This is a genomic window from Undibacterium sp. Ji22W (genome assembly GCF_049340305.1).
In the GTDB taxonomy this organism is placed as follows: Bacteria; Pseudomonadota; Gammaproteobacteria; order Burkholderiales; family Burkholderiaceae_D; genus Undibacterium.
Window position 1 is genome coordinate 1 of record NZ_JBMPOU010000005.1, and the last position, 57671, is coordinate 57671.

Here is a 57671-nt window from a genome sequence, read left to right on the forward strand (position 1 = left end):
TAACTACCGTCTAAATTTTAGTTTCTTCAACTTCAATTCAAACATCAGGAACTTAACGACCAGCTACTTGCATTTCTCTTATTTCACACCCGCATTTCTGCGGGAGGCGAACTATAGCAAGCATCGCGCTTCCTTGGCAAGACTTATTTGGATAAATTGAATAAATCTTATAAATCCTCCACTTGGGCTGCTAGCTATATAGAACAAAACACTCACTACAAAAGAAAAGCGCTCCGCAAGCGGAGCGCTTTGTAGAGCAGGCCTTAATAGCTATTACACAGCGACATACTTACTTATTCTGGAAATTAGCTGGGCGCTTTTCCAAGAATGCCTTCATACCCTCGCGCTGATCATGCGTACCGAAACTTGCATGGAATAAACGACGCTCATAATGAACACCCTCTGTTAAGCCAGATTCAAATGAACGGTTGACCGCATCTTTAATCATCATCACTACTGGTAAAGACATAGACGCGATCGTCGTCGCAGCAGCCAAAGTCTCCTCCATTAACTTATCTAGTGGCACAACACGCGACACCAAGCCCGCACGTTCTGCTTCATTCGCATCCATCAAGCGTGCTGTCAAACACAAATCCATCGCCTTAGACTTGGAAATGGCACGCGGCAAACGTTGAGTGCCGCCACAGCCTGGCAGGGTTGCCAATTTAATCTCTGGCTGTCCAAATTTTGCATTGTCAGCAGCAATGATGAAATCGCACATCATCGTCAACTCACAACCACCGCCGAGAGCGTAACCCGCCACTGCTGCAATCACTGGTTTCCGCACACGCAAAATATGCTCCCAGTTCTTGGTAACATAATTGCCGTTATATGCATCCATATAGTTATAGTCGACCATCGCTGCAATATCAGCGCCTGCCGCAAAGGCTTTTTCACTACCAGTAATTACCATGCAGCCAATGTTCTCGTCTTGATCGAAGGCGAATAAAGCATGCCCCAATTCATCCATCAATTGATCATTTAAAGCGTTCAACGCTTTTGGGCGATTTAACGTAATCACGCCAACTTTATCTTTAGTCTCTACAAGTATGTTCTGGTATTCCATATTACTTACTCCAATAAATAAATGAGTTTAATTATTCTTGACTTCAAAAGTCTTAGGTAGCAATAGCCACATCGCTCCACGCTGCTTCATGCGTCCAGCCAGTTCACCCGGCTCACGGCCAAAACCCCAGAAGAAATCAGCACGCACTGCGCCGCGAATTGCACCGCCGGTATCTTGCGCCATCATCAATCTCTGCAGTGGGTTACTGCTAAGTGGCATTGTAGTCGACAAAAATACGGGTGCACCTAGTGGTAATTGCGTTGGATCAACCGCAATTGATCTTTGTGGCACCAATGGCACACCCAATGCACCTTTCGGACCAATGCTAGGATCCAGCAATTTTTCTTCTTTAAAAAACACAACACTAGGATTGGCGTTTAATAGCTCTTCCTGCCGAGAGGGATTCTTTGCAATCCAGCCCTTAATGGCCTGAGCTGAAGCTTGATCTAAGGTTAACTCTCCCTTATCGACCAGATAGCGGCCGATGGACTTATATGGATGTCCGTTTTGATCTGCATAGGCCACGCGTACAGTTTCGCCTGTTTCATTCAATTGCACACGGCCAGAACCTTGTATCTGCAAGAAAAAAGCATCCACAGGATCATCAACCCAGACCAATTCTTTTCCCGCCAAGAACGGCAAGATTTCAGCACGTGAAGAGTAAGGGATAACTTTATTGCCGCCTAGTCGCCCACGCAAACGCATATTTTTTAAATCAGGATAAACACTACCAAGATCAATCGTCAGCAAATCATTGGGTACCGCATACAAGGCAGTCTGAAACACGCCGCCTTTGGTACGGGAGCCCTTCAATAGAGGCTCGTAATAGCCAGTGACCATGCCTTCGGTTGCTCCATCAAGATGCTGCACTTGATAAGGAGCGAAGTTCGTTTCAAAGAATCCGCGAATGGAAGTGACATCTTTCGCATCTACATTTTTGAGCTTACCGCAGACTTCTTTCCATTCCGCTTTATTCTTCAGCGCAAAGCAGGAGTTAGTAAAAGCCGGCCAAGCCTCACGCAAATCATCGTTTCCCCAACCAGGCATATCGGCGTACGAACTTAATTTGTATGCCTGCGTGTAATTCGTGATTGGTGCTAACTTAGGAGGCACTGTTGGAGGTACCGTCGGCGGTATAGTCGATATAACAGGCGGCGTTACTGGCTTTGGTTCCGCTGGAAGCTGCTTCGGTGGCGTCGTACAAGCCGCCAAAGTCAAAATCAGCGATGCTGCTAAAATGCGTTTTTGTTCGAACAAAGAATTCATAAAGGATTAATTATGTGGTTATTAGCCGTCGAAGCTTTAGGCGCTTTCGGTTTATTTGCTTTTATCGTTTGGTGGACAATGTTTTCAGGAAAAAAACCATCAAGCAAAAACACGAAAAACGATCGCGAAACCGATCAAAAATAACGCAAACCCAAGGAGCTTCAGGTTTAATGCAAAGTGCGTGGCAAAGATAAAACGAATTCCGGAATCAGCGCATCGAATTTATGACCGTCTTCTGCGACACAGAAATAAGTCCCCTGCATAGTACCGTGCGGTGTTTCCAAAGAGCTACCGCTGGTGTACTCAAATGCTTCACCCGGTTTAAGTAGAGGTTGATGTCCTACCACGCCTAAGCCTTGCACTTCATGCGTTTTATTATTCGCGTCGGTAATGATCCAGTGACGCGAAATCAACTGCGCCGGAATATCACCGGTATTTTTAATCGTTATCGTGTAAGCGAATACAAAATGCGCCTTATCCGGATTCGATTGTTCTTCCAGATACTGCGTCACGACCGACACTTTAAATTCATACTTAGACATAAAACCTCGCACCAATCAATGGCAAATACAAAGAAAACCGAGCCAAGCACTCGCTGAATGTGTGTTTATCTGCATTCAGAAAGCGCTTAAAACGTGCATCTTACAAGAGCACAGCATTCTTCGCAGGAGTAAAATAGCGGATTCAAGACATTTCGTCTGCCAAATCTATTATTTTGCGTACTTATTTTGCACATTTATTCGAGATTTCAATATGACAAGCTACCGCATCGCCCCTAGTATTCTCTCTGCTGACTTCGCTCGCCTTGGTGAGGAAGTTCGTAACGTCGTTGCCGCAGGTGCGGACATGATTCACTTTGATGTCATGGATAACCATTACGTGCCTAATCTGACCATAGGCCCTTTGGTCTGCGAGGCGATTCGTCCGCATGTGCAAGTGCCGATTGATGTGCATCTGATGGTTAAACCAGTTGATCGCATCATTCCTGACTTTGCCAAAGCTGGTGCCAATATCATCAGCTTTCATCCAGAAGGCTCAGAACACATCGATCGCAGCCTGCAACTAATTCGCGATCACGGTTGCAAAGCAGGATTGGTGTTTAATCCAGCAACGCCTTTGCATGTATTGGAACATGTGATGGACAAGCTTGATCTGATCCTTTTAATGTCAGTCAACCCTGGCTTTGGCGGACAATCTTTCATTCCCCACACTTTGAAAAAAATCGCTGCCGTACGCAAGTTAATCGATGAATCCGGCCGCGACATTATGTTGCAAGTCGATGGCGGCGTGAAAGTGGACAATATTCGTGAAATCGCTGCAGCAGGTGCGGATACTTTTGTGGCTGGATCTGCGATTTTTGGTAAGCCTGATTATAAGACTGTGATTGATGCTATGCGGGGTGAGTTGGCTTTGGTGGGTTAAACTCAAACTGGACGACCGACGACTCTTCACAAACCAACAGACACTGGATTCCCGCTAGAAGCACGCGGGAATGACAATCTCAACCACTTACCATCTCAGCATCATGTCAAAATTGAGATAGTTACTCAGACGATAATCTCTTCCCAAGCATGCCTAAATTTCAAGACATCCAAGCAGCCATCATCGACCTCGATGGCACCATGCTAAATACCGCGCCTGATTTTTTAGTCGCCATCAATCGCATGCGTGCAGAATTTTCATTGCCAGGATTAGACATCGTCACCATCACCAATTTCGTCGGCAAAGGCTCAGAAAATCTCATCCATCGCGTGCTATCAACCGATTTCGAACCAGCGCAAGTTGAACAACATTTTGAACAAGCAATGGCGAGCTACCAAAAGCACTATCTTGCGATCAACGGTGACTACAGCACTTTATATCCCGATGTCATTGAAGGCCTGCAAGCACTCAAAGCACAAGGATTGCGTCTAGCTTGCGTGACGAATAAACCCATCGCTTTCACTACGCCGTTGCTCGCAAAAAAAGGCTTGAACGATTTTTTTGAGATCGTGTACGGCGGCGATTCTTTGGCGCGCAAAAAGCCTGATCCTCTACCGCTGTTACAAGTTTGCCTCGATTTTCACTTAGCACCGGCAAAGGTGGTCGCGATTGGCGATTCATCGAATGACGCCAAAGCAGCGCGTGCTGCGGGCTGTCCGGTACTAACAGTGCCCTATGGCTACAATCACGGCGAGGCTGTACAAACTATTGAAAGTGATGGTATAGTCGAAACCTTACTGAGTGCTGCACAATTTTTACTCAGTAGAAAAACCCTAATAATTTCATCAAGCTTCTAACAAAATTAGAATGTTCCTCGATAAGAAACGTCCATCAACAATTCCAGGCACTTTTGAGGCCTGGCTATGGCGACGCTGGCAATCCACTTGACCAGCGTGGGCGCTTTCGTCTGTGTGTCTGAGTTTTATCCAAACCCTGATTCGCGCCAACGACGTTTTTTCATCTCTCGTCATCTTTGACAAGATTCTGTAAGTTTTCGCTGTACCGTTTCGACTTTTTGATTTCACATTCTGGAGCTAGCCTCGTCTGCATTGCTGACGTCTGGCGCTGATCGAATTTGAAATTTTCGGTCAAACACATTTAACGCACATACATCATGACTGAACTCGAATTTAAATCCTTGGCCGCACAAGGCTACAATCGTATCCCGATGATCGCTGAAGCCTTTGCCGATCTGGAGACACCACTCACGCTCTACCTGAAACTGGCGCAAACCACCAATGGCGGCAAAAATAGCTTTCTGCTGGAGTCTGTCAAAGGCGGTGAACGCTTTGGTCGCTACTCCTTTATCGGTTTGCCAGCATCCACGGTAGTTCGCTCCACTGGCTTTCACACTGAAGTCATCAAGAACGCTCAAGTAGTCGAAACCCATGAAGGCAATCCTTTAGATTTTATAGCTGAATATCAATCCCGTTTCCGCGTGGCCTTGCGCCCTGGTTTGCCACGTTTCTGCGGTGGGCTCGCTGGTTACTTTGGCTACGATGCCGTGCGTTATGTGGAAAAGCGTTTAGAGAAAACCGCGCCAAAAGATGATCTCGGTTTGCCAGACATTCAACTCCTGCTCACCGAAGAACTTGCTGTGATCGATAATGTCTCTGGCAAATTATATTTAATCGTCTATGCCGACCCAACACAACCAGAAGCATGGAACAAAGCGCGTCAACGCTTGAGAGATTTACGTGCGATGTTGCGCCGTAGCGTCGATGTTCCTATTACTTCAGCATCAGTGCGCACCGAAGCGATACGCGATTTCGCTAAAGAAGATTATTTGAAAGCCGTGCTGAAAGCCAAGGAATACATTATGGCGGGCGATTTGATGCAAGTACAAATTGGTCAGCGCATCAAGAAACCGTATGTCGATTCACCACTGTCTTTATATCGTGCGCTGCGCTCAATTAATCCTTCACCCTACATGTATTTCTACAATTTCGGCGATATGCACATCATCGGTGCTTCACCAGAAATTTTGGTCCGCAACGAGCAGCTCAGCGATGGCAATAAAAAAGTTACGATACGTCCATTAGCAGGAACGCGCCCACGCGGCGCAACACCAGAGCGTGACGAAGAACTCGCGGTTGAATTATTGGCGGATCCAAAAGAGATCGCCGAACACGTTATGTTGATCGATCTCGCACGTAACGATATCGGCCGCATCGCGCAAACCGGCAGCGTCAAACTGACCGAAAAAATGGTGATTGAAAAGTATTCCCACGTACAGCATATTGTCTCGAATGTGGAAGGCTTATTGCAGCCAAATATGTCCAACCTGGATGTACTCAAAGCGACCTTCCCTGCCGGCACTTTATCTGGCGCACCGAAAGTTCGCGCGATGGAATTGATCGATGAACTCGAGCCAGTGAAACGCGGGATCTACGGCGGTGCTTGCGGTTACTTATCGTTTGGTGGCGAAATGGATTTAGCGATTGCGATCCGCACCGGTGTGCTTAAAGACGGCATGTTATATGTGCAAGCGGCAGCCGGTGTGGTTGCCGATTCTGTGCCTGAAATGGAATGGCAAGAAACTGAAAACAAAGCGCGTGCAATGCTCAGAGCAGCAGAACAAGTACAAGATGGTTTGGACGGAGAAATTTAACTTATGACGCATAAATTCAATAAGCGGGCGCAGCTCTTTGTTGCACATGCTCGCAATATCGACATATTGCTGCGCTGTGCGCCTCGATCTGCATCCCGCTGATTGAATTTCTCTCGCCACAAGTACCGTATTCGATTTTTATAAATGAATTCAAGTTTCTCTTTATTGAGAGGTTTAAAAAATGCTACTAATGATAGACAACTACGATTCCTTCACTTACAACCTCGTGCAATATTTTGCTGAGTTGGGTGAGGAAGTTCGCACGTATCGTAATGATGAAATTACGCTGGAAGAAATCGAGGCGATGAAGCCTGATCGCATTTGCATTTCTCCTGGCCCTTGCACACCTTTGGAAGCCGGAATTTCTGTGCCTGTACTCAAGTGCTTTGCTGGTGAAATTCCTATTCTCGGCGTTTGCCTCGGCCATCAAAGTATCGCCGAAGCATTTGGTGGCAAAGTCATTCGTGCTAAAGAAGTTATGCATGGTAAGACTTCGCCGATTGCGCATACTGGCGTTGGCGTGTTCAGCGATTTGCCTAGTCCTTACACGGTCACTCGTTATCACTCGCTGGCCATTGAGCGCTCAAGTTTGCCTGATTGTTTAGAGGTCACTGCTTGGACGGAAGATGGAGAAATCATGGGTGTGCGTCACAAAACTTTTGATTTGCAGGGTGTGCAATTTCACCCTGAATCAATTTTATCGGAACACGGGCACGCATTATTAAAGAATTTTTTATTGGGAAAATAAGATGACGATCTCACAGCAAGAAGCTTTAACCCGCCTCATTGAACATCGCGAGATTTTCCACGATGAGATGTTGTCGCTGTTCCGCAAAATCATGGGTGGAGAAATGTCGCCGATCATGATTGCAGCGCTCACCATGGGCCTCCGCGTCAAGAAAGAAAGCATCGGTGAAATTACCGCAGCGGCACAAGTCATGCGCGAGTTTTCGACCAAAGTGCCGATGGCGAATACCAAGAATTTGATTGATATCGTCGGCACGGGTGGTGATGGCGCACATACCTTTAATATTTCGACCGCATCGATGTTCGTCACCGCTGCTGCTGGTGCTCGTGTCGCGAAGCATGGTGGCCGCAGCGTGTCTTCTTCGTCTGGTAGCGCCGACGTACTCGAATCTTTGGGCGTGAATATCAACTTACAACCAGAACAAATTGCACAATCTATCGCGCAAACCAATATCGGTTTCATGTTCGCACCAAATCACCACGCCGCGATGAAACATGCAGCACCAGTACGACGTGAATTAGGTGTTCGTACGATTTTCAATATTCTGGGTCCACTGACCAATCCTGCTGGGGCACCAAATATTTTGATGGGCGTGTTTCATCCTGATCTGGTCGGCATTCAAGTACGCGTCTTGCAACGCCTAGGTGCTCAACATGCGATCGTTGTTTGGGGCCGTGACAATATGGATGAAGTGTCACTCGGTGCGCCAACCATGGTCGGTGAATTAGTCAATGGTGAAATCCGCGAATACGATATTCATCCTGAGGATTTTGGTTTGCAAATGGTCTCGAATCGCAGCTTGAGAGTATCTGGCGCAGAGGAATCCAAAGCACGTATTCTCGATGTTTTAAATAATGTGCCTGGACCAGCGACCGATATCGTTAGCTTAAATGCAGGCGCTGCACTATATGGCGCGGGCATTGTAGATTCGATTGCTGATGGCGTAAAGAAAGCGCAAGCAGCTATCGCCTCCGGTGCCGCGTTGAATAAGCTGCATCAATTAGTCGAAGTGACGCATCAATTAGGTAAATAAGCATGTCAGACATACTCAACAAAATTCTCGAAGTCAAAGTAGAAGAAGTCGCACGCGATAAGAAAGTACAAAGCTATACCAGCTTACGTGCCGACGTAGAAAGCAACAAAGAAGCACAACAAACATTACGTGGATTTGAAGCTAGCCTGCGCAATAAAATTACACTAGGCAAAGCAGCGGTTATTGCAGAAATCAAAAAAGCCTCACCCTCCAAAGGTGTGATCCGCGAAAATTTTCTGCCCGCAGAGATCGCCGCAAGTTACGCTCAACATGGCGCTGCTTGTTTGTCCGTATTAACCGACGAAGTATTTTTTCAAGGCGCACCTATCTATTTACAGCAAGCACGTGCCGCATGTACTTTGCCTGTTTTGCGCAAAGATTTCATGATCGATCCCTATCAGGTGTATCAAGCCAGAAGCTGGGGAGCGGATTGTATTTTGCTGATCGTCGCAGCGCTCGATCATGGCTTAATGGCGGAACTCGAAGCCTGCGCGCATGAACTCGGCATGGGCGTATTAGTTGAAGTGCATAACGGTGAAGAATTAAATGCAGCCTTAAAGTTAAAAACGAATCTACTCGGCATCAACAACCGTAACTTACGAACCTTTGATGTCACACTAGATACGACGCTTGGCTTACTGCCACGGATTCCAGAACACAAGCTCGTCATCACGGAATCTGGCATCATGGACAAAGCTGATGTGCAACGTATGTGTGATGCGCATGTGCATGGCTTCTTGGTGGGCGAAGCTTTTATGCGGGCGGAGGAACCAGGGTTGGAACTAGAGAAACTATTTTTCTAAGCATCAAAGAATTTCACATTCGTAAAAAAGCCACGACAAATAGCGTGGCTTTTTTATGTCTGCTCAGCGTCACACAGATTTTTCTAGTACGACACAAATCACACCAATCTTTTCCAAATTGCAGTCGTCGCAGCAGCCTGATTCAAAGAATAGAAATGCAAACCCGGTGCACCGCCAGCCAGCAAGCGTTCACACATCTGCGTGACTACATCTAAACCAAAAGCCTTAATCGATGCGCTGTCGTCACCATAGCTTGCCAATTTCAAACGTACCCAACGTGGAATCTCTGCGCCGCACATTTCAGAGAAACGCATAAGTTGACTGCTATTCGTAATCGGCATAATGCCCGCGACGATAGGTACATTGACACCGGCTTTTTGCGCATTTTCGACGAATTGGAAGTAGGCATCAGCATTGTAAAAATACTGAGTAATTGCGGCATTCGCACCCGCTTGAATCTTGCGAACGAAGTTCTGTAAGTCGTCCTGCGGCGATTTTGCTTGCGGATGCATTTCTGGATAGGCAGCCACTTCGATATGGAACCAATCACCCGTCTCGGCACGAATAAATTCGACTAATTCATTCGCATAACGGAACTCACCGCCCATACCATAGCCGCTGGGCAGATCGCCACGCAAAGCGACCAAGCGATGGATATCATGGTCTTTATAGGTTTGCAAAATCTGACGAATTGAATCGCGGGTACCGCCAACGCAAGACAGATGTGGCGCTGCGTCAAAGCCTTCTTTGCGGATTTCAACTACCGTGTCCAAAGTACCCTGCTGCGTCGTGCCACCAGCACCAAAGGTTACCGAAAAATACTTGGGATTTAACTCCGCCAGTTTAGTGCGCGTCAACCGTAATTTTTCGGTTCCTTCTTCCGTCTTAGGCGGAAAGAATTCAATACTAAAATTATGTGGTTTCATTTTTTGTTAGAAGTAAGGTGGAGAGTGTCCATGAGATAACGCTGTACAACAAGGCACCGAAAACCGCAGACCAAAAACCCTCGACATGAAAGCCGTCAAACATACTGGCTACTGCCCAGAACATCAGACCATTAATCACAAAAATAAACAAACCCAGACTTAAGACGGTCACAGGTAAAGTGAGTATTAATAAAATAGGACGGATCACGGTATTCACAAAACCCAAGACCACAGCCACTAACAAAGCGGTTGTAAAACTATCTATTGTGATCGAGCTGAGTAAATACGGCAGCGCCAATAATGCCAGTGCATTGATTAACCAAGTAGCGAGTAAGCGCATGGTGTCTCCAAAGTTTTTACAAATTTGAAAAGCTAAGATCGACAGAAATTCAATTACTGGGATGCAGACCGCGAAGTGAAACGCAGCAATATTGCGATATTGCGAGTATTCACGACAAAGGTATGCGCCCAGTAATTGGATTTATGGCGCGTCTTAGTAGCGGTAGTGCTCTGGTTTATACGGGCCTTCTTTTTTCACGCCGATATAGTTCGCTTGCTCTTCCGTCAAAACGCTTAATTGCGCGTTGAGTTTTTTCAATTGCAAACGCGCGACTTTTTCGTCTAGATGTTTCGGCAAAGTATAAACACCAACTGGATATTTATCCGTGTTGCAGAACAATTCGATTTGCGCAATCGTTTGATTAGCAAAAGACGAACTCATGACGTAAGAAGGATGACCTGTACCGCAACCCAGATTGACCAGACGACCTTCAGCCAACAAAATGATACGACGACCACTTGGGAAAATCACGTGATCCACTTGTGGTTTGATGTTGTCCCACTTGTATTGTTTGAGCGCAGCGACGTCGATCTCATTATCGAAGTGACCGATATTACAAACAATCGCTTGATCCTTCATCTTCAACATGTGCTCATGTGAAATCACATGATAGTTACCCGTTGTCGTCACGAAAATATCACCGTGCTCACACGCGTAATCCATAGTCACTACGCGATAGCCTTCCATCGCTGCTTGCAGAGCACAAATTGGATCGATTTCTGTGACCCAAACTTGCGCAGACAGAGCGCGCATCGCTTGTGCAGAGCCTTTACCTACATCACCGTAACCAGCGATAACAGCGACTTTACCCGCAATCATGACGTCAGTTGCACGCTTGATACCATCGACTAAGGATTCGCGGCAGCCGTACAAGTTATCGAACTTAGATTTGGTAACAGAATCGTTGACATTAATTGCGGGGAAAGCGAGCTTGCCTTCTTTATGCATTTGGTACAAACGATGCACGCCAGTTGTAGTTTCTTCGGTCACACCTTTGATTGCCGCTAAGCGCTTAGAGTACCAAGTTGCGTCAATTGCTAAATGCTTTTTAATGGAATTGAACAGACAAATTTCTTCTTCTGAACCTGGGTTGTTCAACACGGAGATATCGGATTCAGCACGTGTGCCAAGGTGCAGCAACAAGGTTGCATCGCCGCCATCATCCAAAATCATGTTGGAGTATCCACCATCGGTCCAATCGAAAATGCGGTGTGTGAATTCCCAGTACTCATCCAAGTTTTCGCCTTTGAAAGCGAATACTGGTGTGCCGCCAGCAGCAATTGCAGCAGCGGCATGATCTTGTGTTGAATAGATATTGCAGGATGCCCAACGAACTTGCGCGCCAAGTGCGTTCAAGGTTTCGATCAGCACCGCAGTCTGAATGGTCATGTGCAATGAGCCAGTGATGCGCGCGCCTTTCAAAGGTTGGCTAGCTGCGAATTCTTCGCGAATCGCCATCAGGCCAGGCATTTCTGTTTCTGCGATTTGAATTTCTTTGCGACCCCAGTCGGCCAAGCTTAAATCAGCTACGTGGAAATCTTGAGTTGTTGCGGTTTGAGATGTCATGATGGTGGCGTTCTCACGCCCTCCTTTCTAGTGAAAAAAGTAACGTGAGCGCAGTTGCTGTGAGAACAATGACGCTAATTATTTACAAACTTAACGTAACATCAACTCGTCTAATCCAAGCCTGGCAGTGGTTTTCATACAGATATATGAAATCAGAAAAACTGTCGCAGCGCTCCTTGGAGAGACAGAAGTATAGCGCAATTCAAGCAAACTTGTGAAAGACAAGAAAAATATTTGATTAAATTTTAATCAATAATAGGTCATTTAAAAGAATGGCGCCCGTCTAATGACCCGAAAAATCACACACTTTAAACAGCGGCAAGCCAGTCGCTTCAACTAGCTTGGAGCCACCCAATTCAGGCAAATCCACAATCACAGCGGCTTCAACAATCGTCGCACCAAGACGTTCTAATAATTTTTTTCCAGCCATCATGGTGCCCCCAGTGGCGATCAAGTCGTCGATCAACAAAACTCTGTCGCCAGGTTTGCAAGCGTCAGTATGCAACTCGACGGTCGCACTACCATATTCCAACTCATATTCTTCCGATACCGTCGTGAATGGCAATTTGCCTTTCTTACGAATGGGGATAAATCCCACATTTAATTCATACGCAATCACTGAACCGAGAATAAAACCACGTGCATCCAGTCCAGCGACCGAGTCCAGTTGTGCATTTGCATAACGAGCCAAAAATACATCAATTAAAGTGCGAAATACGCTAGGGTCTTGCAACAAAGGTGTGATATCGCGAAATTGTATGCCGGCTTGTGGCCAGTCTGGCACTGTACGAATATGATCTTTAATGAATTGGCTTGCATTTAGCATCATGTGCTCACTTATTTTAATAATCGTTGTTCGGCTTTGGCTACACCTTCTGCGGTCCCTCGCAAGACTACCACATCGTTCGCCTGTAAAATCAAATCGGGGCGCGGCTCCATACGAATTCGCCCACGTCGTATCGTCGTAACATCCACCTCAAATTCATGTAATTCCAATTCTGCGATGTTCTTACCGATGGTTTTTCCGCGTTCGTTCAGGACGACCGTATGCAAGCGAATTTGCATATTTTCTGCATCATCCGTCACGTCACTCGCGCCGCGAAAGAACCCGCGTAAAGATTCATAGCGCGCATAACGTGCCGCTTGCACCGTGTGAACCACTCGCCGCAATGGCACACCCAATAAGACCAATGCATGCGAAGCTAACATCAGACTACCTTCCATTAAATCGGGCACCACCTCTGTCGCCCCAGCGGCGCGCAATTTTTCTAAATCGGTATCATCATGACTTCGTACCACCACTGGTAGACTGGGATTGAGTTCATGTACCAAATATAAAATTTTCAGCGCCGACGGCGTATCCGTATAAGTAATCACCAAAGCGGCCGCGCGATTAATACCGGCAGCGGTCAGACTTTCGCGCCGTCCGGCATCGCCATAGGAGACATTTGCGCCGGCATTTTGCGCTTCGCTGATGCGATCCGGGTCCAAATCGAGCGCGTGGTATTCAATTTTTTCATCGGTCAGCAGGCGGGCCAAACTTTGTCCACTGCGACCAAAACCGGCGATGATGACGTGCTTCTTCACCTTCATGGTTCTGGCTGCAATCTGCGTTAAAGCCAAGGATTGCATCATCCATTCGCTGGCTGACAGCTTCAATACTATCCAATCTGACTTTGCCAAAATGAAGGGCGAGATCAGCATCGATAACACCATCGACGCCAACATCAGCTGCAATAACAATGGGTCAATCAAATTCAAACCACCGGCTTGATTCAATAATACAAAGCCGAACTCACCTGCTTGCGCCAAACCCAATCCAGTACGTAACGCGACACTGGTCGGACAAGAAAACAGGCGCGCAAGTGCGAAAATCAAACCAAATTTCAACATCACCGGGCCGATCAGCAGTAATAAAATCAACCATCCGTATTCAAACACCAATTGCAAGTTGAGCAGCATGCCCACGGTAATAAAAAACAAGCCTAGCAACACATCACGGAAGGACTTGATGTCCTCTTCCACCTGGTGTTTATATTCAGTTTCTGAAATCAACATACCTGCAACGAAAGCACCAAGTGCCAGGGATAAGCCCGCTTTCTCAGTCAACCAAGCTGCACCCAATGTAAATAGCAACAGATTGAGCATAAATAACTCTTGCGAACGACGCCTAACGACAATCGCGAACCATTCCCGCACGACTTTTTTACCAACAAAAAATAGAAGAAATAGAACGATGGTTGCTTTCGCCGCTGCCATAGCTAGGCTCATACTTAAATTTTCAGAGTCAGCAGCAAGTGCGGGGACCAAGATCAACAAGGGAACTACGGCCAAATCTTGAAACAACAAGACGCTAATAATTTGTCTTCCGTGCAGACTTTCCAACTCCAATTTCTCTGTCAGCATCTTTGAGACTATCGCGGTGGACGACATCGATAAGGCACCGCCAATTGCAAATGCGGCTTCCCAACTCATCGTAAAATACTGCGGCAACACAAACGCCGCGCCAAAACACAAGAGCATCGCTAAACCTATGGTGCCTATCACTTGTGCCATACCTAAACCGAATACGGCGCGACGCATAGAGATTAACTTTGGTAGCGAAAATTCCAATCCAATTGAAAACATCAAAAACACCACACCGAATTCCGCTAACAAATGAGTAGTAGAACTCTCCTGAGCCCACCCCAAGGCATGTGGACCGATCAAGATACCCACAGCCAGATAGCCGAGCATGGGCGGCAGGTTCAAAAGACGTAAGGCAACCACGCCTAAAACGGCGCTGCTCAGCAAAAGTAAGGTGGTGTCGAGTGCATTCATGCTGACTATTATTACCGATTATGGAAGCCTACAGAGTTGCTGAATATCGACATACAGGGAAAGTGCGCGCAAAAACGCGCTATTCGTGCGATTCCATATCGTATTTCAGTGGGGTCAATGGATATCAGAGGATGCACATCAACATCAACTTAAGAAAATATCACTGTGGTCGGCATACGTAGTAGCCGACCACAGTGATATCCAATAACGGGCACTGAATGCGCGGAGTAAGCGATTTGGCTATCAAAGTCGCCAAAACAACGAACTAGATAACACGATAGCGCCATGACATAGCAACTTTTCAGGCTCAACATTGAAATCTTCATTGCGGTGAGTTGTTTAAATCAAATAACGATCAATCGAAAAAATTCCAGTCACAATTCAAAAGGAAAATAGAGGACACTCAGCCATCAATACCTTCTTGATAAAAATTTATTTAAAAAACGTTTCCAATAGTTGGTGGATGTTCACCGCCTATTTTGCGTTTATCTAATAAATCCGACGTTAGGTAAGCAATTTTACGATAGCTATTTTGCATCTGGCAGAGTTCTTGCTTTGTGATATTTGGTTTATACTCCGCACATGAACTCATTAAAACCATTTTCTGAACCACTGGCAGCGCTGTCCGCAGATGCGACAGCGAATCACGCATTGCAATTGGCATTCGATACTTTGCAAATTGAAGCGGATGCCATTCTCAGTCTCAAACAACGAATCGCCGGAGAAGATGCTCTTGCATTTATTGAAGCGATTAAGTTAGTCTTAAAATGCAAAGGACGATTAGTCGTTTCAGGCATCGGCAAGTCAGGTCATATTGCACGAAAAATTGCGGCAACCTTTGCCTCGACTGGGACTCCAGCATTTTTTCTGCATCCCGCAGAAGCGGCGCATGGCGATCTCGGCATGGTAACTTCGCAAGACGTTTTTATCGCGATTTCCTACTCGGGTGAAGCTGGCGAATTGGTGTCTATTTTGCCGATCTTAAAGCGCTTGGGTGTCAAACTAATCGCAATGACAGGCAACCCACAATCAACTTTAGCTAAACTGGCAGACTTACATTTGAGCGTGCATGTCGATAAAGAAGCTTGCCCTTTAAATTTAGCACCTACGGCGAGCACCACCGTCACCTTAGCTTTAGGTGACGCTTTGGCCGTAGCCGTGCTCGATGCACGTGGTTTTAAGGAGGAAGATTTTGCACGCTCACATCCGGGTGGCGCATTAGGGCGCCGCCTATTAACCCATGTCAAAGATGTGATGCGGACGGGGAATGCGATCCCGCAGGTCAAACCCGATACTAAGCTAAGTAGCGCCTTATTAGAAATAACGCAAAAAGGCATGGCAATGACAGCGATCGTCGACGACGACAATCAAATCGTCGGTGTGTTTACCGACGGTGACTTGCGTCGCTTAATGGATAAGCCACTAAATTTTTCCGAATTAATTATCGCCGACATTATGCGCAAGAATCCGCATCGTATCGGCCCAGAGCAATTAGCCGTGGAGGCCGTGGAAATCATGGAACAGCATCGTATTAATCAATTGCTGGTCGCAGATGCCCAAGGCAAACTGGTCGGTGCTTTGCACATTCATGATTTAACCCGCGCGAAGGTGATTTAATGAGTGCGCTTTCCTCCGATATCGCTATCGAAGCAACACAGCGCGCGGCTCAAGTTCGTCTGATGATTTTTGATGTTGACGGTATTTTGACTGATGGTAGTCTCCACTTTGGCCCGGACGGCGAAATGATGAAGACTTTCAATGTGCTCGATGGTCAAGGCATCAAACTATTGCAAAGTGCCGGCATTGCGACAGCAATTATCAGCGCAAGACAATCGCCAATCGTCAGCAAACGTGCTCATGATCTTGGGATTAGCCATGTGATGCAGGGAATACATGATAAGAAATCCGCCTTCCTTACATTGACTCGCGAATTGGGAATGCCGCATGAGGCCTGCGGTTTTATCGGCGATGACGTGATTGACCTGCCGATACTACTCCGCGTAGGTTTTTCGGCTAGTGTGCCGAATGGCCATGCGGAAGTACGTAGCCGTGTTTGCTACGTCACACAGGCTAGCGGCGGTCGTGGAGCTGCGCGCGAAGTGTGTGATTTTATTCTGCAAGCACAGGATAAATACGCCGCGGCTTTAGCCACTTTTTTGAATGTGAGTAACGATGACTGCTGATCGTATCCGTGTCTGGCTAGGCGTCGCCTTATTAGGTTTGGTTATGCTGGGCAGTTTTTGGGTGTATGAAGTCATGCGCCGCCAAAGCGAGGATGCATTGTCTAGCACCAAAGACCGTAGCGAGCCAGATTATTACGTTGAGCATTTTAATTTTGTTCGATTATCGCATTCACAAAAAACGAACTACCGCGTGACGGGCGATAAATTAATTCACTTCCCAAAGGAAGATGAGTTTGAAATCATACAACCTAGAATCGTCGGCATTGATCAAGAAAAAATGCCCATGACAATGAGTGCAGAACGTGCGATCGTCAAACAGAAAGTGCAAGAAAAATCGCAAAGCAAACCTGAAGACCAGATTCATCTGGTCGATAAGGTGATTTTTGAACGTATGGGCAAAGATGGTCGCAGCAATATTCGCCTGCAAACCTCTTTTCTGGTGCTTTACCCTGACAGCGAAAAAATGCGTACCGACAAAGAGGTGAAAATGAATACAAATTATTCAGAAATTACCGCGACAGGAATGCGTGCTGATAACGCACAACAAAAAATTGAATTACTAAGCAAGGTGCATATGGTGATGGAAAAATCACCTTTGCAACAAGAGAAGAAACCCGCCTCTCCTACCAAGAAAAAAGCATAAAGATTATGAATTATTTCGATGAGAAACAAACTCTGAGCAAATCCGCAATCACATTCACCACTCGCGCTGTATGGACCGGCATCTGCTTGTTGTCCCTAAATGTGTACGCAGAAAAAGCTGACAGCCAAAAAAAGACCAAGGTTGATGCCGAATATAGTTCTTACGATGGTAAGACCGATACCAAGGTATTGAAAGGCAATGTGGAAGTAACACGCGGTACTTTGCAAATTAAAGCGGAATCTGCGATCGATAAAGAAACCTCAGACGGCGGTGGCAGTGTGATATTAACTGGCGGTTCAGGGCGTCAAGTTTTCTTTCGACAAAAACGCGATGGCGGTGCTGATTTATGGATAGAAGGTTATGCGGATCGCGTCGAATACGATAAGAAAACCGAGGTCGTAAAGTTTCTTGCAAATGCCAAAGTACGCTATCTGAATCAGCAAAAAGTGACGCAAGAGCAAGCGGCAGAGTTTTTCTCTTACGATAGCATCAACGATGTTTTTGAAGCGACGAATTCCTCAACGGGAAAACGTATTCCAGGTGGTGGACGAGTAACGATTACGTCTGAACCAAAAGAAAAAAAATCTGAACATAAGCCTGAAATAAAACAAGAAAAGTAAGTAGACCAATATGACCAGCACATTAGTAATTCAGGGACTGCAAAAACGCTATGGCATGCGCCAGGTGGTACACGACGTTTCGTTGCAAGTCAAAAGCGGCGAAGTCGTCGGTTTGCTTGGCCCGAATGGCGCCGGCAAAACCACATCGTTCTATATGATCGTGGGTCTAGTGCCGTCTGACGCTGGCAAGATTGATGTTGATGGTGTGGATATTTCTAACTTCCCTATTCATGAACGTGCTCGTTTGGGGCTATCTTACTTGCCACAAGAAGCGTCGGTTTTTCGTAAGCTATCAGTCGAAGACAATGTCAGAGCAGTGCTCGAATTGCAAAGTAATGAGTCTGGTCAAGCGTTATCAAAAATTGAGATTGATAAACGCCTCAATACATTGTTAGAAGAGTTGCAAATCGATGGCTTGCGTGAGAACCCTGCGCGCGCTTTATCCGGTGGCGAACGACGTCGGGTTGAAATCGCCCGAGCATTAGCTACCAACCCCCGTTTTGTATTGTTAGACGAACCGTTTGCGGGCGTTGATCCGATTGCTGTCATAGAAATTCAACGCATTGTCCGCTTTTTGAAGGAGCGTGACATCGGCGTTCTGATTACAGATCACAATGTGCGCGAAACTTTAGGTATTTGCGATCGCGCTTACATCATCAATCAAGGCTCCGTCTTAGCAAGCGGGCGTCCAGACGAAATCATCACCAATGAGACGGTAAGACGCGTCTACTTGGGCGAACATTTCCGCATGTAAAGAACGCGAAGACGCCATGAAGCAAAGCCTACAGCTACGTACTTCGCAACATCTCGCGCTGACCCCGCAGTTGCAACAGTCCATACGCTTATTACAATTATCAACCCTAGAATTGCATCAAGAGCTCGAAGTCTTGCTGATAGAAAACCCGATGCTGGAACGGGTGGACGATGCCTTAGACAACGCGGTCCGCCTGCTCGCGGACGGTACACTGAACAATGCAACGAATCAAAGTGAAACCGAATTCAAAGCCGTAGAAAATACATCTTCGGAAGCAACAGAAACCTCAGCCAGCGCTGATGCTGCTGAAGCTTCGGCGGAAGCAGAAGTGCCGAACAGTGCTGACGACTGGAGTTTCGACGAAGCACCTGCATCGGGCTCGAAGAATAACGATGAGGAAGATGGCAGGCCGCAATTAGAAGCGGCGCAGACCACCTTACGCGATCATTTACTTGAGCAGATGCGCATCTCTATTCGTGAGCCACGTGATCGCGCTCTGATTGAACTGGTGATCGATGCCATCGACGAAAATGGGTATTTGTGTGAATCTTTAGAAGATATCCATGCTGGCTTGCCTATCGATTTATGCGTGGAATTGGAAGAACTGCAATTTGCCTTGAACATGTTGCAAAGTTTTGAGCCTGAAGGTGTGGGAGCACGCAATACGGCCGAATGTTTAGCGATTCAAATCAAACGCTTCCCGAAGATTCCATTTGTAACCCGTCGGCTAGCGCTACAAATTGTTCAGGAATACTTAGCGCTGTTCGCACAGCGAGATTTCACGAAATTACGGAAATTTTTACATTGCGACGATGAAGATTTGCGCGAAGCACAAGTTGTGATTCGCCAATGCAATCCTAAGCCTGGCCTGGCATTTGCCGCAGCAAAATCGGATTATGTGGTGCCCGATGTTGTTGTTAAAAAAATTGGAGACGATTGGCAAGTTATGCTCAACCGAGACGTGATGCCGCGTCTGCGCATAAATCACATGTATGCCAACTTAATGAAGCAACAACGTGGCGATGGAAGTCTCAATCCGCAATTACAGGAAGCTCGGTGGCTGATCAAGAATATGCGGCAACGATTCGACACGATATTGCGCGTTGCACAAGCCATAGTGGAAAGACAATACAATTTTTTCACGCACGGTGCGGTGGCAATGAGACCCCTTGTTTTGCGCGAAATAGCTGATACACTAGGATTACACGAGAGCACTATTTCGCGTGTGACAACTCAAAAGTTTATGCTGACGCCACACGGCATGTTTGAGTTGAAATATTTTTTCGGCAGTCACGTCGCAACGGAAACTGGCGGTGAAGCATCTTCCACAGCGATACGGGCGCTGATCAAACAATTAATAGGAGAAGAAGACCAGAAGAAACCTCTCTCGGATAGCAAGATCGCCGACATATTGGGAGAACAAGGAATGGTCATCGCACGGCGCACTGTTGCCAAATACCGCGAAGCTCTGAAAATTCCCCCAGTCAGTCTACGAAAATCTTTTTAAACAGTTCTTGAATTATTGCTTTCTAACGTTATATATGATTTAGCTCAAAACCATTTATTACCAATGAGCGATTGTAGTAACGAGTTCGAAAAATGCTGATTAAGCATAGCAGGGACATCAAGTTTTCTGTGCGAATCACAGCTGCACCTTAGGTACAGTGAGTATCGCTAAGGAAAATTGATTGCTCGGTAGCTTTAACAAATTTTTTAAGTTTAGATAGCAAATAAAAGCAATATCACCATAGGAGCGCAGTATGAATCTCACCATCAGTGGACACCACGTCGAAGTAACTCCTGCAATTCGTGAATATGTACAAAGCAAGCTAGAGCGGGTAAGACGACACTTCGATCAAGTCATTGATATCGCCGTTATTTTGACGGTTGATAAGCTCCGAGAAAAGGAAAAACGCCACAAAGCGGACATTAATTTACATCTCAGTGGAAAAGATATCCATGTTGAAAGCTTAGCGCATGATCTATATGCGGCCATTGATGCCTTGGTCGACAAACTCGATCGCCAAGTAATTAAACATAAGGACAAAATTCAAGAACATCAACACGATGCAATTAAATATATTCCTGACCCAGCTTCAACACAAACAGATTAATTATTGAATTTCTGATTCACAATTCCGATTCACTGCAAGTGATGACCTGAGGACGCTTTTTAGCGTCCTTTTTTATTGTGCCTTCTGCTATCCAGAGCACTGAGTTAAAATCTCTCTATAACTAATTTCTCTGAAAAACATATGAGCTCCCACGTCATAACTGAAATCAAAAATCACATCGGCATCATTACTTTAGACAGACCGAAGGCACTCAATTCCCTATCGCTGGAAATGGTACGCACGATCACCGCCAGCTTGCTAGCCTGGCGCGACGACCAAAATGTGCGCGCCGTATTTATACAAAGTAGTAGTGAAAAAGCCTTCTGCGCTGGTGGCGATATCCGTTTTTTCTACGATGTTGGCACGCAAACCCCCATGCAAGACAGTGCCCTCTTAGAAGACTTTTTTACCGAAGAATATGCACTCAATCACTTAATTCATTTCTACCCAAAACCTTACATCGCTCTGATGCATGGCGTCGTGATGGGTGGTGGCATGGGGATTGCCCAATCAGGTGTATCGAGTCGCCTGCGAATTGTCACCGAACGTACCAAAATGGCGATGCCTGAAGTGAATATAGGTCTATTTCCCGACGTTGGCGGTGGTTATTTTTTAAATCAAACGCCAGGACAGATCGGTGCCTATTTAGGTTTGACCGGAGAAATTATACAAGCAGCAGATGCGATCTACGCGAACTTGGCAGACGTGTATATTCCGAGCACATCGATACCCGATTTGATGCAACTAATTGAGACTTCGAGCGCTGCTGATATACGTCAGACTATACGTGAATTTGCCGCACAATTTGCCCCGCAATTTGCAATTGAAGGCTGCCAATTAGCGACGCACAAAACGTTGATTGATCAACATTTCAGCGCAAATGAACTTACAGCGATTGATACTTCCTTGCGCGCGGACAGCTCACCATTTGCGAACACGACATTAGCAACGATGGCTAAACGCTCTCCACTCATGATGGCAGTTACGCTAGAACAATTACGTCGTTGCCAGCAAATGACGGTCGCCGAATGTTTGCGTCTAGAGCGTACCATGGTTCGCCACTGCTTTAAGCATGGCGAGGTATTGGAAGGGGTACGTGCTTTAGTGGTCGATAAAGATAATTTGCCGCGCTGGTCGCCTACTAACATTGCCGAAGTGAACGCTGCCTTGGTGCAAAGTTTTTTCGATGAAATTTGGCCAGCTTACGCACATCCGTTGGCATATTTGCGCTAAGCATCTAGTGCGCGAAAGCACGATCAGCAATTCGTACGAATTCTCCATATAAGGTTCAGTTTTAATTGCTTAGCCTGCACAAATTTGTGTGCAGGCTGGCTGTCCTATATCGATTCTGCTAGGCCTTTACTTACTTCAATAATCCAAATACTTTGCCAATAATTTTACTGCCCGTCCCTATTGGATCTTGGCGTATTTTTTTCTCTTCTTCAGCAATCATGGTGTATAGAGCATCCACTGCACGACCTGATACATAGGACTCAACAGTTGCCTCATTCTCTGGCACTGCTCCCATTTTTTGCGCCTTGCCCATCACTGTGTTGTATTTATTTGCTAATCCAACTTTATCGGTAACACCTTTCACTATTGGGGAAAATTTGGAACCTAATGCAGTCGACGTTTTTTGTCGAAAGAAGTCTGTAACCGAAGTATCGCCACCAGTCAAAATATTTTTTGCATCGGTCACCGACATACTCTTAATTGCGTCGAGCAACAATGGTTTTGCCATCGGCACCGCAGACTCTGCTGCGCGATTCATAGCAATCACCAATTCGTCGAGTTGCTTACTTTGTCCACTCAATTTCAACAATGGCTTTGCCTTCTCTAGGATTGATGGCAGCGGAATTTTTACTTTATCATTCCCTAAAAAACCATCGGCCGCACCGAGTTTGCCGAGCGCAGCATTCGCACCTTGTTCCAGCGCAGCCTTGAGCCCGCTATTTGCATCTTTATTGCTCAATTGACTCAGATCCGCGGCGCAGGCTGAGAAACTCAACAGTAACGAGGCCATGATCATTGAGGTTCGTTGCAGTGAAACTGTGGCTGAAGCTGCAGACACAGTCAGGTTCGAGAACGAAGTACGCATAACAGTTCCTTTTTCAATTTGGATAAATAGTCAAACTTCTTCTATCAAATACAAACGGCGATGTTCACGAATCGCAAAACGGTCGGTCATGCCAGCGATGTAATCGGCGATTCGACGCGCTTGTAGCAGCTGTGCTTGATCATCCTTTTTTGCAACCCTATAGTCTGGGGGTACTAAACTTGGCTCAGCCATCATCAAAGTAAATAATTCACGTACGGTATTCTTAGCCTTGTTACTCATACGGTTGACCAGATAATGCCGATATAGGTGTTCATACAAAAATGCTTTGAGCGCTTTTGCTTCTTGATACATATTGTCGGAAAAAGCGATCATCGCGGGCATGTTACGAACATCCGCGATCGACTGTGGTTTACACTCCGCAATTCTTTGTTCAGAAGTACTAATTAAATCTGAAATCAATAGATTGATCATACGTCGTATCGTTTCAGCAATGGCGCGTCGCCCTGAAATTCCAGGATAAGTTGAATCAACTTCCCGCCTAAAACGAGCATAGCAATCTACTTCCATCAGCTGCGATTCGGTCAGTAAGCCGGAGCGCAAGCCATCGTCAATGTCATGATTGTTATAGGCAATTTCGTCCGCTAGGTTGGTTAATTGTGCCTCTAAACTTGGTTGAGTTTTGTCTATAAAACGCAGTCCCAACTCACCTAATTCTCTAGCGTTATTTAGTGAACAATGCTTAAATATGCCTTCACGAGCCTCGAATGTTAAATTCAAGCCCTCGAAGCTGGCATAGCGCTCCTCCAACACATCAACCACTCGCAGACTTTGGAGGTTATGTTCAAAGCCCCCATAATCCTTCATACAGGCATTTAAGGCATCCTGACCAGCGTGGCCAAACGGCGTGTGACCAAGATCATGTGCGAGCGAAATCGCTTCAACCAAGTCTTCATTCAGGCGTAAGTTACGTGCAATAGAACGGGCAATTTGAGCGACTTCGATGCTGTGAGTTAAGCGGGTGCGAAATAGGTCTCCTTCATGATTAACGAAGACTTGCGTCTTATATTCAAGACGACGAAATGCAGTGCTGTGAATGATCCGATCACGATCTCGTTGAAACTCGGAGCGTGAAGGAGGCGCTGGTTCCGAAAATCGCCGCCCCTTAGATTGCGCGGATTGTGCGGCATAAGGAGCAAGCTCATGATCGGAAAACATGTTTTTCATTCCTTAGCTAGTGGTAAATTCTTCCGAATGAGTCGATTGAATAGGCTATTGGATACAAGCTCGTAATGTCGCCAGCAGCTTGTCTTTTGGGACTTCGGTAATCACACTGCTTCCTAAGGGTTTCAACAAAATGAATTTGATTTGACCGCCTTCATTTTTCTTGTCTACTTCCATCAGCTCCAGCCAGGTTTGTTCACCCAAGTCGGGTGCGGTCGTTGGTAATCCTGCTGCTTCGACCAATTGCACAATTCGCGTCCTAGTCACAAAATCAATATAACCTAGCCGATACGATAAATCAGCGGCCATGACCATACCACATCCAACCGCCTCTCCATGTAGCCAAACTCCATAACCCAAACCAGACTCAATTGCATGACCAAACGTATGCCCAAAATTCAAAATCGCGCGTAATCCACCTTCGCGTTCATCTTGCCTAACTACATTGGCTTTGATTTCGCAGGAGCGCAAAACAGCGTAGGACAAAGCATCCATATCTTTGGCACGCAATTTTTCAATATTATTTTCTATCCAAGTAAAAAAACCTGAATCAATAATAGCACCATGCTTAATGACTTCCGCTAACCCTGCAGATAATTCACGATCAGGTAAAGTATTCAAAGTACTGATATCTGCAATCACCGCTTGCGGTTGATAAAACGCGCCTATCATATTCTTACCGAGTGGGTGATTAATTCCTGTCTTACCACCGACGGAAGAATCCACTTGTGCTAAGAGGGTTGTAGGAATCTGCACGAAAGAAATTCCGCGCATATAAGCTGATGCTGCAAAACCGGTCATATCCCCAATAACGCCACCACCTAAGGCAAGCAGAGTCGTTTTACGATCACATTTCTTGGCAAGCAAGGCATCAAACACTTGCATAAGGCTTTCCCAATTTTTATGCTCTTCGCCATCAGGCAAAACGATCACGTCTACCTGCTTATTTAGTCTAACAAGTTGCCGCGTCAATGATTCGAGATATAAAGGCGCAACCACCGTGTTCGTCACGATCACGACGCGTTGCCCCTTAATACGGCTTTCTAGTAAATTCGGTTTCGACAGTAATTCTTGACCGATCGTGATTGGGTAAGTGCGCTCTCCCAAATCGACCTGTAAGGTTCGCGCTTGATGTATGTCCTGTTCCATAATCACTTCAGTTTTAATTGCATCGTGAAATTTCTGCGTAATGTGACTGACAGTATTGCCTGTAGATGAGGGTAAAACTGGCAACTTCTCAACAATAGTTTGCACTAATGTCTGCAACTGTGGCTGACCAGTTTCAATAACAACATGCGCTATTTCGCGATAAAGTGGATCGCGCTGTGCTTCCAGCTCTTCCAATTTTTTGCGTGGATCAGCTGTACGTAATAGGGGGCGTTTTTTGTCATGCCGGGTACGATGCAAGATATTGCTAATACTGGCTTTCAGATAGACCACCGTACCATGTTCATGAAGCAAATGTCGGCTTTGAGGATTGAGCACAGCGCCACCGCCAGTAGCGAGGACTATGTCTTGTTGGTTGCAGAGGTCGCGAATCACATCAGCTTCACGCTGACGAAAACTCGCTTCTCCCTCAATTTCGAAAATCACTGAAATAGCGACGCCAGTTCGCGCCTCTATTTCGTGATCAGAATCAACAAATCGCTTATTGAGTTTTCTTGCAAGAGCTCTGCCAACTGTCGTTTTGCCAGAGCCCATCAAGCCTACTAAAAATACATTACTTGCCACTAATTTTACTCAACAATCTATTAATGTTCATTACTGCGGCGTACAACCACCAGTACCTGGTGGTACACCCAAGGCGTTACCCATGCCGTTATCTTGGAGGTTAAATTGTGCGGTCGCGGAAGCACCTAAAGTATCCAAGACAGTCAATGTGATCGTACCGATACCCAGTGGCTTATAGGTGCCAGACGAATCAATTGGGATAAAGCAACGGTTTCCAGTGGATCCAAGGCCAACTCGTAATGTTGATGTACCGACGATAGAAACAGATGACAAAGCCAAATCGCTGGTAAATACACGATATGGTGGTCTGCCGCCATATATCGCTAAGTCGACTGCACCAGTCGATTCCTCAGCCACCAAAATGACGCTTGGAGAAATACGCAATAAGGAATTTGCTGCGGTAGCCGTAATCGTAATTTTCTTAGAGATCCCTTGAGAATCTAGAATGGTCACATCGGTCGCGCCGACATTCAACAGTGTCGCAGTAAACACCCCATCAGCACCTAAACTGGTCGGCGAGACTGTCGCAATGCTCGGATTGTTATTGGTGACAGTAAAGTTTGGCGTTCCTCCAACCAATCTGAAGGTCAATACGTCACCCACAGCGCCAGTAGCATTGCCTGGCAACACATCAAGGACTTTCGATATTACAGGAGTGACAGTAATCGAACGAGTTATGACCTTGCCTACAGCATCTTGAATTGATATCTGCAAATCACCCGGAGAAATACCCAACACACTAAACGAATTGCCGCTCAAACTCGTCGTGAGCATCGCCGTATTGCTACTTGTTACGGTATACGGAGCGGTTCCTCCAGAAATTATGTAAGTGGCCGAAACACCTTTTCCGATTGTAATTTGGGTAGGCGCAGTAGTGAACAAGTCAAGAACATTACCATTGTTGACGGTCACATTTATTACTACTGGTGCACCCAAACTATCGGTCAAATTAATTTTCGAATTTCCAGCTGCAACACCAACCAAAGTTAGCGTAGTACCATTCACACTTGCGGTCGCAACGCTAGGATTGCTGCTAGTTACTGCATAGGGTGCTCTACCTCCTCCAATGACGAAGGTTGGACTTGCACCAGGTGCGACAATAATATCTGACGCTGCCGTAGTGAAAAGTGGTATCGGATTCGCAGTACCGACTGTCACGTTAATCGTGACGCTACCTGTTGTAGTGTCACGTATAACGATTGTCGCTTTGCCTGTTCCAACACCTAAAATAACGATGTCGTTACCTGAAATTGTCGCTTGAGCTACAGTGGTACTACTACTGCCAACCGTATAGACACCAGTTCCGCCGCCTACCTTAAAGGTATTCGCGCCGCCTACCTCGAGATTGATATCGGCAGCCGCAGTTGAAAACATGGCATCGACGGTTCCGACGATAACATCAATTTTAACCTCTTTGCCTGTAGAGTCTTTTACAGAGACAACCGCTTTACCACCACTCTTACCAGTAATAACAAATTCTTTACTGGTATTCTGCCCTACAACTACGATCTTATCGTCACTACTTGAAACAGAATAAACTTCACTGCCACCACCAATTTTATAGACTTGCGAACTCGCATTGACTGCAACAATTACACTTGTAGGCGCAGTGGTATAGAGATCAATACCAGAACCCACCGTGACGCTGATCGATTTTGTAGCTCCTTTTGCGTCAGTCACAATTAAATTGCCTTTTCCAGCAGAAATACCAGTGATCTTAAATGACGATCCAGTCAGAGTTACTGAAAACACCTGTGTATTGCTGCTTGCAACAGCATAAGGAGAAGTTCCACCACCGATATTATATTGTGGCGATGTAATACCCACCCCTATAGTTAGATCTAAAGGTGAAGTGACAAACAGATCTAAAGGTGAACCTACTGTGACATCAATTTTCTTAGTTGCACCCAAAGAATCAGTTACAAAAAGAGAAGTTTTTCCTACTGCCACACCTGTAACTGTGAACGTATTGGATTGAATACTGATCGTCGCAACCTGTGCATTAGCAGACGAAACTGAATATACCAAACTACCACCGCCTATAACAAAAGGAGAGGTTGTGACGCCGACGCCAACGTTGATGTCTGACCCTGCATTTGTAAATAAATCAGACCCTGTACTCACGGTAACATCAATGCTCTTACTGCCACCGACACCATCTGTGATCAAAACAGTTGCCTTGCCAGAGATCCCGCCAGTTAAGAAGAACTGCGCCCCAATATGCGAAACGGTCACAACAGCAGAATTGCTACTGGCGACAGAATAAGGTGCTGCCCCGCCGCCAATTAAATAGGTTGCAGAATTTACACCGACACCTACAGTCAATGCACTTGGTGCGGTGGTGTATAACTGCAATCCGTTAACAACGCTAACGTCGATATTTCTAACTACACCAAGAGAATCAGATACTGTGACTTTAACAGTTCCCAATCTCTCGCCCTTCAACACAAATTGGTTTCCATTCTGGACGACCGACACAATACTATTATCACCAGAAGAAACAGTGTAGATCTTGCTTCCACCACCAATTGTATAAGTACTGGAGGTTAAACCTAATCCTACGCTAACAGTGGCCGGCGCGGTGATGTACAAATCAGAACCTGAACTTACATTTACATTCAAAGAAACTTTTTGGCCGAACTTATCAGTGATCGTAATAATTGCCTTACCCGAAGACACACCGGTCACTGAAAATTTGTTCAAGCTATTCGAAACAGACGCAACCAGACTGTTGCTTGTTGTCACAACATAGGATGGTTCTCCACCGCCAATGTCGAATGTAGGCGAGGTTGATCCGATCCCTACGTCCAACGTTGCTGGAGCAGTCACAAACAAAGCTTGATTTGAGCCAACCGTCAATGTAATTCGTTTAACGGCGCCAACCACGTCAGTAATCACTATTGTTGTTGATCCTGGAGCAACGCCCGTGATCACAAATTCACTTCCGGTTTGACTGACCGTTGCAATTTGCTGATTACTCGAAATCACCGTGTAGGCTTGTGCGCCACCGCCAGCCCTAAAACTCTGGGTCGGAACACCAACGGCGATGGTCAAGCTTTCTGGTGCAGTTGTAAACAATGGCTGACTCGAACCTACCGTTACTGACACAACTTTTTTGGCACCCGACGAATCGGTGATTGTGACTGTGCTTGTCCCTGGGGATACCCCAGAAATTACGAATGTATTTCCCGATTTAATAACATTTACAATCGCTAAATTGCTGGAAGAAACTGTGTAGACCTGCGTGCCACCGCCAATAGTAAAACTCTGGGTGTTCGCACCTACTCCAACAGTCAATGACTCAGGTGCCGTGGTGAACAAATCTGAACCAGAACTAACATTTACAGTCAGTGAGATTTTTTGGCCGAACTGATCACTGATAGTAATAACCGTTTTACCGGAGGACACACCAGTAATAGTAAATTTATTTGTACTGCTTGAAACCGATGCAATCGAGCTATTGCTTGAGTTCACAACATACGTTGGTTCACCACCACCAATCTCAAAGGTTGACGAAGTCGACCCAATCCCGACATCCAAACTTTCTGGGGCAGTAGTAAATAGAGCTTGATTGGATCCAACAGTCAGTGCGATTCGTTTGCTTGCTCCGACCACATCCGTGATTACAATCGTTGTTACCCCAGGCGCAACACCTGTGATCACAAAGTCGCTTCCCGTTTGCTTAACCGTTGCGATTTGCTGATTGCTTGAAATGACTGTGTAAGCCTGCGCACCACCGCCGATTTTAAAGCTTTGCGATGAGGCACCAACGCCAACGGTCAGGCTTTCTGGCGCGGTCGTATATAAGGGCTGTGTTGAACCAACCGTCACATTTACCGACTTATTTGCACCGGCCGAATCGGTAATTGTCACTGTACTCGTCCCTGCAGATACCCCAGAAACCACAAACGTATTTCCCGTTTGTTTAACAGTAGCAACTTGTGAGTCACTAGATGAAGCTGTGTAGACTTGCGTTCCACCGCCAATAGTAAAACTCTGAGTACTTGCACCAATCGCAACTGTCAAGGATGCTGGCGCATTAATAAATAAACCAACCCCCGAACCAACCGTAACCTCAATTGATTTCTTTCCGCCTGCATTATCAGCAGCGCTGATTGTCGCATTTCCCGCAGACACGCCGACAACAAAGAACTGCTTACCATTAGTCGTTACTTTTGCAATCCCTGGATCGCTGCTGGTAACGGTATAAACACCACTGCCGCCGCCAAAATCGAAAGTTGCAGACACTGCACCGGTCGAAAGTGTAATTTTGTCTGGCGCATTCACAAAAAAATCAAATCCCGTGCCAACTGTGACCTCGATCAAAACCTTCGCGCCCGCTGAATCCGTTACAGTTACTGTAGACTTTCCTGCTCCGCTCCCCGTAATCGTCAGCGTCTTTCCATTCGCATTAACAGTCGCTGCACTCGTACTCGAAGTCGCCGAATAATTAGGAATTCCGCCGCCGATGGTATAAGTCTGCGCAGCGCCTGGCAATATGGTTATTTTCTCCGCTGCATTCGTAAACAGCGCAACACCACTCGTATTTCCAGCGGATCCGCCGCCACCGCCGCATGCTGACAGCAAAGTGAGCATAATCATTGCTAAAAAAGCGCGAATTAACTTCGTCATGTAACACCTATTTAATATAAATTAATACGGAGAATTTCCGTACCAGAATCAAAACTTTCACTCCAAACGCTTACTTAAAACCTTTATTGATTTGCAAACGTCCCAGTCAATTGCACTTTTGGCGTAATAAAAATGAGCAACTCAGTTTTATTATTTGTTTTACCCGTTGACTTGAATAAATTCCCGAACAAAGGAATGTCACCAAGGAAAGGAACTTTCGTTACATCAGCACGTTCTTCTTGCGTATAAATACCACCAAGCACGACAGTTCCACCATTTTCAACCAGAACATTCGTTTTTACCTGCTTGGTATTAATGACCGGTCCACCACGAGTTTCTTCGCCTCGACTGTCTTTGTGCACATCAACAGCCAGAATGATCGTTCCATCTGGTGTAATTTGAGGGGTCACATCTAGACTCAAAGTCGCTTTTCTAAAGTAAATCGCGGTCGCTCCACTCAAGGTCGCGATCTGATAGGGAATTTCTTGTCCTTGCTCGATATGTGCTGGTGTTTGATCAGCGGTAACCACACGAGGACTAGAAATGATTTTACCATCGCCATCGGCCTCTAAGGCAGACAATTCCAAATTCAAGAACCGATTCGCTGCAGCCGAAAACAAGCTAACTGCCAAACTACCAGCATCCAAACCACCAATACCCGCAGCTGGCAGATTCACAAACTGTGTATTTGGCATATAACTCTTTTCAGTAATTTTTGCCTGCCCTGTCTGTTCGCCCACACCCAAATAATTGCCAGTCAAAGCAGCACGTTGATTTCCAGACACCTGAAATCCAGTATCGCCACCTTTTATCCCACGTAAATCTGCAAAACCCAACTTTGCACCGAGATTCCGACTAAATTTATTATCTGCTTCGACAATCCGAGCCTCAATGACAACTTGTTTGGTTGCGATATCCGTTTTTTGAATTAATTTCCGAACTTCTTCGATTTTCGCAGCAATATCAGTAACGAACAATTGATTGGTTCTTGGCTCAATCATGACACTTCCACGCTTAGACAACATACGATTCGTCGTCATATTTTCGACACCAAATAATTTTTGGAAAGCCTCAGCTTTTTGGTACTTTAACTGAAACGATTCAGTTTTTAGTGGTTCTAGTTCGGCAATGGCTGCTTTTTGCTCCAGCTCTAATTTCTCTTTAGTTAACAATTCGTCTTTAGGGCCGATCAAAATAACATTCCCATTTTTACGCATATCAAGTCCTTTGATTTGCATAACAATGTCTAATGCCTGATCCCAAGGCGTATCGATCAGTCGAATTGTAATATTGCCACTAACAGAATCGCTTGCAATGATATTGACACCGCCTTGCTCAGCCAAAATTTGCAGTACTGCACGCACATCAACATCCTGGAAATTCATACCAAAACGATCCCCTTTGTAGCCTTGGGTTCCTTGAGTCAATTTATTCGGATCTTCCTTAATAGGTTTAACCTCAACCACTAATTGACTATCACTTTGATAAATACTGTGCTCCCACAAACCCTTAGGTTCAATTACCATGCGGACGTTGTCACCTTGGCGGGTAGTCGTCACTTTTTGAACCGGTGAACCGTAGTCAGCAACGTCAAGTGTCCGTTTCAGAATATCCGGCAAACCAACTTTCATAAAATCAACAACAATTGTTTGTCCTTGCAAACGAGCATCTATCGCTACTTGATTATTGGGTAGATCAACTACCACACGGCCATCTCCTGTCACTCCGCGACGAAAATCTATATCGCGCAATAATTGCTTAGCAGGCTGAACTATTTCCTTCTGATTAACTGGCAGTCCAATAGCATTGACAGGGGTGGCAAGCCCACCAGAACCGTCGATCGTAACTATTAACGAATTACCTTCAATGAAAGTTGCATAATTCAAGGATCGGTTCAAATTAAAAACCATCCGTGCGCGTTCCGGCACTTCAATCAAATTCACATTACGTACTTCACCCAAACCAATATCAACGGTATTCTTACCAGTACCATTACTAGTATTGGCAAAGTCAAATGAAATACGCGCAGGATTTGTAATTGAAAAAGCTACAGGAGGCTTCGTGAGTGGCGATTTGAAATTAACTTTGACAATAATATTCGCCCCTTGCTGATTTGCAGTAATCGACTCAATCGTATTTCCCGACTGTGCGGCGGCCTGAGCATAAGTAAATTGACTTAAGAATAACAACCCGAGAAAAATATACTTCATACTCGCGACGCTCCATTTTCCTACCGTTATCAATTTATTCATTTTTTCGCCTCTTGCAATTCCAAGCTTGCTTTTCTTTCGGTCCATTCACCGGTAGCGTCCTGCACTATCTCTACCAAATCGATGCGAGTTTCACTAATACTGATTACCTTACCAAAATTCTGCCCCATATACCCGCCAACAACTGCGGGAAATACAGCTTTACCAATTTGTATCAGACCTTGTAGGGACTTACGATTATCAAAGGTTCCCACCATTTTCATGCTCTCTAATGCGTAACCCTCTAGTGCTTCTTTAGGTCGATCAAAATCAGGTTTTAATCCATTGTCATTAGCAGCTTTTAAACGTGCAAAAACAACCAATAGCTTACTAGGATCGAAAGGATCAATTAAATTCGAACCATTGTAAGCAACCGGCACAAACACTTTAGGCTCTGCAACAGGTGTTACTTTGACATGCGTTTCTTTTTTAACCTGATCCATCCATTCTTTTAGTTCACTCAGTCCATTGTCGCCACAGCCGCTCAAGGAAACAACCAACAAAATCAAGCCAATTTGACTAAGAATTCTCATTTCTTGGCCTCTTTATTTTTCTTACGTTCTGCTGCTTGAGTGGCAATTTCCTCAGGATCCAAATATCGATAAGTTTTGGCGATACCATCCATAATAATTCCTGGTTTTTTCGCGTCTTTACTGACTGTCAATGTCAAGTTATTTAAAGTGACGATTCGTGGCAAGCGGGCGACATCAGCGACAAATTGCGCCATATCATGGTAATTGGCGACCATTTGAATTTCAATTGGCAACTCAGCGTAATAATCTTTGATTGTCGCGGCAACAGGTTTGAAAATATCCATACTCAAGCCACGTCCATTTGCAGCAGAGTTAATATCATCTAACACAGCCGCATATTCAGCATTGCTTGGTAATTGTTTTTCCATTCGAGAAACGTATTGCAAAACCAATTTACGTTGCTCTTTTAATGCATCAAGACTAATTGACTGTTGAACTTTCAGTTTATACGTGTCTTTTAATTTTTGTTCTTCCTGCTGCCCCAGATCAATCTCTTCTAACTGAGTGCTCCAATAAAACCACCAACCAACAAATAAAACGAAAACGCACAAACCAGCAGCGGCAAGTAAACGTGGTGCCAGAGGCCACAAACCTGGATGCAACCCATTTAGATCTCTGAACTGGCTGGCGACCGAATCGAAATTTTCCTTAATATTTGACATATTCTTCTCTTCGTTAAGGAGATTTTGCGTTGACTGGATTCTTCTTCGCTGAACCAGCTTCCGCAGCACTTGCCGCAGCCGTTTCCAACTCACGAGGGCGACGAATTCCAACATTGAGATCAAACTCAATCACACGCTTTGCATCCCGTCCCTGTCCTAAGCCCACCGCTTTATTTTGGATGATCTCTGGCTTACTCATCCATTCGGAAGAATTCAACTCATTCACAAAAAGCCCTACGACCGAATGAGATTGAGCGTAACCTTTGATGGCGATTCGCTGTCCCTCTTGTTTAATCAACGTTAAGTACAAGCCCTCTGGCGCTAGGCGCACCAATTCATTCATCATAAAAACAGGTTGATTCCGATCGCCTTGAAGATCTTCAACTGCCTGTTGTCGCGCTTTTAACGCATCGATTTCTTGCTTTAGATTGGCGACTTCCTTGATTTTCTTTTCTAACTCGTCATTTTCTTGCTTAATGAAGGCATTTCGCTCTGCTTGGGCAGATAATTGTGACGAAAATACAAATCCAATTGCGATCACAACGACAGCGCCAAATACGCCGGCAAACATCATCAACGAGTAGAACTGATTCTTTAGTTCTTTACGTCTTGCTTCGCGGTGTGGAAGCAGATTAATCTTAATCATTATCCATACCTCCGCATCGCTAAACCACAGGCGACTAAGTAGGACGGGGCGTCATTTCGCAAGGATTTCTCATTGACCCCAGACCCCAAATCCATACCTTTGAATGGACTTATCACGGAAGTTGACAATTTAGTTCTTTCGGCGACAATATCCACCAAGCCGGGTAGCATGGCACAGCCCCCCCCTAGAAAGATCTGATCGATTCGTGTGTATGGAGTAGATGTGAAGAAAAATTGAATCGCCCGTGTCACCTCTAAAGCAGCATTTTCCAAAAATGGCTCCAGCAATTCCATTTCATAGCTGTCTGGCAAATCACTTTGACGCTTCTTGGTTTCGGCTTCCTCAAACGATAGCCCGTAATTTCGCACGATGTCCTGAGTCAATTGATTCCCACCGAACTGCTGATCGCGTTCGTAAATGACTTCACCATTTAACAAAATTGAAATATAAGTAACTTTAGAGCCAATCTGAAACAAGGCATAAATTTGATCTTGGCCGGCATTTGGCTGCTGTTCTATCAGACGCTCGACCGCAGCGCGGGCCGCATAAGATTCGATATCCATTACTTTGGCTTGCAGCCCCGAAGCCTGTGCTGCCGCAACCCTATCCTCAATCTTTTCTTTACGCGAAGCAGCTAAGAGCACATCCACGTCTTCTTCGGAATTTGCGGTCGGCCCGATGACACAAAAATCGATACTGACTTCGTCCATTGCGAAGGGAATATATTGACTTGCCTCAGACTCCACTTGAAATTCCAAGGCTTGCTCGCTCAGGCTCCCTGGCAAAATCATTTTCTTAGTAATCACAGATGATGCGGGCATCGCCAAAGCAACATTTCTGGTGCCAGTTCCGCAGCGTTTAAGCACACGCAAAATCGCCTCGGAAACCTGTTCCAAATTTTCAATATTACCATCGACGACTGCACCTTTTGGTAAAGGTTCGGACGCACAGCGCTCCAATTTGAAATCTTTTTCGCCGGAACGAGAGAGTTCCACCAACTTAACGTCAGACGTGCTGATATCCAAGCCCACTAGGGGCGGATTCTTTTTTCCGAGCAATGATGCTAGATCTAAAGCCAAGGATATCCCCTCATTTAAATAATAATTCCATGCCAAACATATCAGAAAATCAACTGGCAGACGGCGATATTATTGCTCCACAATAATAATAAAAACCAACTCAAAATCTATTTTTTCTTTTAAAAACCGCGATTTAGCTGACACTCATACTAGCTTACGTTAAATCCTAGCAATAAGGGGAGTGTAATGTAAAGCATTTTCAAAGCTAACTTGCGCTTTTGCGTTGTCAATTCTCCACTTACAACGAAAAAACGCTGAAATGCAATTTTTATAGTTGATTCGTGCCAGCTATAATGCGCATCTGTATTTCACCATTAGAAGTTGCCATGTCACCAACATCACCTCTCGAGTCGCCCAACCAGGCACCAAGCACTGCACCGAAACCAAAAAGTGTAGCCTTAAGTATTCTTCTTCAGATTTGTCTGGTGTTGTTTGGCTTATTCCTAGCTGGCATGTTAGTTCTGGTGTTCGCAATCACGATGGCTTATCCGAATCTACCGGAGATTGATGCGATTACTAGTTATCGTCCCAAGATGCCAATGCGCGTATTCTCCGCAGATAATGTGCTAATTGCAGAGTTTGGTGAAGAACGTCGGAATGTTGTCCATTTCGCAGAGATTCCAGAAGTCATGAAAAAAGCAGTTCTAGCGATTGAGGATGACCGCTTTTACGAACATGGCGGGGTTGACTACATCGGCATTACTCGTGCCGCAGTCAACAACATTACAAGCGGCAACAAACAAGGCGCATCGACGATCACGCAGCAAGTCGCAAGAAATTTCTTTCTGTCTACAGAGCAAACTATCAAACGTAAAATTTATGAAATTTTATTGGCGTGGAAAATCGAACAGAATTTGACCAAAGATCAGATTCTAGAGGTTTATATGAATCAGATTTATCTGGGGCAACGTGCTTACGGATTTTCATCAGCAGCACAAATTTATTTTGGGAAGAGTTTAAAAGAAGTCACCGTCGCTGAGGCGGCGATGCTGGCAGGCCTGCCAAAAGCCCCCTCTGCGTACAACCCGGTCGCTAACCCGAAACGGGCGACCGTGCGTCAGCAATATATTTTGCAACGCATGAAACAACTAGGCTACATCACGGAAGCACAGTTTGAACTAGCCAAAATCGAAAAGCTACATATCAAAACTAATAGCGCGGAATTTGGCATTCATGCAGAGTATGTCGCAGAAATGGCGCGCCAGTTAGTCTACGAACAATTTAAAGAAGAAACCTACACGCGCGGCTTTAATGTCTACACCACAATAACCAAGGAGGAGCAAGAGACCGCTTACGCTTCCTTACGTAAGGGCGTACTTGATTATGAACGCCGCCACGGCTACCGCGGCCCAGAAGCTATCATTGAATTACCACGCAACAAAGAAGCTGCTGATGAGATGACTGAAAAAGAATTGGCGGATCATCCTGACAGCGACGACATCTTGGCGGCAATGGTCACGGAAGCTAGTCCAACGGCGGTGAAAGCGGTGCTGTCAAATGGTGAAGAGATACAAATTACCGGCCCCGGATTAAGTTTTGGCGCGGCCGGCTTAAAGCCAAATGCGCCGGCCAACAAACGGATTCAACGCGGTGCGGTGATCCGCGTTATTCTTGACGGCAAGAATTGGTCAATTATTCAAATGCCAGAGGTGCAATCGGCATTTGTGGCTGCGGATACGCAGGATGGGGCGATTCGCGCGCTGGTAGGTGGCTTTGACTATAACTTAAATAAGTTTAATCATGTGACGCAAGCTTGGCGTCAACCAGGTTCAAGCTTCAAACCCTTCATTTATTCATCTTCGCTGGAGAAAGGTTTATCGCCACTCACGATCATCAATGATGCACCGATCAGCTTTGATGCTGGCCAGACTGGCGGTCAAGCTTGGGAACCGAAAAATTATGATGGCAAATATGAAGGTCCGATGTCGATGCGTAAGGGTTTAACGAAATCAAAAAACATGATTTCTATCCGCATCTTGCAAAAAGTGGGTGCGAAATACGGACAGGAATATACGAGCCGCTTCGGTTTCCTGCCCGAGAAAAATCCTCCATATCTCACCTTGGCTCTGGGAGCCGGCGCCGTAACACCATTACAGATGGCCGGTGCTTACGCGGTTTTCGCGAATGGTGGTTACAAAGTAAATCCTTACCTGATTGCCAAAATCACGGATGCCGATGGCAAAATCATTTCGCAGGCAAAACCTGACACAGCCAACGATGAGGCGAATCGCGTGATTGATGAGCGCAATGCCTTCCTGATGGACAGCATGTTGCGCGATGTTGTGCGTTTTGGCACGGCGACCAAGGCTCTGGTGCTAAAACGCCCTGATATCGCCGGCAAAACTGGCACGACAAATGATTCCATCGATGCATGGTTTGCAGGGTATCAAGCGAAGATCGTTGGCGTAGCCTGGATAGGTTACGACCAACCACGTAATCTCGGCAATCGAGAAACTGGTGGTGGACTAGCCTTGCCAATCTGGATAGGCTATATGCAGCGAGCTTTACGTGATATTCCGATTATGGAGCGCCCAATTCCCAACGGTATTATTCAGGCAGAAGGTGACTACTTCTATGTGGAAAATCCCCCAGGATCAGCGTTACGTAATTTGAACGCTGACGAAGTGATTATCGAGTAAGAAAAATAAGCAGTAAAAAAATAGCGAGAAAAAATCTCGCTATTTTTTTGCCCTGTTTTTTACGACAAATGATTAACCATCTGATCAAGTCTTGTTCTGCATCTCCGAAATGCTACGCAATACAGCAAATAGTTCCGAATTGTCACGCGTATTGCGCCAAAATTCGCCATCGTATTTGTAATGAAAACCACCAGAGCGGGCCGCTACCCACATCTCTTGCATAGGTGCTTGGCTATTGACGATAATCTTTGATCCATTGTCAATGAACTCAATTTCCAGCACATTACCGCTGCGCTTGGTATCGACATCCCAGACATCATTTTCAAACGCCTGCTCAAACATATCCTGCACCTGCTGCAAGCAGCTATCGGCCATTACTAAAAATTCTGATTCCGTCATGTTACACTCCTGCTTGGATTGATATTCTCGACACAAGCAGCATTCTATACGGGTTCTCAGATTTTGAATAAACGCACGTACATCTCCCTGCTCACGACAGGGCTAATTTTTTCCAGTACTTTGTTGCTCTGCGCCTGCGGTCAAAAAGGTCCTTTGTATCTGCCTGAGAAAAAACCTGCTAACCCCGCCGCGACCACGGCACCAAGCCCACCGGTTTCCGCTGATAAAACACAGCAACCTTAAAAGCACAATTAGGCAATTGCAGTCTTAGATTGCCAGCGCCAATACAGACGCGCGCCTAACAGAGCACTCACTAATGCTGCAAAAATCAAAGGTTGCAGCAGTAAGTTTTTGCCCGCTTTCATCCAAAAATAATGCAGTACGCCTAAGGGCACGATCACATAAATCAAGCGATGCAGTAATTGCCATTGCTTCCCTCCCAAGCGCCGTATCATCGCGTTGTTGCTGGTAATTGCTAAGGGCAACAAGAGTATGAAAGTGATGAAGCCAACAGTGATAAACGGCCGTTTAATGATGTCGCGCCACATATCGCCGATATCGAAAAAATGGTCGAACCACAGAAACGTCAAGAAGTGCAATGAGGCATAAAAGAAGCTATATAAGCCCAGCATACGACGCAAACGTATTAGCCAATGCCAGCTAAGCAGTTTCCTCATTGGGGTTACTGCCAGCGTTATACAGAGAAAATACAGCGTCCAGTCGCCGGTATTACGGGTTATAAATTCCAACGGATTGGCACCCAAATTGTCTTGATAAACTGCATACGCCAAGCGTAAGAAGGGCAACGCAGCTAGCGCGAAAACGACCAACTTTAGTAGTTGCAAGTGACGATTACTCAGTGACTTCATAACCAGCCTCAAAAGTTTTTTCTTAAATCCATACCACTGTATAAACTAGCTACTTCGCCGTAACCGTTAAACATCAGAGTCTTACGTTTGCGACTTAAAAATCCATCTTCGCCGATGCGTCGCTCGGATGCCTGCGACCAGCGCGGATGATCGACTTCTGGATTCACGTTCGAATAGAACCCATATTCATCAGGAGCAGATAAATTCCAAGAGGTGCGCGGTTGATCTTTGGTCAGCCGAATTTTGACGATGGATTTAGCCGATTTAAATCCATACTTCCAAGGCACCACCAAACGCACAGGCGCGCCATTTTGATTTGGCAGGACTTCGCCATACATACCGAGCGCAAGCAAGCTGAGTGGATGCATTGCCTCATCCATCCGCAAGCCTTCAGTATAGGGCCATTGCAGCACGCGACTATTCACGCCAGGCATCTGACGTTTGTCTGCCAGCGAGATGAATTCTACATAACGCGCATTGCCGGTCGGTTCCACTTTTTTCAACAAATTCGACAGTGAGTAGCCTATCCACGGGATCACCATCGACCATCCTTCAACGCAACGCAATCGGTACACGCGTTCTTCCAAAGGTGCTAGTTTCAGCAAGCTATCGAGATCAAGAGTTATCGGCTTCTTTACCTCGCCTTCTATGGTGATAGTCCATGGACGGGTTTTTAGACTACCTGCCGTTTCTGCAGGATCTGCTTTATCGGTACCGAATTCGTAGAAATTGTTATAGCTTGTCGCGTCTTTGTAGGTAGTTTTTTTATCCATGACGACAAAGGCAGGATTTGCCATTGCCACCAATTTTTGTCCTCCTGCGGTTTGTGCAAATACTTCACGATTTGCCATTTCCACCAAAGAAGCACTGGCTATCGATCCAACCGCTAGCTGACGCATAAAATCGCGGCGCGACTCAAATATTTCACGTGGCGTAATTTCTGAAACACTGGGTGGATGGTCGCCATATTGCTGAAAGGGATTGCGCATAATCACTCCTGTTAATGTGCTGATTAGTTCGGACGTTGACCCAGTTCGTGGCTTGGTCGTCTTCTGCCTAGAATTGGTTGAGAAATCTTTAAGGAACAGCGAAAAATTATCTCAGTGTCTCATAAGTCGGAGAATGCGTTTGAACCTTACAAGAATTCAAAAGTTTCCTTGGCCTACATGCTCCATTCAACTCTTTTCAATAACACTCAAAAAAAACGGCATCGACTAACAACGCCGATGCCGTTTTTTTTCATGAATAAAATGAAATTACAAAGCGCCGTATGAGTGCAATCCAGACAAGAACATGTTCACCCCGAGAAAAGCAAACGTCGTCACAAGCAAGCCGATTACTGCCCACCAAGCTGCGACCTGCCCACGCAACCCTTTCATCAATCGCATGTGCAACCATGCTGCATAATTTAACCAGACGATCAGAGCCCAGGTTTCTTTCGGATCCCATGACCAGTAACCGCCCCACGCCTCAGCCGCCCATAGGGCACCAAGAATCGTCGCAATGGTGAAGAATGCGAAGCCGACTGCAATCGCTTTGTACATGACGTCATCCAACACGTCCAAAGTCGGCAAGCGATCTTGCAACATCCCTTTTGACTTAAACAGATATGCCACGCCGACCATTGCCGCTAAGGAGAATGTACCGTAACCAATAAAGTTTGCAGGTACATGTATCTTCATCCACCAACTCTGCAATGCAGGCACCAAGGGTTGAATGTCCGCGGCATCTCGACTCACGGTGTACCACAACAAAAATCCCACGGCCGCAGAAATGACCAGCAAGACAAATGCACCCAACTGACGTGTGCCGTAAATTTGCTCGTAATATAGATAAAACAAGGCCGTAATCATCGAGAACAAAATGAATACTTCATACAAATTAGAAACCGGAATATGACCAACATCGGCACCAATCAAATAGGACTCATACCAACGCACTAACAACCCGGTAAAGCCCATGATCACCGCCGCCCAGCACAAACCGGAACCGACTGAAGCACCAAAATCAGAACGCGCAATCAAACCACCCCAATAGAACAAAGTCGACAAGACGAAGAAGGTACTCATCCACAAAATTGCAGACTGACTCGACAACAAATATTTCAGAAAGAACTTCTTGTTCGCCAGATCCAAAGAACCTGCGTATTGCGAGATCGCGAACAAAGATAAGACTGCCAACACGATCATCAAAGCGCGCACGGGTTTCCAATTCCACCCCAATACGGCGAATGTTGGCGCACTGAGTAGCAATATCGCTTCTTCATAGATATCCATGTGGGCACCATACATGTTGAACGCATATAAAGCACCGGCACTCAACATGAGAGCGTATAGCCAATCAAAAGCGCCTAAACGCTTCCAATAACTTTGATAGGTCAGACTAGTTTCCATACATATCCTGTGTGAATAATTTTTAATACTTTTTGTACTGACTGCAAATGACTTCAGATTGGAGAGTCAGTTGGTTTGCCTGTTGTCACATCTGTCAGACCAGTCCGTGGCCTCAATTGCAACTTCAATTGCTCAAACTCTTTCTCAAAATCGAGCGTCTTACGCTGCGAACTCAAGGCCATCAAGACTTGACTGCCAGCTTCATCTTGCTTAATCCATAGCCACAAACGACGTTCGCGAATATAGAACATGGCAAATACACCAATCACGAGAAACAAGCAGCCAAGATACACCACATTCTGTCCCGGCGCGCGCGTCACTTGGAACACAGAAGCCTTGATCTCCTCAAAGCCTGTCATTTGCAAATACACGGGCGCACCGTAGAAAAATGCATCCGACAGCGCTGAAGTCGCTTGCTGCAAGAACAGTGCCCGCTTTTCGGTCAACTCCAATACGGGCAAACTATCTTTCGCACGAGCCAATTGCCAGAGATCCCACATACTACCGTTGAGTATCTTCATAAAAACATCGGCGGCTCTGGTTTGTTCCGCAGCTGGAATTTTCTCTAGGAAGCCTGCAATCGCAGTAAACCCAGCCAGCTTCGCCTCACCTTCTCCCGCGAAAATCGCTAGGCCTTTTTTGGCCGAAGTCGCTAACTGCGTTTGCATTGCTTCCGCACTGGTGGCAGGTAAAGCGCGTTTTGCATAAGCTTCAGCAGCCCGCTCACGTAATTCCGGATTTACTAACGCAGCGCGCAAGCGCATCCATTCATCTAACTTATCGTTCTCATCGGCGGGAATTCTTAAATAGCGGAATTGCTCATTTGGCGAATCACGGGCGCCAGCTAGAAATACCCAATTGCCGTCCAATAAAACTGGCTGCATGTAGTTATTGAATTCACGTGCCTGCCCCGTTTTATCACGCAACTTGTATTGCATACTAGGTCCAACATTTTTGAGATCTTTATTATTTGCATTCTTAGCGGCCGAACCTGAATGTTTATCCAAATCTGCCGTGAATTGCTGGGCGAAATTCTTGTTTGGATTCACAGCACGCAAATCTTGTCCATCTCGTGCTAGATTTTCCACGTTAAATGGTCGGAATGCGGTCCACTCTATCGTGTACTCACCACGGCCGCTGGTCTGCTCCTGACTGAGAAGATTTGATCCACCCATTCTGGCATCGATCGGAAACTGCATCGCATTCGCACCAGCCATGGCATGCGCTTTGATTTGTAGGCGACTGCCGCCGTCATCAAAACTCGACTGAAAGACGGCGTAGCCTTTATACAGTAATGGATGATTGACTTTGACGATCGCAGGAAAACTCTTCCCCGTTTCGTGATCTTTGATTACGACATCGCTCGCGAATAGTTTGGGCATTCCCGTCGAATAAAAATCGATATTGAATTTCTTCAGCTCTATTGTAAAAGGCAAGTCTTGCAACAACACGCCCTTAGCCTGAGGAATTACGGCAGTGTTTCCACTCATGCCTTCGGGGATGGAAATATTGCCGCGGAAGGTAGGGTTCGCCAAAGATAATTTATGCTTTTCCGGAATCTGCGAAATCAATACGCCACTACCTTCAAATGGCACTTTGCCGCCGAACCACATCTGAAAACGAATCGCCAAATCAGAATCAAGCAAACCGCCAATACAAATTACCACGATCGCGGCATGCGCAAAGATATAGCCCCACTTATTTCCAGCTCCTTGTTTCGCAGCGATCAGTGTGGCATTGTCTTTCTGTACGATTTTAAATTGGTAGCCCAGCCGCTTGATTTGCGAGCTCAACTGAGTCGTCAAGGCGTCAATGCTTAATTCGCTATCCCACTCCGCTTTATGATGAAAGTTGCGCAAAGATTGTTCTCGCACGTTCTCACGCCAGCTCCGCATATCTTTCAACATCTTGGGCGCATTGCGAATCAGACACAAGCTGGTAGACAGTACCAAGAACCCCATAATCGTCAAAAACCACCAAGCCGAATATAGGGAGTACAAACTCAAGTGTTGAAAAACTTCAAACCAAAACGGCCCAAATTGATTCACATAATTTGGCAAGGGCTCGTTTTGCTTAAGCACTGTCCCGATAATAGAAGAAATCGCGATAATGGTGAGTAAACTAATCGCAAAGCGCATAGACGATAACAACTCCACTGTGTGTGCCAACCACAGGCGTTGTGTCTTAATTTCTAGGCCAGAAGTATTGGTTTCGAGTTCCATACATTTCCAAAAACAAAAAGGGGATGGCATTTGCCACCCCCTCCGTTAAATATTTAGCTTGTATTGAATGATGTGCTTATTTCAAACCAGCAACATAATCGGCAACAGCTTTCATTTCATCATCCGACATACGTTTGGCAATTGTCACCATTTGTGGGCTGTTTTTACGAACACCAGTGCGGAAATTAGTCAATTGCGCAATGGTGTAATCCTGATGTTGACCAGCAATACGCGGGAATTGCGCAGGGATACCAGCACCGTTCGGGCTATGGCAGCCAGCACAGGCGGCTACATTTTTCTCGGCGATACCCGCACGATAGATCGTTTCACCTAATTTCACGATATCTTTATTTTTTGCAGCACCTGCTTTTGGTTTTTGTACTGCTAGAAAAGCAGCGACATTTTTCATATCATCTGCGGTCATCAGCTTAGAAAAAGTCGTCATCACCGCGTTGTTACGTGCCGGGCCTGTGAAATCTGTCAATTGCTTGACGATGTAAGCTTCGTGCTGACCAGACAGTTTTGGATTAACGCTAATGGTGGAATTACCAGCTGCACCGTGACAAGATACGCAAGCGACGATGCCGCGCGCAGCATCACCATTGGTGTACAAAGCTTCACCTTTCGCGGCATCAGCTTTTGCTGGTTTGGCTGCGTGTTCGTTCGCATGAGCAACAGAAACGAGTGAAGATGCCGCTAAGGCAAGAATGCTGAGAGACTTGGAAAAGGATAAAAATGCACGATTCATTCAAACACCTTGAGACTAAAAATTGGAAATCGATTCTATTGACATGCCAGAAAAGCAAAAAGCATACGGAACCTGCATTTAAGTGATGAAGCCCACGTAGCTAACCCCTTATTGTACAATAGCTTTAGTGGAAATGTTGAGCTATTCCAAGTCAATTGACGTCAGGAAACCTCATATTTCGGGCTAAAACGTCCAGTTTTAGCCCTATTTTTTGCATTTTTTTGCACCATCCCTTTTTGATTGGCCCTATTTTATGTCTATCCTTTGGCAAGCGCGCTTTTTTACCACTGTCAATCACTTGCGCGATCTCCCTACTTTGCCCGTGCCGGAAGTAGCCTTTGCTGGTCGATCAAATGCTGGCAAGTCGACAGCGATCAATATTCTTTGCAATCAGAAAAAGCTTTGCTTTGCCTCCAAAACACCAGGACGAACGCAGCATATTAACTTTTTCTCCATTGGCGGAGCGCATGTAGGACAACATCGCAAAGATGAAACGCGTCAAGACGAAATTCGTGCCTTGTTGGTTGACTTGCCAGGTTATGGTTACGCGGAAGTTCCTGGTGCTGCCAAGAATCATTGGAATGTCTTACTCGGTAATTACGTGCAAACACGCGATCAATTATCCGCTTTGATTTTGATCATGGATTCGCGTCGTCCTTTCACGGATCTGGACAAACAAATGCTAGAGTGGTTCGCACCAACTGGTCGGCCGATTCATTGTTTGCTGACCAAGGCGGATAAGCTGAACCGAAATGATGCTACCAATGCACTGCGTCTGGCACAGAATATTTTGGCAAGTTATGTTGATGAAAATGGCACGCCATATCCTTTTACTGCGCAATTGTTTTCAGCTTTAAATCGTACCGGTATTGAAGAGGCGGATGCCAAAATTCGTCAATTGACTGGCTTGGACGTTTTACCGACATTACCTACCTTAGACGGCAGCGAGAATGCTGGCACACCGCAATAAAAAAAACCCCAGTACTTTGCGGTACTGGGGAAAAAATACGCCAATCGAATGGGAACAAGTGGCGCCCGCTTAGGGAGGACCAGCGGTAAGCGTAATGCCTAATCCTAAGAGCCAAATTCGTAAGAAAAGTTTCATTAACCTCGATAATTTTTTTATTCCATATGTCTACTTCACTTTCGACCCAATTTCCGTACCTGCGTATGCGCCGCATGCGTAAAGATGCTTTCTCCCGCAATTTGATGCGTGAAAATCATGTCACCGCTGCCGATTTAATTTACCCGGTCTTTTTGGTAGATGGCGAAAACCGCGTAGAAGCAGTTGCCTCCATGCCAGGTGTTGAACGCATGAGTTTAGATAAGTTATTAGAAGTTGCCGATGACTGCGTCGCCTTAGGTATTCCTGTACTAGCCTTGTTTCCTTCAATTGATAATCATTTAAAAACGGAAGACGGAATCGAAGCGACCAATCCAGATGGTTTAATTCCACGCGCCATTCGTGCCCTAAAAGCACGTTGTCCAGATTTAGGCATTTTGACGGACATCGCCCTAGATCCTTACACCAGCCACGGGCAAGATGGTTTGATCAATGCCGATGGTTATGTTTTAAATGATGAAACGACTGCGATGCTGGTCAGACAGGCGCTTACACATGCTGCAGCTGGTGCCGACATTGTTGCGCCGAGCGATATGATGGATGGCAGAATAGGTGCGATCCGTCGCGCCTTAGAAGAGCAAGGATTTATCTATACCCGCATCATGGCTTATTCAGCCAAATATGCGTCGGCATTTTATGGGCCGTTCCGCGATGCAGTCGGTTCTGCAGGTAATCTTGGCAAAAGCAACAAGGCCAATTATCAAATGGATCCTGCCAACAGTAACGAAGCACTGCGCGAGGTTGCACTCGATTTGGCCGAAGGTGCAGACATGGTAATGGTCAAGCCTGGCATGCCTTACCTCGACATCGTACGCCGCGTCAAAGACGAATTCAAAGTACCGACTTTCGCTTATCAAGTCAGTGGCGAATATGCGATGATTAAAGCCGCTGCGCAAAATGGCTGGCTTGATCATGACAAGACCATGATGGAAGCAATACTCGCGTTTAAGCGAGCTGGTGCGGATGGCATATTGACCTACTTCGCACGCGACATTGCCCGCCTGTTGAAGTAAATTCGAGCAAAACATATCGATACAATTTGATGGCTTAGTTTGTAAAACATGGATATTTTTTTCATCAGCGAAACACAGGTCACACTCAACGCTAGGGATGACGTCAACGACTACGGCCTGATTGGCGACGGCGAAAACGATCATGCTGATGAAGCATCGGGGTTCATGTGGATCGATTGCACACATGATGAAGTTGCTTGCGACACCGATGCCTGGCGCGATCAGATTGAAAAATTAACCAACATACGCGTCTACGATTTGCATCTAAAAGACATTTGCAATCTAAGTCATCCATCCTATTTTGATGCCACACAAGATTACGAATTAGTCGTCTTTCAAAAATTGGCATTGAATGGCGAGACGAACACCAATGTCGAAGTAAACAAAAAGAAAATCCCGGCAGCCTTGCATCGCTTGCAAACACAGCCAGTTTCTTTTCTTTTACTAGGCAACACTTTAGTCACCATACGATCATTACAAAGCCGCACCATCGAAGGAATGCGCGCCCGCCTGCTCAGCTACAAACCAAAAGACAGCAATAACCTTAGCAGTCGCTTGCCATCATCACCCGAAGATTTAATGCTGCGTTTATTAAATCTGATGGTCGATCAGTATCTCGATTTACGCCAACCTTTGACCAATCAATTGGATCGCTGGCAACACGCTTTATTGGATCCACGCAAACCATTTAATAATTGGGTCGCGTTACTCGATTCACGAGTGGAGCTACGCAAGCTCGAACATTTATGTGAAGAGCAATACGATGCAATACAAGAATTGCGCGATCATTTTGTCGATACTTATGACGCCAAAGGTGGCGAACTCAGCCGTGCGAAAGATTTGCTATTGGTACGTACGAATGATGTGATGGAACATATTAACCGTGTTCTAAATCATACGCGCAGACTGGAAGCGTCGTTAGAATCTTCTGTGCAAATTCATTTCGCGGCAGTCGCACATAAAACGAGTGAAACAATGCGACTTTTGACCGTCATTACTGCACTGTTTATGCCCTTGACCTTGATCACCGGCATCTTCGGGATGAATTTCACAAAAATGCCCTGGATTAATGAGGAGACCGGCTTCAAATGGACTATCGGCTTAATGGGACTATCGGTATTGTTATTCCTGATTGCCTTAGGACTGCAAAGCTACATCGGAAATCGCGGTCAACGCGCTGATCACTGATTTCTTCAAGTTCAAGCTCCATTCAATTTCACCTAAATCTACTCGCATGCATACACATAGCTTTCTTTGGCACGATTATGAAACCTTTGGCGCACAAGCCAGACGTGATCGACCAGCTCAATTTGCAGCGATTCGTACCGATGCAGACCTAAATGAAATCGGCGAGCCTATCAATATTTTTTGTCAACCTGCGAATGATTTTTTACCTGATCCGCAATCTTGCCTGATCACCCATATCACGCCGCAGCAATGCCTGGAACAAGGCATCCCTGAACATGAATTTGCAGCGCAAGTAGAACGTGCGTTGGCTGCCACGGGCACCATAGGCGTGGGCTATAACACCATATGTTTTGACGATGAAATTACGCGCTTTATGTTCTGGCGCAATCTGATCGATCCCTATGCGCGCGAATGGCAAAATCAATGCGGACGTTGGGACATTATGGATATGGTTCGTACTACCTATGCGCTCCGTCCAGAAGGCATTAACTGGCCTTTAAATGATGCTGGAAAACCCAGCTTTCGTCTAGAACATTTAACGGCAGCGAATGGCATTGTACATACTGCGGCGCATGATGCTTTATCAGACGTACGCGCCACGATTGCTTTGGCAAAACTAATCAAAGAGAAGCAACCTAAGCTCTTTGATTTTTGTTTCGCTTTACACAAAAAAGATAGAGTTGCTACTGAAATCGGTTTGCCTTTACTGGGCAAACCATTTCTACATATCTCCGGAATGTTTAGTACCGAGCGCGGTTGTCTTGCGGTGATGTGGCCTTTAGCGATACACCCGACGAATAAAAATGAAGTGATCGCTTGGGACTTGCAATTTGACCCTAGCGAATTGCAGCATATGGATGTGAGCACGATCCAGCAGCGGATGTTCAGCAAAACTGATGCTTTGCCAGATGGTATGACGCGTTTACCTGTGAAAAGCATACATTTGAATAAATCGCCTATCGTGATCGGCAACCTAAAAACACTTAGCAGTGAAATGGCTGCGCGCTGGAACATCGATGTGCATCAAGTAATGGCGCATGTTGAGATCGCACAAAACATACAGGCAACTCACAGCCCGCAACTTTGGGAGCAAGTCTACGCGCGCCCAGACTTTGAAGCTGTTGATGTGGATGAAGATTTATATGGTGGATTTATTAGTGCTGCAGATAGAAAAATATTGAACGATTTGCGCCAAATGAATCCTCAGCAGTTAGCTAACGCGCATCCGCATTTTAATGATCAACGCTTAAGCGAATTATTGTTCCGTTATCGAGCGCGTAATTTTCCTGAATCCCTCAACAATGATGAGTTGGTAGCTTGGGAAGAACACCGCGTAGCGCGTCTATTAGATGGCGAAGCGAATGCCATGACAGTCGATATGTATTTCAATGAGATCGATCAACTTTCAGAGTCCACTGATGAAGACGCCGAGGAAATTCTTGGCGCACTCTATGATTATGCGGAGCTAGTTGTTCCAATTCGTTAAGGCATATAAAAAAGCTGGCATGGTATTCAACCAAGCCAGCTTTTTCTATTGCAGTAGATTATTCTCAAAAGCGCCTTACATCATTTCAGCTTCTGCAAAGAATTCAAGAACTTATCCGCATTCTGATAACCGATCACGCGCGTGTTCGGAATCTCTTTGCCTTGTACGCCAAAGAAAATAATTCCTGGCGGGCCAAACAAACCGAAACGTTTTAATAGTGCTTTATCATCTGCGTTATTCGCTGTGACATCCACTTGCAGCAACAGCATCTGATCCAGTTGCGCGTTCACTCTTGGCTCGACGAAAGTTAATTTTTCCATCTCTTTGCACGACACGCACCAGTCTGCATAAAAATCTAGCATCACGATTTTGCCATTCGATTGCGCCAACACAGCATCCAATTCAGCAGACGATTTGATACGTTGAAACTTCACATGTTGCACATTTCCAGTGAGGTGCGCGATCGGCGCCAAGGCGTCACGTCCACCCGTCACAACACCAAGCAATTGGGCACAACCTGCCAGCACAAAAATGATTGCAATCAACTTGGAAAATAATTTACCGCGGTAAACAGCCAACTGATAGATCCCGTAAACAAGCAGCAAAATTGCCCAAGCACTCATTTGCACCACGGGCGGCAATACAGGCGACACCATCCAAATCGCCATTGCCAACATCAGCACGCCAAAGAAGCGTTTGATCTGTTCCATCCAAACACCGGCGCGTGGTAATAAACTACCTGCGGATATACCTACCAACAGTAAAGGAACACCCATACCCATAGCCAGAGAAAAAAGTGCAGTTCCGCCAACCACAACATCCTTCGTTTGACTGATATATACCAAAGCACCAGCCAAAGGTGCAGCAACACAAGGGCCAACGATCAATGCAGAAATCGCTCCCATCAGAAATACGCCCGCCATCTTCCCATTACGCTGACCTTCGGAAAAATAGGTCAGACGAGTTTGAATCGCTGCCGGCATTTGAAGCTGATAGACACCGAACATAGAGAGAGACAAAGCGATCATCAAAACCGCGAAAGCAGATAGCACCCAAGGGTTTTGCAACGCCGCCGATAATCCTTCACCCAACAGACCCGCCGCGACACCCAAACTGGTGTACACCAAAGCCATACCCAATACGTAGCTCAAAGATAGAAAAAAACCACGACTACGTTTTACGGCAGCACCTTCACCAACAATGATAAATGATAAGATCGGCACCATAGGCAAAACACAGGGCGTTAGAGATAAACCCAAGCCAAGGACCAAAAACAAAGGAATAATCAAACTTAATCGCCCACTCTTCAAAGCATCGGCGATACTCGACTGCTCGCCACTTTCCTGTGCGACCTTTGGCGTTACTCCTGCGTCACTCGCGATATCTGCCAACGTCACTGGCAAAGTCAATTCCATAGGTGGATAACACAGACCCGCCTCCGCGCAACCTTGCAGTTCTATTTTCATTTGAAAATCAGCGGCGGCCTTCACAGGAATTAACACCACCAATTCGTGATGATACGTTTCAACATCCTTTTGGAAGGTTTCATCGAATTTGACTTTACCAGCAGGGAGTTGAATCACGCCCAACTCAGCGCCTTGCGCAGCAAATTTTAAGCGTTCACGATAAAGATAGTAAGCATCCGCGATGGTGTAAGTAATTCGCACCTGATCCTTGCTTGCCATCTGCGCCTTGACCTGGAATGCCTTCTCCGGCTCTAGGAAGTCTTCTGCCCTTGCTGTTAAGGCAAACAAGAGAAAAGCAATGACAAACCCTGCCAGCATCCTGAAATAAAGATTTAGCGTTAATCTTGGATACGTATCACCTTGCTCGAATCGCGGGCTTAATAAAAATTTCATAGTCTCTTTGGAATTCTACGGATGGCCTATCAGAGTCAGCTATTCGTGCATGGTTCAATGGATCACGACCGCCTCAGACAAACGGCAATTTTTTGCTATCTTAACGGAATACTGAAAGTCGTGTCATCGTAGGCGCCAATATGAATCACCATGATCTATAGTAAACTCGTTTCAGTGCTGTCAATGAACCAACTGCTACTCCCTCGAAAAACGACGGAAAATAAAAAAGCCGCTCATTTTACTGAACGGCTTTCTATTTCAGAACTGCTAATTACAACTTAGCTTATTCGTCAACTGTTGGTGCATCGGCAGAGTCAGAGACTTCTGGACGATCCAACAATTCTACATAGGCCATAGGCGCATTGTCGCCAACACGGAAACCCATTTTCAAAATACGCAGGTAACCACCATTGCGGTTTGCAAAACGTGGGCCCAATTCAGCGAACAATTTTTGAACGATTTCACGATCGCGCAAACGGTTGAATGCCAAACGTTTGTTTGCCAATGTGTCTGTTTTAGCCAAAGTCAAAATTGGCTCAACAACGCGGCGCAATTCTTTTGCTTTTGGCAAAGTTGTTTTGATTGCTTCGTGGCGCAACAGGGAAACTGTCATATTGCGCAACATTGCTAAACGGTGTGATGATGTACGATTCAGCTTACGTAAGCCGTGACGATGACGCATGGTACTTCCTTTCGATTGTTTAAAAATTCCAGTTCTTCTATCGTCAAACCATTTGACGCGGACCGGTAATGTTCTTACTACAAACTACAAATAAAAAGTCGGGTCAAACGAATCGACCCGACATCAAAATTACTTCTCTAAACCAGCAGGTGGCCAGTTTTCTAACTTCATGCCCAAAGACAAACCACGGGAAGCCAAAACTTCTTTGATTTCGTTCAAAGATTTGCGACCCAAGTTTGGTGTCTTCAACAATTCGTTTTCGCTACGTTGGATCAAGTCACCAATGTAGTAGATGTTTTCTGCTTTCAGGCAGTTTGCTGAACGGACAGTCAATTCCAAATCATCGACTGGACGCAACAGGACTGGATCGACAGCAGGTGCACGTGAAGGTGCTTCTGCAGCTGCTTCTGTGCCTTCCAACGCCGCAAATACGTGCAACTGGTCGACCAAAACGCGAGCAGATTGACGAATCGCTTCTTCTGGAGTGATCACGCCATTTGTTTCGATGTTGATGATCAACTTGTCCAAATCTGTACGTTGTTCAACGCGAGCAGATTCGACAGAGTAAGAAACACGACGTACTGGGGAGAAAGACGCGTCCAGAATAATACGACCGATTGTTTTGTTCGCATCTTCAGACAAACGACGTACGTTACCAGGAACGTAGCCACGACCTTTTTCCACTTTGATTTGCATATCTAATTTGCCGCCAGCAGTCAAATTAGCAATCACGTGATCTGGATTAATCAGTTCTACGTTATGCGGCAAATCGATATCGGAAGCCAATACTGCGCCTTCGCCTTCCTTTTTCAAAGTCAAAGTGACTTCATCACGTTCGTGCAACTTGAAGACAACGCCTTTCAAGTTCAACAAAATATCGACGACGTCTTCTTGCACGCCATCGAGAGTTGAGTACTCATGCACAACACCGGCGATCGTCACTTCAGTCGGCGCGTAACCGACCATAGAAGACAACAAGACACGGCGTAAAGAGTTACCGAGTGTGTGACCGAAACCACGTTCAAATGGCTCCATCACTACTTTCGCTGAGCCAGGGCCCAACATTTCGACGTCGATAATACGAGGCTTAAACAGATTGTTTTGCATTATTTGTCCTTTTCAATACCCTCGGCTCGTTACACCGATAAGGCTGATGGCAAAAAGAAAAAAGCCTGCCCATCGTAAAATGAGCAGGCAGTGAAACTTAATATTAACGTGAGTACAATTCAACGATCAGAGATTCGTTGACATCGTGAGCGATGTCGCTACGATCAGGCATAGCCTTGAAAGTACCTTCCATTTTCTTGGAGTCTACAGACACCCAAGATGGCATACCGATTTGTTCAGCCAAAGCCAAAGCCTCAACGATACGAACTTGTTTTTTGGATTTTTCACGCACGGCAACAACGTCACCAGCTTTAACTTGGTAAGAAGCGATGTTCACTACGCCACCGTTGACCGTGAAAGCTTTATGACTAACCAACTGACGTGCTTCTGCACGTGTGGAGCCGAAACCCATACGGTATGCAACGTTATCCAAACGGGATTCCAACAATTTCAACAAAGTTTCGCCAGTATTACCTTTTTGACGGTCAGCTTCTGCGAAATAACGACGGAACTGACGCTCTAACACGCCGTACATACGTTTAACTTTTTGTTTTTCACGCAATTGATTACCGAAGTCAGAAGTACGTGCGCCAGATTTCGCGCCGTGTTGACCAGGTTTTACATCCAATTTACATTTTGAATCCAAAGAGCGACGTGCGCTTTTCAGGAACAGATCCGTGCCTTCGCGACGGGATAATTTTGCTTTAGGTCCGATATAACGTGCCACAATAATTTCCTTTAAAAATGACGTAAGTGCCGTTTGACAGCCTACGCTAGTCTGATCTACCTGCAATCAGACAGTGGTCTTATTAAATAAAAATCGAATAAGAAAAAAATAAAATCGTATCAAAAATACGAAAGACAAAACCCACCAAATCAATTGGCGGGCTGCATTCTAACATGATTGCTAGAATTCTCCAAAGCTTAGCCTAAGCTAAGCAATGAATTAGATACGACGACGCTTTGGAGGGCGGCAGCCGTTGTGTGGTACTGGCGTAACGTCTTGGATCAAGGAGATCTTGATACCCAAATTATTCAAAGCACGCACAGAAGATTCACGGCCTGGACCTGGACCTTTGATGCGAACTTCGAGGTTTTTGATACCGCACTCAACCGCAACTTTACCTGCTGCTTCCGCTGCAACCTGAGCCGCAAAAGGAGTAGATTTACGTGAGCCTTTAAAACCTTGACCACCAGCTGTTGCCCAAGACAATGCATTGCCTTGACGATCAGTAATCGTGATGATGGTGTTGTTGAAAGATGCGTGAACGTGTGCGATACCTTCAGCAACATTTTTCTTAACTTTTTTACGAGCGCGTGCTGCCGCTGCGTTATTTTGTGCTTTTGCCATAATTGGTTCCTTGAATCCAGTTTGTTTCAACTACGCTGGATTATTTTTTCAATGATTGCGCTGCTTTACGTGGGCCCTTACGTGTACGTGCATTCGTACGTGTACGTTGACCACGAACAGGCAAACCTTTGCGATGACGCATGCCGCGGTAGCAGCCTAAGTCCATCAAACGCTTGATGTTGATCGAGATTTCGCGACGAAGATCACCTTCAACGACGTATTTTGCAATACTGTCGCGAAGCTTTTCTAACTCGCTGTCGTCCAGATCTTTGACCTTTTTAGTTGTCAATACACCCGTTGCTGCACAGATATCTGCTGCGCGTGGGCCGCCAATACCATAGATTGCTTGTAAGCCAATTACGGTATGCTGATGATTTGGGATATTAACCCCTGCTATACGTGCCATTCGTTATTCCTCGTTCAATAACGTTAATTAACCTTGGCGCTGTTTATGACGTGGTTCTGTGCATATAACACGAACTACGCCTTTGCGCTTGATGATCTTGCAGTTGCGGCAAATCCGCTTGACTGATGCGAGAACTTTCATTTTTGCCCTCTTCCCTTCTAGTTCAATTTAATTTACTTGGTCCGGAACACAATGCGTGCTCGGCTCAAATCATAAGGCGTCAATTCTACTGTCACCTTATCACCAGGAAGAATGCGGATATAGTTCATTCGCATTTTTCCTGAAATATGGCCAAGCACAACATGCCCATTTTCCAACTTAACTCGAAATGTTGCATTCGGAAGATTCTCAAGAATCTCTCCCTGCATCTGTATAACGTCGTCTTTTGCCATTCGATCTGCTGTTCCTTTGGTGTGCTTACCGTGAAGGTATGCCGCCCTTGAAATTTGCTTTACGAAGAAGCGATTCGTATTGCTGTGACATTACGTAATTTTGCACTTGAGCCATAAAGTCCATGGTCACCACCACAATAATCAACAGCGATGTGCCGCCGAAATAGAATGGTACTTTCCAATGAGCGATCAGCAATTCTGGTAACAAGCAAACTAATGCAATGTATACCGCGCCAATCAAAGTCAAACGCATCAAAATCTTGTCGATATAACGCGATGTTTGATCACCGGGACGAATCCCAGGGACGAAAGCACCACTCTTCTTCAAATTATCTGCTGTCTCTTTGCTGTTAAATACCAGCGCCGTGTAGAAGAAGCAGAAGAAGATAATTGTTACAGCGTACAACAATGCATGAACAGGTTCACCAGTTGTCAAAGAACTTGCTAAATCTTGCAAGAACCTAACGAATCCAGAATCCTGATCTTGCGCTCCCTTTGCGAACATGCCGGTAATCGTGGCAGGCAGCATAATGATAGAAGAAGCAAAGATCGGAGGAATCACACCTGCCATATTCAACTTGAGTGGTAAATGACTGCTTTGACCACCATAAACTTTATTGCCTACCTGACGCTTCGCATAGTTGACCAGAATCTTACGTTGACCGCGCTCTACGAACACAACCAAATAAGTCACTGCAGCAACCATTACGCAAATAATCAACGCGGAAAACGCTTGCATAGAGCCAGTACGAACTAATTCGAACAAACCTGCTAATGCACCTGGCAAGCCTGCTACGATACCTGCAAAGATGATGATAGAAATACCGTTACCTAAACCGCGCTCAGTGATTTGCTCACCTAACCACATCAGGAACATCGTGCCAGTTACCAAGGTAACGACAGTGGTAAATCTAAAAGCCATTCCAGGATCTAACACCAAACCTGCTTGCGTTTCCAAACCAAAAGCGATGAAGAAAGCTTGCACCACACCGAGTACCAAAGTACCGTAACGTGTGTATTGGGTGATCTTACGACGACCCGATTCGCCTTCTTTCTTCAGTGCTTCCAGCTGCGGAGAAACGACTGACATCAACTGCATAATAATAGAGGCAGAAATGTAAGGCGTAATTCCCAGCGCCAAAATTGTGAAGCGAGACAAAGCACCGCCAGAGAACATGTTAAACATACCCAAAATACCATTTTGGTTTTGTTTAAACAAATCTTCCAATACCTTTGGATCAATTCCAGGAACAGGTATATGTGCGCCTATCCTATATACAACTAATGCTGCTAGTAAAAACCAGAGTCTTCCCCAAGGAAAACCACTTGCAGCACTTTTAGTTTGTTGAGGAGATGTTGCCAATGTTTGCTCCTGTTATGACTTAATTAAGCAGATGCTTTAGCTTTAGCGGGTAATTTCTTAACCACTGGTGCAATCACTAATTCAGTCACTGTTCCGCCAGCAGCTTCGATCGCAGCTTTAGCACCTTTGCTGACGATTAAGCCATTCAAAGTTACTTTTTTAGTGATCTCGCCTGACAAAATCACGCGAACGACACGTGCTAATTCAGAAACGACACCAGCTTGCTTCAATGCCAAAACGTCGATCTCTGTCACTGGCAAATTCTCCAGGTCAGACAAACGAACTTCTGCTTTGTAAGGTGTTGCCAACGATTTGAAACCACGCTTAGGCAAGCGGCGTTGCAAAGGCATTTGACCGCCTTCGAAACCGACTTTATGAAAGCCGCCTGTACGAGATTTTTGACCTTTATGACCACGGCCCGCTGTTTTACCGATACCAGAACCGATACCGCGACCAACACGACGTTTGTAGTGTTTAGCGCCATCAGCTGGTTGGATTGTATTTAATTCCATAATTTGCTCCGATCGTAAACCCTAAGGCTTACGATACAACCTTCACAAGATACGAGACTTTATTGATCATACCGCGCACTGCTGGTGTGTCTTGCAATTCAGAAACTGAATTTACGCGACGCAGACCTAAGC

Annotated in this window: 54 protein-coding genes and 1 riboswitch (1 of these 55 running past the window's edge); of the genes, 20 read left to right on the top strand and 34 right to left on the bottom strand. The window is 45.7% G+C overall.

Annotated elements, in window-relative coordinates:
* Nucleotides 1-289 precede the first annotated feature (289 nt).
* From ACO0KW_RS19290 to apaG, 3 genes are all read right to left on the bottom strand, one after another.
* Nucleotides 290-1066, bottom strand: a complete 777-nt coding sequence (locus ACO0KW_RS19290; protein ID WP_423055000.1) for an enoyl-CoA hydratase — start codon at nt 1064-1066, stop codon at nt 290-292.
* Nucleotides 1067-1093: 27 nt separating this feature from the next.
* Nucleotides 1094-2332, bottom strand: coding sequence for a murein transglycosylase A (locus tag ACO0KW_RS19295; RefSeq protein ID WP_423055001.1), 1239 nt, complete (start codon nt 2330-2332; stop codon nt 1094-1096).
* 167 nt (nt 2333-2499) lie between these two features.
* Complete coding sequence (apaG, locus tag ACO0KW_RS19300; RefSeq protein ID WP_314857829.1) at nt 2500-2874, bottom strand: Co2+/Mg2+ efflux protein ApaG; 375 nt, start codon at nt 2872-2874, stop codon at nt 2500-2502.
* 211 nt (nt 2875-3085) lie between these two features.
* Here apaG and rpe point away from each other — a divergent pair, with 211 nt between their 5' ends.
* The 6 genes from rpe (at nt 3086) to trpC (ending at nt 9009) form a co-directional block, all read left to right on the top strand.
* Entirely contained in the window at nt 3086-3754 is a 669-nt protein-coding gene (gene rpe / locus ACO0KW_RS19305; RefSeq protein ID WP_423055002.1) for a ribulose-phosphate 3-epimerase, read from the top strand.
* A 149-nt stretch (nt 3755-3903) separates the two neighbouring features.
* Entirely contained in the window at nt 3904-4611 is a 708-nt protein-coding gene (locus tag ACO0KW_RS19310; protein ID WP_423055003.1) for a phosphoglycolate phosphatase, read from the top strand.
* Nucleotides 4612-4928: 317 nt separating this feature from the next.
* Entirely contained in the window at nt 4929-6425 is a 1497-nt protein-coding gene (trpE, locus tag ACO0KW_RS19315) for an anthranilate synthase component I (protein WP_423055004.1), read from the top strand.
* Between the two features lie 181 nt (nt 6426-6606).
* Nucleotides 6607-7173 (top strand): anthranilate synthase component II, encoded by a 567-nt coding sequence (locus ACO0KW_RS19320; RefSeq protein WP_423055005.1) that lies wholly within the window; start codon nt 6607-6609, stop codon nt 7171-7173.
* 1 nt (nt 7174) lies between these two features.
* Entirely contained in the window at nt 7175-8206 is a 1032-nt protein-coding gene (gene trpD, locus ACO0KW_RS19325; protein WP_423055006.1) for an anthranilate phosphoribosyltransferase, read from the top strand.
* 2 nt (nt 8207-8208) lie between these two features.
* The gene (gene trpC, locus ACO0KW_RS19330) at nt 8209-9009 is read left to right on the top strand and encodes an indole-3-glycerol phosphate synthase TrpC (protein ID WP_423055007.1); all 801 of its coding nucleotides are present in this window, start codon (nt 8209-8211) and stop codon (nt 9007-9009) included.
* A 98-nt stretch (nt 9010-9107) separates the two neighbouring features.
* Here trpC and metF read toward each other — a convergent pair whose 3' ends face one another.
* The 5 genes from metF to ACO0KW_RS19355 all read right to left on the bottom strand — a co-directional run bounded on the left by metF (nt 9108) and on the right by ACO0KW_RS19355 (nt 14661).
* On the bottom strand, nt 9108-9935 hold the full coding sequence (gene metF, locus ACO0KW_RS19335; RefSeq protein WP_423055008.1) for a methylenetetrahydrofolate reductase [NAD(P)H]: 828 nt from the start codon (nt 9933-9935) through the stop codon (nt 9108-9110).
* Nucleotides 9922-10275: a phage holin family protein gene (locus ACO0KW_RS19340; protein ID WP_422998513.1), complete on the bottom strand. Its 354-nt coding sequence runs from the start codon at nt 10273-10275 to the stop codon at nt 9922-9924. Before ACO0KW_RS19340 ends, metF begins: the two co-directional genes overlap by 14 nt.
* A 153-nt stretch (nt 10276-10428) precedes the next feature.
* Nucleotides 10429-11841 carry an adenosylhomocysteinase gene (gene ahcY / locus ACO0KW_RS19345; RefSeq protein WP_423055009.1) on the bottom strand — a complete coding sequence of 471 codons (1413 nt, stop codon included), beginning with the start codon at nt 11839-11841 and terminating at the stop codon, nt 10429-10431.
* Between the two features lie 39 nt (nt 11842-11880).
* A riboswitch (S-adenosyl-L-homocysteine riboswitch) is annotated at nt 11881-12025 on the bottom strand.
* A 99-nt stretch (nt 12026-12124) separates the two neighbouring features.
* Nucleotides 12125-12670 carry an adenine phosphoribosyltransferase gene (locus tag ACO0KW_RS19350; RefSeq protein WP_423055010.1) on the bottom strand — a complete coding sequence of 182 codons (546 nt, stop codon included), beginning with the start codon at nt 12668-12670 and terminating at the stop codon, nt 12125-12127.
* Between the two features lie 8 nt (nt 12671-12678).
* Nucleotides 12679-14661, bottom strand: coding sequence for a cation:proton antiporter (locus tag ACO0KW_RS19355; protein ID WP_423055011.1), 1983 nt, complete (start codon nt 14659-14661; stop codon nt 12679-12681).
* Nucleotides 14662-15243: 582 nt separating this feature from the next.
* Between ACO0KW_RS19355 and ACO0KW_RS19360 the strand changes: the two genes are divergently transcribed.
* The 8 genes from ACO0KW_RS19360 (at nt 15244) to ACO0KW_RS19395 (ending at nt 22208) form a co-directional block, all read left to right on the top strand.
* Nucleotides 15244-16278, top strand: coding sequence for a KpsF/GutQ family sugar-phosphate isomerase (locus tag ACO0KW_RS19360; RefSeq protein WP_423055012.1), 1035 nt, complete (start codon nt 15244-15246; stop codon nt 16276-16278).
* The gene (locus tag ACO0KW_RS19365; RefSeq protein WP_423055013.1) at nt 16278-16844 is read left to right on the top strand and encodes a KdsC family phosphatase; all 567 of its coding nucleotides are present in this window, start codon (nt 16278-16280) and stop codon (nt 16842-16844) included. The genes ACO0KW_RS19360 and ACO0KW_RS19365 overlap by 1 nt, the downstream gene beginning before the upstream one ends.
* Nucleotides 16834-17487, top strand: coding sequence for an LPS export ABC transporter periplasmic protein LptC (gene lptC / locus ACO0KW_RS19370; protein WP_423055014.1), 654 nt, complete (start codon nt 16834-16836; stop codon nt 17485-17487). Before ACO0KW_RS19365 ends, lptC begins: the two co-directional genes overlap by 11 nt.
* A gap of 5 nt (nt 17488-17492) precedes the next feature.
* Nucleotides 17493-18107 carry a lipopolysaccharide transport periplasmic protein LptA gene (lptA, locus tag ACO0KW_RS19375; protein ID WP_423055015.1) on the top strand — a complete coding sequence of 205 codons (615 nt, stop codon included), beginning with the start codon at nt 17493-17495 and terminating at the stop codon, nt 18105-18107.
* 10 nt (nt 18108-18117) lie between these two features.
* A complete protein-coding gene (gene lptB / locus ACO0KW_RS19380) occupies nt 18118-18861 on the top strand; it encodes an LPS export ABC transporter ATP-binding protein (protein WP_423055016.1) in 744 nt (247 codons plus the stop codon).
* 16 nt (nt 18862-18877) lie between these two features.
* Nucleotides 18878-20368 (top strand): RNA polymerase factor sigma-54, encoded by a 1491-nt coding sequence (locus ACO0KW_RS19385; protein WP_423055017.1) that lies wholly within the window; start codon nt 18878-18880, stop codon nt 20366-20368.
* A 253-nt stretch (nt 20369-20621) separates the two neighbouring features.
* A complete protein-coding gene (gene hpf, locus ACO0KW_RS19390; RefSeq protein ID WP_423055018.1) occupies nt 20622-20975 on the top strand; it encodes a ribosome hibernation-promoting factor, HPF/YfiA family in 354 nt (117 codons plus the stop codon).
* A gap of 141 nt (nt 20976-21116) precedes the next feature.
* A complete protein-coding gene (locus tag ACO0KW_RS19395; protein WP_423055019.1) occupies nt 21117-22208 on the top strand; it encodes an enoyl-CoA hydratase/isomerase family protein in 1092 nt (363 codons plus the stop codon).
* Nucleotides 22209-22338: 130 nt separating this feature from the next.
* On the opposite strand, the gene ACO0KW_RS19400 is transcribed toward ACO0KW_RS19395, so the two are convergent.
* From ACO0KW_RS19400 to ACO0KW_RS19440, 9 genes are all read right to left on the bottom strand, one after another.
* The gene (locus tag ACO0KW_RS19400; protein WP_423055020.1) at nt 22339-23073 is read right to left on the bottom strand and encodes a DUF4197 domain-containing protein; all 735 of its coding nucleotides are present in this window, start codon (nt 23071-23073) and stop codon (nt 22339-22341) included.
* A 30-nt stretch (nt 23074-23103) separates the two neighbouring features.
* Entirely contained in the window at nt 23104-24249 is a 1146-nt protein-coding gene (locus tag ACO0KW_RS19405; protein ID WP_423055021.1) for a deoxyguanosinetriphosphate triphosphohydrolase, read from the bottom strand.
* Between the two features lie 54 nt (nt 24250-24303).
* Nucleotides 24304-25956: a bifunctional shikimate kinase/3-dehydroquinate synthase AroKB gene (aroKB, locus tag ACO0KW_RS19410; RefSeq protein WP_423055160.1), complete on the bottom strand. Its 1653-nt coding sequence runs from the start codon at nt 25954-25956 to the stop codon at nt 24304-24306.
* Between the two features lie 60 nt (nt 25957-26016).
* On the bottom strand, nt 26017-30618 hold the full coding sequence (locus ACO0KW_RS19415) for a beta strand repeat-containing protein (RefSeq protein ID WP_423055022.1): 4602 nt from the start codon (nt 30616-30618) through the stop codon (nt 26017-26019).
* Between the two features lie 83 nt (nt 30619-30701).
* Complete coding sequence (pilQ, locus tag ACO0KW_RS19420; protein WP_423055023.1) at nt 30702-32870, bottom strand: type IV pilus secretin PilQ; 2169 nt, start codon at nt 32868-32870, stop codon at nt 30702-30704.
* Complete coding sequence (locus ACO0KW_RS19425) at nt 32867-33400, bottom strand: pilus assembly protein PilP (RefSeq protein WP_423055024.1); 534 nt, start codon at nt 33398-33400, stop codon at nt 32867-32869. The genes pilQ and ACO0KW_RS19425 overlap by 4 nt, the downstream gene beginning before the upstream one ends.
* Complete coding sequence (locus ACO0KW_RS19430; protein ID WP_423055025.1) at nt 33397-34062, bottom strand: type 4a pilus biogenesis protein PilO; 666 nt, start codon at nt 34060-34062, stop codon at nt 33397-33399. The genes ACO0KW_RS19425 and ACO0KW_RS19430 overlap by 4 nt, the downstream gene beginning before the upstream one ends.
* Before the next feature lie 13 nt (nt 34063-34075).
* Nucleotides 34076-34708, bottom strand: coding sequence for a PilN domain-containing protein (locus tag ACO0KW_RS19435; RefSeq protein ID WP_423055026.1), 633 nt, complete (start codon nt 34706-34708; stop codon nt 34076-34078).
* On the bottom strand, nt 34708-35787 hold the full coding sequence (locus ACO0KW_RS19440) for a pilus assembly protein PilM (protein WP_423055027.1): 1080 nt from the start codon (nt 35785-35787) through the stop codon (nt 34708-34710). The genes ACO0KW_RS19435 and ACO0KW_RS19440 overlap by 1 nt, the downstream gene beginning before the upstream one ends.
* 326 nt (nt 35788-36113) lie before the next feature.
* Between ACO0KW_RS19440 and ACO0KW_RS19445 the strand changes: the two genes are divergently transcribed.
* Nucleotides 36114-38426 (top strand): penicillin-binding protein 1A, encoded by a 2313-nt coding sequence (locus ACO0KW_RS19445; protein WP_423055028.1) that lies wholly within the window; start codon nt 36114-36116, stop codon nt 38424-38426.
* A gap of 84 nt (nt 38427-38510) precedes the next feature.
* Here ACO0KW_RS19445 and cyaY read toward each other — a convergent pair whose 3' ends face one another.
* On the bottom strand, nt 38511-38825 hold the full coding sequence (gene cyaY, locus ACO0KW_RS19450; RefSeq protein WP_423055029.1) for an iron donor protein CyaY: 315 nt from the start codon (nt 38823-38825) through the stop codon (nt 38511-38513).
* 63 nt (nt 38826-38888) lie between these two features.
* Between cyaY and lptM the strand changes: the two genes are divergently transcribed.
* The gene (gene lptM / locus ACO0KW_RS19455) at nt 38889-39068 is read left to right on the top strand and encodes an LPS translocon maturation chaperone LptM (RefSeq protein ID WP_423055030.1); all 180 of its coding nucleotides are present in this window, start codon (nt 38889-38891) and stop codon (nt 39066-39068) included.
* Between the two features lie 8 nt (nt 39069-39076).
* Here lptM and ACO0KW_RS19460 read toward each other — a convergent pair whose 3' ends face one another.
* The 5 genes from ACO0KW_RS19460 to ACO0KW_RS19480 all read right to left on the bottom strand — a co-directional run bounded on the left by ACO0KW_RS19460 (nt 39077) and on the right by ACO0KW_RS19480 (nt 45057).
* The gene (locus tag ACO0KW_RS19460; RefSeq protein WP_423055031.1) at nt 39077-39694 is read right to left on the bottom strand and encodes a sulfite oxidase heme-binding subunit YedZ; all 618 of its coding nucleotides are present in this window, start codon (nt 39692-39694) and stop codon (nt 39077-39079) included.
* A gap of 8 nt (nt 39695-39702) precedes the next feature.
* A complete protein-coding gene (gene msrP, locus ACO0KW_RS19465; RefSeq protein ID WP_423055032.1) occupies nt 39703-40683 on the bottom strand; it encodes a protein-methionine-sulfoxide reductase catalytic subunit MsrP in 981 nt (326 codons plus the stop codon).
* A gap of 267 nt (nt 40684-40950) precedes the next feature.
* Nucleotides 40951-42087 carry a c-type cytochrome biogenesis protein CcsB gene (gene ccsB, locus ACO0KW_RS19470; protein WP_423055033.1) on the bottom strand — a complete coding sequence of 379 codons (1137 nt, stop codon included), beginning with the start codon at nt 42085-42087 and terminating at the stop codon, nt 40951-40953.
* A 53-nt stretch (nt 42088-42140) separates the two neighbouring features.
* A complete protein-coding gene (locus tag ACO0KW_RS19475) occupies nt 42141-44309 on the bottom strand; it encodes a cytochrome c biogenesis protein ResB (protein ID WP_423055034.1) in 2169 nt (722 codons plus the stop codon).
* Between the two features lie 76 nt (nt 44310-44385).
* Nucleotides 44386-45057 (bottom strand): c-type cytochrome, encoded by a 672-nt coding sequence (locus tag ACO0KW_RS19480; protein WP_423055035.1) that lies wholly within the window; start codon nt 45055-45057, stop codon nt 44386-44388.
* 253 nt (nt 45058-45310) lie between these two features.
* On the opposite strand from ACO0KW_RS19480, the gene yihA reads away from it, so the two are divergent.
* From yihA to sbcB, 4 genes are all read left to right on the top strand, one after another.
* Nucleotides 45311-46027: a ribosome biogenesis GTP-binding protein YihA/YsxC gene (yihA, locus tag ACO0KW_RS19485; protein ID WP_423055036.1), complete on the top strand. Its 717-nt coding sequence runs from the start codon at nt 45311-45313 to the stop codon at nt 46025-46027.
* 161 nt (nt 46028-46188) lie between these two features.
* Nucleotides 46189-47193 (top strand): porphobilinogen synthase, encoded by a 1005-nt coding sequence (gene hemB, locus ACO0KW_RS19490; RefSeq protein ID WP_423055037.1) that lies wholly within the window; start codon nt 46189-46191, stop codon nt 47191-47193.
* Nucleotides 47194-47241: 48 nt separating this feature from the next.
* Nucleotides 47242-48381 carry a magnesium transporter CorA family protein gene (locus ACO0KW_RS19495; protein ID WP_423055038.1) on the top strand — a complete coding sequence of 380 codons (1140 nt, stop codon included), beginning with the start codon at nt 47242-47244 and terminating at the stop codon, nt 48379-48381.
* Nucleotides 48382-48427: 46 nt separating this feature from the next.
* Nucleotides 48428-49867, top strand: coding sequence for an exodeoxyribonuclease I (gene sbcB / locus ACO0KW_RS19500; RefSeq protein ID WP_423055039.1), 1440 nt, complete (start codon nt 48428-48430; stop codon nt 49865-49867).
* An 80-nt stretch (nt 49868-49947) separates the two neighbouring features.
* Here the strand turns inward: sbcB and dsbD are convergent, their stop codons facing one another.
* The 11 genes from dsbD to rpmD all read right to left on the bottom strand — a co-directional run.
* Nucleotides 49948-51651, bottom strand: coding sequence for a protein-disulfide reductase DsbD (dsbD, locus tag ACO0KW_RS19505; RefSeq protein ID WP_423055161.1), 1704 nt, complete (start codon nt 51649-51651; stop codon nt 49948-49950).
* Nucleotides 51652-52009: 358 nt separating this feature from the next.
* On the bottom strand, nt 52010-52408 hold the full coding sequence (gene rplQ, locus ACO0KW_RS19510; RefSeq protein WP_423055040.1) for a 50S ribosomal protein L17: 399 nt from the start codon (nt 52406-52408) through the stop codon (nt 52010-52012).
* A gap of 129 nt (nt 52409-52537) precedes the next feature.
* A complete protein-coding gene (locus ACO0KW_RS19515; RefSeq protein ID WP_186892603.1) occupies nt 52538-53515 on the bottom strand; it encodes a DNA-directed RNA polymerase subunit alpha in 978 nt (325 codons plus the stop codon).
* A 103-nt stretch (nt 53516-53618) separates the two neighbouring features.
* A complete protein-coding gene (rpsD, locus tag ACO0KW_RS19520; RefSeq protein WP_186892602.1) occupies nt 53619-54242 on the bottom strand; it encodes a 30S ribosomal protein S4 in 624 nt (207 codons plus the stop codon).
* Between the two features lie 219 nt (nt 54243-54461).
* The gene (gene rpsK / locus ACO0KW_RS19525; protein WP_186892601.1) at nt 54462-54866 is read right to left on the bottom strand and encodes a 30S ribosomal protein S11; all 405 of its coding nucleotides are present in this window, start codon (nt 54864-54866) and stop codon (nt 54462-54464) included.
* A gap of 40 nt (nt 54867-54906) precedes the next feature.
* Nucleotides 54907-55272, bottom strand: a complete 366-nt coding sequence (gene rpsM, locus ACO0KW_RS19530; protein ID WP_423055041.1) for a 30S ribosomal protein S13 — start codon at nt 55270-55272, stop codon at nt 54907-54909.
* Nucleotides 55273-55299: 27 nt separating this feature from the next.
* On the bottom strand, nt 55300-55413 hold the full coding sequence (gene rpmJ, locus ACO0KW_RS19535; protein WP_014004415.1) for a 50S ribosomal protein L36: 114 nt from the start codon (nt 55411-55413) through the stop codon (nt 55300-55302).
* Between the two features lie 32 nt (nt 55414-55445).
* Complete coding sequence (gene infA / locus ACO0KW_RS19540; protein ID WP_005663428.1) at nt 55446-55664, bottom strand: translation initiation factor IF-1; 219 nt, start codon at nt 55662-55664, stop codon at nt 55446-55448.
* Between the two features lie 25 nt (nt 55665-55689).
* Nucleotides 55690-57027, bottom strand: coding sequence for a preprotein translocase subunit SecY (gene secY, locus ACO0KW_RS19545; protein WP_186942181.1), 1338 nt, complete (start codon nt 57025-57027; stop codon nt 55690-55692).
* Between the two features lie 23 nt (nt 57028-57050).
* Entirely contained in the window at nt 57051-57539 is a 489-nt protein-coding gene (gene rplO / locus ACO0KW_RS19550) for a 50S ribosomal protein L15 (RefSeq protein WP_423055042.1), read from the bottom strand.
* Between the two features lie 28 nt (nt 57540-57567).
* On the bottom strand, nt 57568-57671 hold the 3' portion of the coding sequence (gene rpmD / locus ACO0KW_RS19555) for a 50S ribosomal protein L30 (protein WP_186892597.1). It continues 76 nt past the right edge of the window; the window shows 104 of its 180 coding nt (coding positions 77-180); its start codon lies off the right edge, out of view — the gene reads right to left on this strand; it ends in the stop codon at nt 57568-57570.

What these genes read in the sequence shown, in the direction of transcription:
- trpD (WP_423055006.1), top strand. Translation starts at nt 7,175, where the DNA reads ATGACGATCTCACAGCAAGAAGCTTTAACCCGCCTCATTGAACATCGC.
- ACO0KW_RS19310 (WP_423055003.1), top strand. Translation starts at nt 3,904, where the DNA reads ATGCCTAAATTTCAAGACATCCAAGCAGCCATCATCGACCTCGATGGC.
- hemB (WP_423055037.1), top strand. Translation starts at nt 46,189, where the DNA reads ATGTCTACTTCACTTTCGACCCAATTTCCGTACCTGCGTATGCGCCGC.
- lptA (WP_423055015.1), top strand. Translation starts at nt 17,493, where the DNA reads ATGAATTATTTCGATGAGAAACAAACTCTGAGCAAATCCGCAATCACA.
- ACO0KW_RS19515 (WP_186892603.1), bottom strand. Translation starts at nt 53,515, where the DNA reads ATGCAAAACAATCTGTTTAAGCCTCGTATTATCGACGTCGAAATGTTG.
- ACO0KW_RS19400 (WP_423055020.1), bottom strand. Translation starts at nt 23,073, where the DNA reads ATGCGTACTTCGTTCTCGAACCTGACTGTGTCTGCAGCTTCAGCCACA.
- ACO0KW_RS19385 (WP_423055017.1), top strand. Translation starts at nt 18,878, where the DNA reads ATGAAGCAAAGCCTACAGCTACGTACTTCGCAACATCTCGCGCTGACC.
- ACO0KW_RS19430 (WP_423055025.1), bottom strand. Translation starts at nt 34,062, where the DNA reads ATGTCAAATATTAAGGAAAATTTCGATTCGGTCGCCAGCCAGTTCAGA.
- yihA (WP_423055036.1), top strand. Translation starts at nt 45,311, where the DNA reads ATGTCTATCCTTTGGCAAGCGCGCTTTTTTACCACTGTCAATCACTTG.
- rplO (WP_423055042.1), bottom strand. Translation starts at nt 57,539, where the DNA reads ATGGAATTAAATACAATCCAACCAGCTGATGGCGCTAAACACTACAAA.
- metF (WP_423055008.1), bottom strand. Translation starts at nt 9,935, where the DNA reads ATGAAACCACATAATTTTAGTATTGAATTCTTTCCGCCTAAGACGGAA.
- ACO0KW_RS19415 (WP_423055022.1), bottom strand. Translation starts at nt 30,618, where the DNA reads ATGACGAAGTTAATTCGCGCTTTTTTAGCAATGATTATGCTCACTTTG.
- infA (WP_005663428.1), bottom strand. Translation starts at nt 55,664, where the DNA reads ATGGCAAAAGACGACGTTATACAGATGCAGGGAGAGATTCTTGAGAAT.
- ccsB (WP_423055033.1), bottom strand. Translation starts at nt 42,087, where the DNA reads ATGGAAACTAGTCTGACCTATCAAAGTTATTGGAAGCGTTTAGGCGCT.
- ACO0KW_RS19355 (WP_423055011.1), bottom strand. Translation starts at nt 14,661, where the DNA reads ATGAATGCACTCGACACCACCTTACTTTTGCTGAGCAGCGCCGTTTTA.
- ACO0KW_RS19320 (WP_423055005.1), top strand. Translation starts at nt 6,607, where the DNA reads ATGCTACTAATGATAGACAACTACGATTCCTTCACTTACAACCTCGTG.
- ACO0KW_RS19475 (WP_423055034.1), bottom strand. Translation starts at nt 44,309, where the DNA reads ATGGAACTCGAAACCAATACTTCTGGCCTAGAAATTAAGACACAACGC.
- ACO0KW_RS19480 (WP_423055035.1), bottom strand. Translation starts at nt 45,057, where the DNA reads ATGAATCGTGCATTTTTATCCTTTTCCAAGTCTCTCAGCATTCTTGCC.
- ACO0KW_RS19445 (WP_423055028.1), top strand. Translation starts at nt 36,114, where the DNA reads ATGTCACCAACATCACCTCTCGAGTCGCCCAACCAGGCACCAAGCACT.
- ACO0KW_RS19365 (WP_423055013.1), top strand. Translation starts at nt 16,278, where the DNA reads ATGAGTGCGCTTTCCTCCGATATCGCTATCGAAGCAACACAGCGCGCG.
- rpsM (WP_423055041.1), bottom strand. Translation starts at nt 55,272, where the DNA reads ATGGCACGTATAGCAGGGGTTAATATCCCAAATCATCAGCATACCGTA.
- trpC (WP_423055007.1), top strand. Translation starts at nt 8,209, where the DNA reads ATGTCAGACATACTCAACAAAATTCTCGAAGTCAAAGTAGAAGAAGTC.
- ACO0KW_RS19425 (WP_423055024.1), bottom strand. Translation starts at nt 33,400, where the DNA reads ATGAGAATTCTTAGTCAAATTGGCTTGATTTTGTTGGTTGTTTCCTTG.
- rpe (WP_423055002.1), top strand. Translation starts at nt 3,086, where the DNA reads ATGACAAGCTACCGCATCGCCCCTAGTATTCTCTCTGCTGACTTCGCT.
- rplQ (WP_423055040.1), bottom strand. Translation starts at nt 52,408, where the DNA reads ATGCGTCATCGTCACGGCTTACGTAAGCTGAATCGTACATCATCACAC.
- pilQ (WP_423055023.1), bottom strand. Translation starts at nt 32,870, where the DNA reads ATGAATAAATTGATAACGGTAGGAAAATGGAGCGTCGCGAGTATGAAG.
- ACO0KW_RS19360 (WP_423055012.1), top strand. Translation starts at nt 15,244, where the DNA reads ATGAACTCATTAAAACCATTTTCTGAACCACTGGCAGCGCTGTCCGCA.
- ACO0KW_RS19460 (WP_423055031.1), bottom strand. Translation starts at nt 39,694, where the DNA reads ATGAAGTCACTGAGTAATCGTCACTTGCAACTACTAAAGTTGGTCGTT.
- ACO0KW_RS19350 (WP_423055010.1), bottom strand. Translation starts at nt 12,670, where the DNA reads ATGATGCTAAATGCAAGCCAATTCATTAAAGATCATATTCGTACAGTG.
- trpE (WP_423055004.1), top strand. Translation starts at nt 4,929, where the DNA reads ATGACTGAACTCGAATTTAAATCCTTGGCCGCACAAGGCTACAATCGT.
- apaG (WP_314857829.1), bottom strand. Translation starts at nt 2,874, where the DNA reads ATGTCTAAGTATGAATTTAAAGTGTCGGTCGTGACGCAGTATCTGGAA.
- ACO0KW_RS19295 (WP_423055001.1), bottom strand. Translation starts at nt 2,332, where the DNA reads ATGAATTCTTTGTTCGAACAAAAACGCATTTTAGCAGCATCGCTGATT.
- ACO0KW_RS19395 (WP_423055019.1), top strand. Translation starts at nt 21,117, where the DNA reads ATGAGCTCCCACGTCATAACTGAAATCAAAAATCACATCGGCATCATT.
- msrP (WP_423055032.1), bottom strand. Translation starts at nt 40,683, where the DNA reads ATGCGCAATCCCTTTCAGCAATATGGCGACCATCCACCCAGTGTTTCA.
- ACO0KW_RS19495 (WP_423055038.1), top strand. Translation starts at nt 47,242, where the DNA reads ATGGATATTTTTTTCATCAGCGAAACACAGGTCACACTCAACGCTAGG.
- ACO0KW_RS19290 (WP_423055000.1), bottom strand. Translation starts at nt 1,066, where the DNA reads ATGGAATACCAGAACATACTTGTAGAGACTAAAGATAAAGTTGGCGTG.
- cyaY (WP_423055029.1), bottom strand. Translation starts at nt 38,825, where the DNA reads ATGACGGAATCAGAATTTTTAGTAATGGCCGATAGCTGCTTGCAGCAG.
- aroKB (WP_423055160.1), bottom strand. Translation starts at nt 25,956, where the DNA reads ATGGGCTCTGGCAAAACGACAGTTGGCAGAGCTCTTGCAAGAAAACTC.
- ACO0KW_RS19340 (WP_422998513.1), bottom strand. Translation starts at nt 10,275, where the DNA reads ATGCGCTTACTCGCTACTTGGTTAATCAATGCACTGGCATTATTGGCG.
- hpf (WP_423055018.1), top strand. Translation starts at nt 20,622, where the DNA reads ATGAATCTCACCATCAGTGGACACCACGTCGAAGTAACTCCTGCAATT.
- ACO0KW_RS19405 (WP_423055021.1), bottom strand. Translation starts at nt 24,249, where the DNA reads ATGTTTTCCGATCATGAGCTTGCTCCTTATGCCGCACAATCCGCGCAA.
- ahcY (WP_423055009.1), bottom strand. Translation starts at nt 11,841, where the DNA reads ATGACATCTCAAACCGCAACAACTCAAGATTTCCACGTAGCTGATTTA.
- rpmJ (WP_014004415.1), bottom strand. Translation starts at nt 55,413, where the DNA reads ATGAAAGTTCTCGCATCAGTCAAGCGGATTTGCCGCAACTGCAAGATC.
- rpsK (WP_186892601.1), bottom strand. Translation starts at nt 54,866, where the DNA reads ATGGCAAAAGCACAAAATAACGCAGCGGCAGCACGCGCTCGTAAAAAA.
- lptB (WP_423055016.1), top strand. Translation starts at nt 18,118, where the DNA reads ATGACCAGCACATTAGTAATTCAGGGACTGCAAAAACGCTATGGCATG.
- lptC (WP_423055014.1), top strand. Translation starts at nt 16,834, where the DNA reads ATGACTGCTGATCGTATCCGTGTCTGGCTAGGCGTCGCCTTATTAGGT.
- ACO0KW_RS19435 (WP_423055026.1), bottom strand. Translation starts at nt 34,708, where the DNA reads ATGATTAAGATTAATCTGCTTCCACACCGCGAAGCAAGACGTAAAGAA.
- sbcB (WP_423055039.1), top strand. Translation starts at nt 48,428, where the DNA reads ATGCATACACATAGCTTTCTTTGGCACGATTATGAAACCTTTGGCGCA.
- dsbD (WP_423055161.1), bottom strand. Translation starts at nt 51,651, where the DNA reads ATGCTGGCAGGGTTTGTCATTGCTTTTCTCTTGTTTGCCTTAACAGCA.